Annotated in this window: 51 protein-coding genes and 1 pseudogene (1 of these 52 running past the window's edge); 20 read left to right on the top strand and 32 right to left on the bottom strand. The window is 58.0% G+C overall.

All coding sequences use genetic code 11. From position 1 onward, the window contains the following. Together fghA and AC2FJ6_RS13110 are read right to left on the bottom strand one after the other, a co-directional pair. Positions 1-29, bottom strand: the start of a protein-coding gene (gene fghA / locus AC2FJ6_RS13115; protein ID WP_170773108.1) for an S-formylglutathione hydrolase. Its footprint begins 805 nt before the window's first position; the window shows 29 of its 834 coding nt (coding positions 1-29); the start codon lies at positions 27-29; its stop codon lies beyond the left edge, outside the window. Positions 30-134: 105 nt separating this feature from the next. Next, positions 135-1,064, bottom strand: coding sequence for an AEC family transporter (locus AC2FJ6_RS13110; RefSeq protein WP_496669273.1), 930 nt, complete (start codon positions 1,062-1,064; stop codon positions 135-137). Between the two features lie 192 nt (positions 1,065-1,256). Between AC2FJ6_RS13110 and AC2FJ6_RS13105 the strand changes: the two genes are divergently transcribed. After that, the gene (locus AC2FJ6_RS13105) at positions 1,257-1,877 is read left to right on the top strand and encodes a TetR/AcrR family transcriptional regulator (RefSeq protein ID WP_170773104.1); all 621 of its coding nucleotides are present in this window, start codon (positions 1,257-1,259) and stop codon (positions 1,875-1,877) included. A gap of 131 nt (positions 1,878-2,008) precedes the next feature. Beyond that, complete coding sequence (locus AC2FJ6_RS13100) at positions 2,009-3,745, top strand: sugar phosphorylase (protein ID WP_170773589.1); 1,737 nt, start codon at positions 2,009-2,011, stop codon at positions 3,743-3,745. On the opposite strand, the gene AC2FJ6_RS13095 is transcribed toward AC2FJ6_RS13100, so the two are convergent. The 5 genes from AC2FJ6_RS13095 to AC2FJ6_RS13075 form a co-directional block, all read right to left on the bottom strand. Continuing rightward, on the bottom strand, positions 3,729-4,958 hold the full coding sequence (locus AC2FJ6_RS13095) for a glycosyltransferase family protein (RefSeq protein ID WP_480505888.1): 1,230 nt from the start codon (positions 4,956-4,958) through the stop codon (positions 3,729-3,731). The genes AC2FJ6_RS13100 and AC2FJ6_RS13095 overlap by 17 nt on opposite strands. Positions 4,959-4,976: 18 nt before the next feature. Next, complete coding sequence (locus tag AC2FJ6_RS13090) at positions 4,977-5,738, bottom strand: HAD-IIB family hydrolase (RefSeq protein WP_496669271.1); 762 nt, start codon at positions 5,736-5,738, stop codon at positions 4,977-4,979. Positions 5,739-5,872: 134 nt separating this feature from the next. After that, positions 5,873-7,243, bottom strand: coding sequence for an HlyD family type I secretion periplasmic adaptor subunit (locus tag AC2FJ6_RS13085; protein WP_480859306.1), 1,371 nt, complete (start codon positions 7,241-7,243; stop codon positions 5,873-5,875). Further along, positions 7,240-8,997 (bottom strand): type I secretion system permease/ATPase, encoded by a 1,758-nt coding sequence (locus tag AC2FJ6_RS13080; protein WP_496669269.1) that lies wholly within the window; start codon positions 8,995-8,997, stop codon positions 7,240-7,242. The genes AC2FJ6_RS13085 and AC2FJ6_RS13080 overlap by 4 nt, the downstream gene beginning before the upstream one ends. Positions 8,998-9,058: 61 nt before the next feature. After that, positions 9,059-13,246, bottom strand: coding sequence for a beta strand repeat-containing protein (locus AC2FJ6_RS13075; protein ID WP_496669267.1), 4,188 nt, complete (start codon positions 13,244-13,246; stop codon positions 9,059-9,061). A gap of 341 nt (positions 13,247-13,587) precedes the next feature. On the opposite strand from AC2FJ6_RS13075, the gene AC2FJ6_RS13070 reads away from it, so the two are divergent. From AC2FJ6_RS13070 to AC2FJ6_RS13040, 7 genes are all read left to right on the top strand, one after another. Next, complete coding sequence (locus tag AC2FJ6_RS13070; protein WP_496669265.1) at positions 13,588-14,508, top strand: LysR family transcriptional regulator; 921 nt, start codon at positions 13,588-13,590, stop codon at positions 14,506-14,508. A 263-nt stretch (positions 14,509-14,771) separates the two neighbouring features. Then, complete coding sequence (locus AC2FJ6_RS13065) at positions 14,772-16,355, top strand: ABC transporter substrate-binding protein (RefSeq protein ID WP_170773089.1); 1,584 nt, start codon at positions 14,772-14,774, stop codon at positions 16,353-16,355. A gap of 67 nt (positions 16,356-16,422) precedes the next feature. Beyond that, a complete protein-coding gene (locus tag AC2FJ6_RS13060) occupies positions 16,423-17,517 on the top strand; it encodes a M24 family metallopeptidase (protein WP_170773087.1) in 1,095 nt (364 codons plus the stop codon). Then, positions 17,517-18,524 carry an ABC transporter permease subunit gene (locus AC2FJ6_RS13055; RefSeq protein WP_170356522.1) on the top strand — a complete coding sequence of 336 codons (1,008 nt, stop codon included), beginning with the start codon at positions 17,517-17,519 and terminating at the stop codon, positions 18,522-18,524. Before AC2FJ6_RS13060 ends, AC2FJ6_RS13055 begins: the two co-directional genes overlap by 1 nt. Then, positions 18,524-19,426, top strand: coding sequence for an ABC transporter permease subunit (locus tag AC2FJ6_RS13050; RefSeq protein ID WP_170773085.1), 903 nt, complete (start codon positions 18,524-18,526; stop codon positions 19,424-19,426). The genes AC2FJ6_RS13055 and AC2FJ6_RS13050 overlap by 1 nt, the downstream gene beginning before the upstream one ends. A gap of 4 nt (positions 19,427-19,430) precedes the next feature. Next, complete coding sequence (locus AC2FJ6_RS13045) at positions 19,431-20,408, top strand: ABC transporter ATP-binding protein (protein ID WP_170773083.1); 978 nt, start codon at positions 19,431-19,433, stop codon at positions 20,406-20,408. Further along, on the top strand, positions 20,405-21,361 hold the full coding sequence (locus AC2FJ6_RS13040; RefSeq protein ID WP_170773081.1) for an ABC transporter ATP-binding protein: 957 nt from the start codon (positions 20,405-20,407) through the stop codon (positions 21,359-21,361). Before AC2FJ6_RS13045 ends, AC2FJ6_RS13040 begins: the two co-directional genes overlap by 4 nt. Before the next feature lie 2 nt (positions 21,362-21,363). Here the strand turns inward: AC2FJ6_RS13040 and AC2FJ6_RS13035 are convergent, their stop codons facing one another. The 9 genes from AC2FJ6_RS13035 to AC2FJ6_RS12995 all read right to left on the bottom strand — a co-directional run bounded on the left by AC2FJ6_RS13035 (position 21,364) and on the right by AC2FJ6_RS12995 (position 29,515). Further along, positions 21,364-22,041 carry a GntR family transcriptional regulator gene (locus tag AC2FJ6_RS13035; RefSeq protein ID WP_170773079.1) on the bottom strand — a complete coding sequence of 226 codons (678 nt, stop codon included), beginning with the start codon at positions 22,039-22,041 and terminating at the stop codon, positions 21,364-21,366. A 187-nt stretch (positions 22,042-22,228) separates the two neighbouring features. Next, positions 22,229-23,071 (bottom strand): fumarylacetoacetate hydrolase family protein, encoded by an 843-nt coding sequence (locus AC2FJ6_RS13030; protein WP_496669263.1) that lies wholly within the window; start codon positions 23,069-23,071, stop codon positions 22,229-22,231. Positions 23,072-23,090: 19 nt separating this feature from the next. Continuing rightward, a complete protein-coding gene (locus tag AC2FJ6_RS13025) occupies positions 23,091-23,840 on the bottom strand; it encodes an SDR family oxidoreductase (RefSeq protein ID WP_170775682.1) in 750 nt (249 codons plus the stop codon). Between the two features lie 14 nt (positions 23,841-23,854). After that, positions 23,855-25,357 carry an aldehyde dehydrogenase (NADP(+)) gene (locus AC2FJ6_RS13020; protein ID WP_170775685.1) on the bottom strand — a complete coding sequence of 501 codons (1,503 nt, stop codon included), beginning with the start codon at positions 25,355-25,357 and terminating at the stop codon, positions 23,855-23,857. 12 nt (positions 25,358-25,369) lie between these two features. Further along, a complete protein-coding gene (locus AC2FJ6_RS13015; RefSeq protein WP_170775687.1) occupies positions 25,370-26,482 on the bottom strand; it encodes a fumarylacetoacetate hydrolase family protein in 1,113 nt (370 codons plus the stop codon). 1 nt (position 26,483) lies between these two features. After that, positions 26,484-27,314 (bottom strand): amidohydrolase family protein, encoded by an 831-nt coding sequence (locus AC2FJ6_RS13010; protein ID WP_170775689.1) that lies wholly within the window; start codon positions 27,312-27,314, stop codon positions 26,484-26,486. Continuing rightward, entirely contained in the window at positions 27,311-27,739 is a 429-nt protein-coding gene (locus AC2FJ6_RS13005) for an RbsD/FucU family protein (protein WP_170775691.1), read from the bottom strand. The genes AC2FJ6_RS13010 and AC2FJ6_RS13005 overlap by 4 nt, the downstream gene beginning before the upstream one ends. Next, positions 27,729-28,781, bottom strand: a complete 1,053-nt coding sequence (locus tag AC2FJ6_RS13000; protein ID WP_170775694.1) for an aldo/keto reductase — start codon at positions 28,779-28,781, stop codon at positions 27,729-27,731. The genes AC2FJ6_RS13005 and AC2FJ6_RS13000 overlap by 11 nt, the downstream gene beginning before the upstream one ends. Next, positions 28,778-29,515, bottom strand: a complete 738-nt coding sequence (locus AC2FJ6_RS12995) for a GntR family transcriptional regulator (RefSeq protein WP_170775696.1) — start codon at positions 29,513-29,515, stop codon at positions 28,778-28,780. Before AC2FJ6_RS12995 ends, AC2FJ6_RS13000 begins: the two co-directional genes overlap by 4 nt. An 83-nt stretch (positions 29,516-29,598) precedes the next feature. Here AC2FJ6_RS12995 and AC2FJ6_RS12990 point away from each other — a divergent pair, with 83 nt between their 5' ends. The 6 genes from AC2FJ6_RS12990 to AC2FJ6_RS12965 all read left to right on the top strand — a co-directional run bounded on the left by AC2FJ6_RS12990 (position 29,599) and on the right by AC2FJ6_RS12965 (position 37,418). Further along, positions 29,599-31,152: a UxaA family hydrolase gene (locus tag AC2FJ6_RS12990; protein WP_170775698.1), complete on the top strand. Its 1,554-nt coding sequence runs from the start codon at positions 29,599-29,601 to the stop codon at positions 31,150-31,152. Between the two features lie 39 nt (positions 31,153-31,191). Further along, the gene (locus AC2FJ6_RS12985) at positions 31,192-32,718 is read left to right on the top strand and encodes a sugar ABC transporter ATP-binding protein (protein WP_170775700.1); all 1,527 of its coding nucleotides are present in this window, start codon (positions 31,192-31,194) and stop codon (positions 32,716-32,718) included. Further along, on the top strand, positions 32,715-33,722 hold the full coding sequence (locus AC2FJ6_RS12980) for an ABC transporter permease (protein WP_170355083.1): 1,008 nt from the start codon (positions 32,715-32,717) through the stop codon (positions 33,720-33,722). The genes AC2FJ6_RS12985 and AC2FJ6_RS12980 overlap by 4 nt, the downstream gene beginning before the upstream one ends. Positions 33,723-33,763: 41 nt before the next feature. Further along, on the top strand, positions 33,764-34,708 hold the full coding sequence (locus AC2FJ6_RS12975; protein WP_170775702.1) for an ABC transporter substrate-binding protein: 945 nt from the start codon (positions 33,764-33,766) through the stop codon (positions 34,706-34,708). 204 nt (positions 34,709-34,912) lie between these two features. Beyond that, a complete protein-coding gene (locus tag AC2FJ6_RS12970; RefSeq protein WP_331252154.1) occupies positions 34,913-35,554 on the top strand; it encodes a GNAT family N-acetyltransferase in 642 nt (213 codons plus the stop codon). A gap of 124 nt (positions 35,555-35,678) precedes the next feature. Next, positions 35,679-37,418, top strand: a complete 1,740-nt coding sequence (locus tag AC2FJ6_RS12965; protein WP_170775706.1) for a tetratricopeptide repeat protein — start codon at positions 35,679-35,681, stop codon at positions 37,416-37,418. A 57-nt stretch (positions 37,419-37,475) separates the two neighbouring features. On the opposite strand, the gene AC2FJ6_RS12960 is transcribed toward AC2FJ6_RS12965, so the two are convergent. The 9 genes from AC2FJ6_RS12960 to AC2FJ6_RS12920 all read right to left on the bottom strand — a co-directional run bounded on the left by AC2FJ6_RS12960 (position 37,476) and on the right by AC2FJ6_RS12920 (position 49,179). Beyond that, positions 37,476-38,066, bottom strand: a complete 591-nt coding sequence (locus tag AC2FJ6_RS12960) for a pentapeptide repeat-containing protein (RefSeq protein WP_170775708.1) — start codon at positions 38,064-38,066, stop codon at positions 37,476-37,478. Positions 38,067-38,213: 147 nt separating this feature from the next. Next, a complete protein-coding gene (locus AC2FJ6_RS12955) occupies positions 38,214-39,509 on the bottom strand; it encodes a gluzincin family metallopeptidase (protein ID WP_170775710.1) in 1,296 nt (431 codons plus the stop codon). A 30-nt stretch (positions 39,510-39,539) separates the two neighbouring features. Beyond that, positions 39,540-40,847 (bottom strand): TfuA-like protein, encoded by a 1,308-nt coding sequence (locus tag AC2FJ6_RS12950; protein ID WP_480878449.1) that lies wholly within the window; start codon positions 40,845-40,847, stop codon positions 39,540-39,542. Beyond that, positions 40,844-42,049, bottom strand: a complete 1,206-nt coding sequence (locus tag AC2FJ6_RS12945) for a YcaO-like family protein (protein WP_496669261.1) — start codon at positions 42,047-42,049, stop codon at positions 40,844-40,846. The genes AC2FJ6_RS12950 and AC2FJ6_RS12945 overlap by 4 nt, the downstream gene beginning before the upstream one ends. Before the next feature lie 85 nt (positions 42,050-42,134). Continuing rightward, positions 42,135-43,127 (bottom strand): aldose epimerase family protein, encoded by a 993-nt coding sequence (locus tag AC2FJ6_RS12940; protein ID WP_480878445.1) that lies wholly within the window; start codon positions 43,125-43,127, stop codon positions 42,135-42,137. Positions 43,128-43,157: 30 nt separating this feature from the next. Next, positions 43,158-45,377, bottom strand: a complete 2,220-nt coding sequence (locus AC2FJ6_RS12935) for a hybrid sensor histidine kinase/response regulator (RefSeq protein WP_480878442.1) — start codon at positions 45,375-45,377, stop codon at positions 43,158-43,160. Next, positions 45,370-46,548 carry an FIST N-terminal domain-containing protein gene (locus AC2FJ6_RS12930; RefSeq protein ID WP_170775720.1) on the bottom strand — a complete coding sequence of 393 codons (1,179 nt, stop codon included), beginning with the start codon at positions 46,546-46,548 and terminating at the stop codon, positions 45,370-45,372. Before AC2FJ6_RS12930 ends, AC2FJ6_RS12935 begins: the two co-directional genes overlap by 8 nt. A gap of 44 nt (positions 46,549-46,592) precedes the next feature. Next, on the bottom strand, positions 46,593-47,276 hold the full coding sequence (locus AC2FJ6_RS12925) for a response regulator (protein ID WP_170775722.1): 684 nt from the start codon (positions 47,274-47,276) through the stop codon (positions 46,593-46,595). A gap of 136 nt (positions 47,277-47,412) precedes the next feature. Continuing rightward, positions 47,413-49,179: a PQQ-dependent methanol/ethanol family dehydrogenase gene (locus tag AC2FJ6_RS12920; RefSeq protein ID WP_170775724.1), complete on the bottom strand. Its 1,767-nt coding sequence runs from the start codon at positions 49,177-49,179 to the stop codon at positions 47,413-47,415. A gap of 174 nt (positions 49,180-49,353) precedes the next feature. On the opposite strand from AC2FJ6_RS12920, the gene AC2FJ6_RS12915 reads away from it, so the two are divergent. Next, positions 49,354-49,908: a hypothetical protein gene (locus AC2FJ6_RS12915; RefSeq protein ID WP_170775726.1), complete on the top strand. Its 555-nt coding sequence runs from the start codon at positions 49,354-49,356 to the stop codon at positions 49,906-49,908. Between the two features lie 2 nt (positions 49,909-49,910). Here the strand turns inward: AC2FJ6_RS12915 and AC2FJ6_RS12910 are convergent, their stop codons facing one another. From AC2FJ6_RS12910 to AC2FJ6_RS12880, 7 genes are all read right to left on the bottom strand, one after another. Beyond that, on the bottom strand, positions 49,911-50,306 hold the full coding sequence (locus AC2FJ6_RS12910; RefSeq protein WP_170775728.1) for a c-type cytochrome: 396 nt from the start codon (positions 50,304-50,306) through the stop codon (positions 49,911-49,913). A 123-nt stretch (positions 50,307-50,429) separates the two neighbouring features. Next, positions 50,430-50,969, bottom strand: coding sequence for an SEL1-like repeat protein (locus AC2FJ6_RS12905; RefSeq protein ID WP_174819528.1), 540 nt, complete (start codon positions 50,967-50,969; stop codon positions 50,430-50,432). A 75-nt stretch (positions 50,970-51,044) separates the two neighbouring features. After that, positions 51,045-51,836 carry an ABC transporter permease gene (locus AC2FJ6_RS12900; RefSeq protein ID WP_170775731.1) on the bottom strand — a complete coding sequence of 264 codons (792 nt, stop codon included), beginning with the start codon at positions 51,834-51,836 and terminating at the stop codon, positions 51,045-51,047. Beyond that, positions 51,833-52,552 (bottom strand): ABC transporter ATP-binding protein, encoded by a 720-nt coding sequence (locus AC2FJ6_RS12895; RefSeq protein ID WP_170775733.1) that lies wholly within the window; start codon positions 52,550-52,552, stop codon positions 51,833-51,835. Before AC2FJ6_RS12895 ends, AC2FJ6_RS12900 begins: the two co-directional genes overlap by 4 nt. After that, positions 52,549-52,995, bottom strand: coding sequence for a hypothetical protein (locus AC2FJ6_RS12890; protein ID WP_170775735.1), 447 nt, complete (start codon positions 52,993-52,995; stop codon positions 52,549-52,551). The genes AC2FJ6_RS12895 and AC2FJ6_RS12890 overlap by 4 nt, the downstream gene beginning before the upstream one ends. 24 nt (positions 52,996-53,019) lie before the next feature. Next, on the bottom strand, positions 53,020-53,982 hold the full coding sequence (locus AC2FJ6_RS12885) for a YVTN family beta-propeller repeat protein (RefSeq protein ID WP_496669259.1): 963 nt from the start codon (positions 53,980-53,982) through the stop codon (positions 53,020-53,022). A gap of 5 nt (positions 53,983-53,987) precedes the next feature. Further along, on the bottom strand, positions 53,988-55,154 hold the full coding sequence (locus AC2FJ6_RS12880) for an ABC transporter substrate-binding protein (protein WP_170775739.1): 1,167 nt from the start codon (positions 55,152-55,154) through the stop codon (positions 53,988-53,990). 158 nt (positions 55,155-55,312) lie between these two features. On the opposite strand from AC2FJ6_RS12880, the gene pedF reads away from it, so the two are divergent. From pedF to AC2FJ6_RS12860, 4 genes and pseudogenes are all read left to right on the top strand, one after another. Then, entirely contained in the window at positions 55,313-55,993 is a 681-nt protein-coding gene (gene pedF / locus AC2FJ6_RS12875) for a cytochrome c-550 PedF (RefSeq protein ID WP_496669257.1), read from the top strand. Between the two features lie 18 nt (positions 55,994-56,011). Next, positions 56,012-56,908: a transporter substrate-binding domain-containing protein gene (locus tag AC2FJ6_RS12870; protein ID WP_170775742.1), complete on the top strand. Its 897-nt coding sequence runs from the start codon at positions 56,012-56,014 to the stop codon at positions 56,906-56,908. 71 nt (positions 56,909-56,979) lie between these two features. Beyond that, positions 56,980-57,558 (top strand): SRPBCC family protein, encoded by a 579-nt coding sequence (locus tag AC2FJ6_RS12865; RefSeq protein WP_170775744.1) that lies wholly within the window; start codon positions 56,980-56,982, stop codon positions 57,556-57,558. Positions 57,559-57,582: 24 nt separating this feature from the next. Further along, a pseudogene (locus tag AC2FJ6_RS12860) lies at positions 57,583-57,671 on the top strand ((2Fe-2S)-binding protein); the annotation flags it as partial.

Below are 57,671 nucleotides of genomic sequence, written 5' to 3'. Positions count from 1 at the left end.
AAGCAGGTGTTTTCCGAAACGGTTTCCATCTGGCTTGTGTCCTTACATTGGGGTTGCGCCATGGCTAACCGCCCAAAAGCCGCACGTAAAGTGCGGTGGACACTGGGTGCGCGCATTTTTCGGAAAGGTGATGATCAGGGCGTGCTGACCCACGCGATGACCAGTGGAACGGTCAGGATACTTGCGGCGGTCGACAGAAGGATAGCCGCCGATGCCCGATGAGGGGCGACGTTATAGTGCGCGGCCAGCATATAGACATTTCCGGCGACCGGCAGCGCAGCGGCGGCAATGGCCACCGAGGCCGGAAAGGCGGCAATTGGCATGATCCACAGCAAGGCCACCGCCACACAGGCGGGATGAACCACCAGTTTGCAAAAACTCAACCACCCGGCGACCTGAACCCGTTCGGCGGATTTGGAGGCCAGCGACGCCCCGATGGCGAAAAGCGCGCCGGGTGTGGCTGCACCGCCAAGAATGGTCAGAAAGTCATTCAATGGCGCTGGGACAGGAAACTGCATGGCGGACCACAGCATTCCGGTCGAGATGGACACGATCATCGGGTTTTTTACCAGACCCAGTCCGATTAGTTTGAACGTGGCCGGGGCCAACCGCCCGTCGCGACCTGCATGGATCAGGATCACGATCAGCGACGAGAACACCACCAGATCAACGGTCAGCACCAGCATGACGGGGCCGATCGCGGCCTCGGTGAACAGAAGCGCGAGCATCGGAAGGCCCAGAAACCCCACGTTGCCGATAGCCGCGCACTGTGCCTCGACCGCGGCGGTTGGAATGTCGAGCCCGCGCAGCCAAGCGACGCAAGTGGCCAGTCCGTAGACGGCCACCGTGCCTATAAGATAGCCGATGACAAGGCGCGCGTTGAAAATCTCGGCGAAAGGCAGAGTGGCGGCAAACCGAAACAGCATCGCCGACAGGGCGAAATAGAACACGAATTTTGTCAGATAGGCCGTCGCCTCTTCGGTAAAAAAGCGGGTGCGACCGGCCCAGTATCCCAGGCCGATGATCGCGAAAAAAGGCAGGGTGCGCAAAAAGATATCGACCATGGCCGAAGTGTTAGCACGGTTTGGCAGAACGACAAGGCCGCGTATGTATGGTCATGGGGATCAAAGACCACGTTGGATACGTCTAGACAAAATTACCGGTTTTGTAGGGTTTCGGCGGCATCATTTTGTGCGAATCGTTGTGTCTGAACTAAACGGTTTATAAACTTTAACCTCTTCATCAACGGAGTGAGCATGTCAGAACCAGCCGCCATTTTGCGCACCGGACGCAAGTTCGATCAGGTATTGCGCGGTGCGCGCGAGGTGTTCATGGCGGATGGGTTCGAAGGCGCAAGTGTTGATGACATCGCGCGCGCGGCCGGGGTGTCAAAGGCGACGCTTTACAGCTATTTCCCTGATAAACGTCTGTTATTCATGGAAGTTGCGCAGACAGAATGTACCCTCATGGCCGAACACGTCGTGTCGATGGTGGACGATACGCTGCCGGTGCGCGACGTTCTGTTGATCACGGCCAAACAGTTGACCGCATTTCTTGTATCTGATTTTGCGCAACAGGTTTTCCGTATTTGCGTGGCCGAGCGCGACAGGTTCCCGGAACTGGGCCGCGCGTTTTTTGAGGCCGGGCCGAAACGCGGTACCGGCCACATTGCGGAGTATCTGCAACTGGCAGTCAAAAATGGCGAATTGGCGATTGAGGATGTGCAACTCGCGGCCGAGCAGTTCTCGGAGTTGTGTAAGGTGCGGATCTGGGCGCGGGCCGTTTTTGGAATTCAGAACCAGTTTTCGCAGGACGAAATAGATGCGGTCGCCTTGCAGGCGGTCGACATGTTCATGGCAAATTACGGGGTTCGATAGGTCGGGATTTGGTTAAACTTTAGGCATTGGGACGTGGCTCTGCGCGTCGCCTCAAGGCTGGGTTTGACTGCGCCGGAATAATAGCGAACCATCGGGCGTATGAAACCAAAGGCCCGGAACTTTTGACCAGTGTGAATTCCAGTTTCTCGCGCCGGCTGGCTGAGCTTGTCGCGCAGATCTACCCTGACAAGGACGTGCCGGACATTGCGAAGCGCGTGTCCGAGGCGTTCTGGCCAACTGGCACACATCGTCGCAAACAAGGACGCAAGCCGGGCAATGGTCTTTGGTCCGAGAAAGACAGCGTTCTGATCACTTACGGCAATTCGATTGAAGATCAGGTGCACAAGCCGCTTGATCTGCTGCATGATTTTCTGATCCGTCACCTGAACGGGGTGGTCAATGGCGTTCATATCCTTCCGTTCTTTCCATTCACCTCCGATGATGGGTTCGCGGTATCGGATTATTACAGCGTCAGTACGCAGCTGGGAGGTTGGCCGGACATCACTCGGATTGCCAGTGATTTCCACCTGATGTCCGATCTTGTGCTGAACCATGTTTCAAGTCAGGGTGTGTGGTTCACAAACTATCTGCAGGGTAAACCGCCACACAACCGGTTCTTTTTTGAAGCTTCACCCGAGGATGATCTGTCTGCGGTTGTCCGTCCTCGCACCACGCCGTTGTTGCGGCAAGTCGATACCAGCGAGGGCGAGAAATACGTTTGGTGCACTTTCAGCCACGATCAGGTCGATCTGGATTTCTCGAACCCCGAGGTTCTGATCGAGATGCTGCGGATCATCCGCCTGCACATCGACAAGGGCGTGCGTATTCTGCGACTGGATGCGGTGGCGTTCGTGTGGAAAGTGATCGGAACGAATTGCATCCACCTGCCGCAAACGCACGCCATCGTGCAATTGTTGCGGCTGTTGTGCGACTATGCCACCGAAACGCTGGTTCTGCTTACGGAAACCAACGTGCCGCGGACTGAAAACCTCAGCTATTTTGGCAACCGGAACGAGGCGCACGCGGTTTATAACTTCCCTCTGCCGCCTTTGATCCTGCATGCGATGCAATCAGGTACGGCGCAATATCTGCGTGAATGGCAGGCCGCGATGCCACCCGCGCAGCTAGGCTGCGCCTATCTAAACTTCACCGCCAGCCATGACGGCATAGGCATGCGCCCCGCCGAGGGCGTTTTGCCCCCCGAGGAAAAGGACCGAATGATCGACACGGTGCGCCGGATCGGCGGATTGGTTTCGATGCGCGCGCTGCCCGACGGGCGCGAGGAACCCTATGAGCTTAACTGCGGTTACTTCGACGCTATGTCCGAGACGTTCCACGGGTCCGATCAATATCATCTGGCACGGTTTATCTGTTCGCAGACCATCGTGATGTCTTTGGAAGGGATACCGGCCTTCTACATCCATTCTCTGCTGGCCACGCCCAATGATCACGAGGCGGTCGAACGACGCGGCATGAACCGGGCGATCAACCGGCATCGCTGGCACTATCCCGATTTGTTGGCACGTCTGGCCGATCCGGGGTCAAATCAGGCGCTGGTATTGTCAGAGCTGTCCAAACGTCTGCACCTGCGGTCGCAGCAACCGGCCTTTCACCCCAACGCCACGCAGTTTACCCTGCGGCTGGATGATCGCGTCTTTGGCATCTGGCGGCAGAGTCTGGATCGCAGCCAGTCGATCTTTGCGCTGCACAATGTCTCGGCTGAATTGGTCCATGTCAGCCCCGCCGAGATCAATATGATCGCCGAAGAGGTCTGGACCGACGCATTGACCGGCGAAATCCTAGCCACCAACGGCCCGGATATTGTTCTGGCTCCGTATCAGTGCCGCTGGATCACGAACGCGGGCTGAATTCGTCCAGATCGTCGGATACGGCGGCCTTGAGACGCAGCAGAAACTCGGGGTCGGCCGAATGCACTCGGTTCCATGTAGGGATGAACGGCGTCTCATGCGGGTTGTCCAGAAACACCTGCCCGGCGCGAATGATGTTTTCGGCGAACAGCTCGATGGACTTCTCTTCCTTGTGGCGGTCCAGTTCCAGCCCGTTCATCTTGGCATCGGTATAGTAACCCTCGAGCAGATCCAGCGCCGAGCGATAGTAGGTCGCCTTGAGCGTGCGGAACGTATTGGGCGTAAACACGGTGCCATCGGCGGCCAGTTTGCGGAAGATCGCCTTGCAGATATCGGTGGACATACGCGACAGGCCGCGATTTGCGTCCTCGGGCGAAAGGTCTTGATGTTTGTGGTCGTAATTGTCGGCAATCTCGACCTGACAGACGGATTTCGGGGCCAGATTACGCCACGCTTCAGACAATACGCCGATCTCTAGCCCCCAATCGGATGGAATGCGCAGGTCGGGCAGGGTGGGGGTGCGGATGGCGAACTCGCCCGACAGCGGATAGCGGAAACTGCGCAGGTAATCGAGGTAGTCGCGATCCCCGATCACCTTTTTAAGCGCGATCAGCAGCGGGCTAACCAGCAGGCGCGTGACGCGGCCGTTCAGCTTTCCGTTCCCGATGCGCGGATAAAAGCCCTTGGCCATCTGGAACGGAAAGGTTGGGTTCACCACCGGATAGACCAGACGATCCAGCATTTGCCGGTCATAGGTCACGATATCGCAATCATGGATCGCCATCACCGAACTGTCGGCGCAAGCCAGCAGATACCCTATGCAGGACCAAACATTCTTGCCCTTGCCCGGCTCTTGCGGCGCCAGTCCCAGTTCTTGCAGATGCGCCTGCAACGCAGTCAGGCGGGGGCTGTCATTCCAGATGACGGCATGGTTTTGCGGCAGATCGGCAAAGAACGCCCGCGCGTGGCGATATTGCGTCTCATCCGCTTGATCCAACCCAATAATGACGCGGTGCAGGTAGGGCACTTGCGCCAGTTCGTGCAAAATCCCGGTCAATGCGGGACCTGCCAACTCTGAATAGAGGCAGGGCAGGATCAGAGTGATCTTGCGCGTCTCGGCAAAGACCGAGATTTCATGGGCCAACTGGCCAGCGGGTCGGCTGCGCAGGTTGTGCAGAGTGGTAATGTTTCCGTTCTGGTGAAAATCGGCCATGTCGTGCGCCTCGTTTTGTCAAAGATCCCGGGTCAGCGCCAAAATCGCGTCCGACCACCCTTGTGGACCTGCCTGTTTTGTTCTGAGAATGTGGGCTTCGGTATCGGACGGAAACTGCGATATCCCAGCGCTGTGGGGGTTGTGCACGACCACGCCGTGATCGGCCAGCTCCAGCATCTCACGGTCATTCGGAGCATCCCCCAAAGCGATCGTCAGACGAGGGGTAAAGTGGCTGATAACCTCGCGCATCGCGTCCGCTTTGGTCGAGCCAAACGACAAGGTCAGAAATCGCCCACCCTGACGCGCGTGCAATCCGTGTTCCTGCGCGGCAGCAAGGAATGCTTCAAGGCCTGAAGTGGAGCCAGTCCACAGGCCCGGCTCGCTAAACCGACGCTGTCGGGCAAGCGACGCCTGCTGGGGGTCGAGGCCCGTCAAATTGGCGATCTCGCTATCGGACATATCCCCGAAGCCTTCAAATCCCTTGGGCAGTTCTGCGAGACTTGCGCGCAGCTTGGCATAACAGGTTTCGCCGCTATTGGGCTGGTCCGGCCATAGAACGCCCGAGCCGTTTTCAACGATGGCGGGCATCCCGACAAGCCCGAGTTCCTGTTGCAGAGGCAGAATTTCAGCCGCGGTTTTGCTGCTGGCCAAGACCAGACCGGCCTTCAGATAAGACAGGCGCTGAAGCCCGGGTTTGGCGGCTGCCCAGCTATAGTCGTGATGATCCAGCAGCGTCCCGTCGAGATCGGAAAAAACCAATAAATCAGGCGCGCGTGTCATGGCCGGGGAGGGGTCGTGCAAAGTTTCATATCGTGAAATTAGAAAACCATGCCCCAGCGAAGTAAATGTATAGCGGTGATAAATGCGCCAAAAGAACAACCCGCGCCTAAAAAATAGGCGCGGGGATACCCAGGTCACTCGATAAACGTTTTGGCCAACCGGTCGCTGATAGGTTGCGACAGGTAGGTAAAGACTGCCCGTTCGCCGGTATTCACAAACAGATCGGCGGGCATTCCCGGCACCAGATCCAGTGCCGCGATCGCCTGCGGCTGATCGGCGTCCAATTTGACGCGGGCTTTGTAGTAGGCCTCGCCTGTGCGGTCGTCTTCCAGCGCGTCCGCTGAAATGTCGAAGATCTGACCATTGGCTTCGGGAACATCGGCCTGTGCGAAGGCAGACAGGCGAATGCGCGTGGTTTGCCCGATATGCAGCTTGTCGATGTCGCCGGTCTTGACGCGGGCTTCGACGATCAGGGCCTGATCGGCGGGCACGATGTCCATGATCGGCTCACCGGGTCGGATCACACCACCGGTCGTTGATACCGCCAGGTTCACCACACGGCCGCTGGTCGGGGCCAGAACCTGCGTGCGGTTCAGACGGGCCAGCGTTCCTGCAAATTGCGGACGGACCAGATCAAGCTGGGCTTCGACTACGGCCAGTTCTCCGGCGATGACCTCATCACGCAGTTTCTGCTGGCTGATCAGCGACAATTCCAGTTCCTGCACCTGGTTTTCGGCTTGCGCGATTTGCGTGCGCAGCGAGGCATCGACACCATTAAGACGCTCCAACTCGATCCGGCGCGCGCTGACACGGGTGACAGCAACCAGACCTTTGGCCAACAGGGATTCCAGATTGGTCAGCTCACCTTTGGTGATCTCGATCTGGTTTTGGGTGCTTTGGCGTTGCTCATTCAAGCCCGCGATCTGGGCACGCAGACCCGACACGCGCTGCGCGTTGATTTGGGCTTCGGTGTTGCGGGCGCGGGCCTCGGCATCGAAGAGTTGTTTCTGCGTCAGATAGGGCGAGACCCAATGCAGGCGCTCCATGCCTTCCTGAAAACCCGCAAATGCGGCAGCTTCGTCAAAGTGACCTTGGCCGCTCATCTGTGCCAGCAGACGGGCGCGGCGTACTGAAAGCTCGCCCAACTGGCTGCCCTGCACGCTAAGATCGACGTCGATCTCGGTGCTGTCGAGCCGCACGAGGGGTTGCCCGGCCTGCACAAACTCGCCATCCGTGACGAGGATTGCGTGAATGATGCCGCCATCCAGATGCTCGACCGTTTTGCGGTCGCCTTCGACCACGAACGAGGCAGGGGCAACTACTGCGCCGTCCAGTTTCGAGGCCAGAGCCCAATAGGCGCTGCCGCCGACAAAGGCCATCAGGGTGAAGACGCCGAACAGGATATAGCGTCCGATATTTGATGTGGTGTCGTTGATTTCCTTCAGCTGCGCCTCGTGAAAGGCAACTGCACCGTAGGATTGGGAGTGGGGAACCAAGTTTGTCATTGGGCTGCTCCGCTGATCTGAATTTCATTTGCAGGGCGTGGCGACGGGGTCGCAGCGCCGGGTTGATTGGGGGTATCAAGAACGTTGCGCCGGTTAACCTTCAGCACGTCGTCTTTGTCGCCGAATTGGGTCTGGTTACCGTCGCGCAGCACCATGACCTTGTTGGCCGCTTGCAGGGTGGCCGGACGGTGCGTCATCACGATCGAGATCGCTCGGCGGGCTTGCGCGGCCAGAATAGCGTCACGCAGAGCCTGTTCGCCTTCGGCATCCAAGTCCGAGTTCGGTTCGTCCAGAACCAGAACGAACGGATCACCATAGAGCGCGCGGGCCAGGGCCAGACGCTGGCGTTGACCACCCGACAGGAAAAAGCCCTTGCCGATGCGCGTTTCATAGCCGTCGGGCAGCGAGCTTATCAGCTCGTGCACACCGGCCTCGCGGGCGGCACGCAGAACTTCGGCGTCGTCGATGGCGATCGAGAAGCGGCCGATGTTTTCGCGGATCGTTCCGTCGAACAGCTCGACATCCTGCGGCAGATAGCCGATCTGTTTGCCGAGGTCTTCGTTGTTCCATTTCGATAACGGGCTTCCATCCAGCAGGACCTCGCCGCGCTGCGGGAACCAGATCCCGGCCAGCATCTTGCCCAGCGTGGTCTTCCCTGATCCGCTATGTCCGATCACAGCCAGCACGTCACCCGGTTGCAGGCTGAAATCGATACCGCGGACCGTGGCGTTCATCGCACGCGGCGGACCAGCCTGCGCGATTTTGACGTCCAGAGATTTGAATGCGCGTGGCAGGTTCAGATTGGTCGGCGCTTCCGCATAATCCTCGGTCAGTTTCTTGATCTTGGCATAGGAACCGCGCGCGGCCAGGAAGGTGCGCCACTGGCCGATCAACTGGTCGATAGGCGACAAAGCGCGGGCCAGAACGATGGTTGCAGCGATCATCACACCGGCGGTGGATTCCCCGGTGATGGCCAGTGCGGCACCCAGACCCAGTATGGCTGATTGCAGGCCCATACGGATTGTTTTGGACAGTACCGAGAAGCTGGCCACACGGTCCGAGGCGCGCGTCTTGTACTGGTGCGCATCGGCTTGCAAGGCAGTCCAACGGCGCATCAGGTCTGACTTCATTCCCAGCGCATGCACAAGTTCGGCGTTCTTGTCGCTGGTGTTGAACAGCGCGTCAGAACGTCCACGCGCCTGCGAGGCTTGCTCCATCGGGCCGCGGGCGCGCGAGTTGTTGATCAATGCCATGATGGTCAGGGTCAGCGCGCCGACCAGACCCAGCAGGCCCAGCAGTGGGTGCAGAACATACAGCACCATCAAATAGATCGGGATCCAAGGGGCGTCGAAAAAGGCGATCAGGGTCGTGCCCGAGATGAACTCGCGGAAGCCGTTGACATCCTCGACCAGATGCTCGCCGGCGTCGCTTTCGCCCTGCACCCGGCGGCGCATCGCAGCGCTGAGGACGGGGGCACCCACGGTCAGCTCGAACCGGGCGGCCAGACGGCCCAGGATGCGCATCCGCATCAGGTCAAGGCAGGCGATTACAATGAAAACACCAACCAGAAGAACGGACAGAGCGATCAGTGTGTCAACGTTCTGGCTGGTCAGAACACGGTCATAGACCTGCAACATGTAAAGCGGCCCAGCCAGCATAAGCAGGTTCAGAAACAGGCTGAAGAAGGCGACCGCAACAAAACCCTTACGCAGTGACCCCCAGGCAGTTTTGACGGGATTGGCTTGCTTGAACATTTCTTTGACCCTTTCCGGTTTGAAGAACGGGGCGACCCAAGGCCGCCCCGCTGTTGGTCAGTTACGCGACAAAGTCGTCGTCGTTCAGGTCGGTGCTGTTGACACCGGCGAGGCGGACGGACCCTTCACTGCCGAAGGTGATGACCGCGTCGTCGCCATCTTGTGCAACGCTGACACTGCCGTCGAAGTCGGGTCCGAATTCGCCGAACTGGAGCTGGTCCAGACCGACTTCGAAGTCCTGAATGACGTCGTTGCCGAAGTTGCCTTCGAAGACGAAGGTGTCGTTGCCTGCGCCACCGATCAGGATGTCATCGCCACCCTCACCGTTCAGCACATCGTCACCGGCCTGACCGTTCAGGGTGTTGGACCCCGAGTTGCCCGACAGGATGTCGTCGCCACCATTCGGGCTGCCAGCGTTGTTCGAGCCGTTGATGTTTTCGAACCCAAACACCTGATCCAGGATTGCTCCATCGGGTGCATTGACCTGTGCAACGCCGTTGCCTTCTTCATCCAGATCCAGAACAACGCCCGGCCCTGCAGTGAACAGCGCGGTGTCGATCCCTTCGCCACCGATGATCACGTCGGCACCTCCGAAGGAATGGATCGCGTCATTGCCGGCACCACCGTCGAGGATGTTGAACTCGTTGTTGCCAAGGATCAGGTCATCCCCGTCCGAGCCTACAACGTTTTCGAAGTCATCAACTTCGGCGACGATCTGGCCATTCTGGATGATGGCACCGTCCTGCGGACCTTCATCACCGCTGCCAGCAGGGTTCGGCGAAGGACCGCTGAGGTCCAGATCAACGGTTACACCGTCAAAGCTGGAGACGTCGATCGTGTCGCTGTCATCCGAGCCGACAACCCGCTCGATCGAGCGCAGGATGTCCACTTCGATCTGGTTGTCGATGACGTCCTCGCCGATGACACCTGTGCCACCAGTGGCTTCGGTATCCAGCGTTGCACCAGCATCTACCAGCGTGTCCTGCACGACCGGGCCGTTCTGACCAGCAGGTGCATTGTGCAAGTGCACAGCCGAGACAACACCCGGGATCGGCGTCAACAGATCAGCTTCGTTCAGGCCCGTAACGCTCAACTCGCTGGAATAGGTGACTTCACCGGTTTCCAGGTTTTGAGTGACGACGAGGGTCGCCTGACCGGTCGCTTCGCTGTCGGATGTAGGACCAGGCTCCTGCGAGGCGTCCAGACCACCGCTCAGCGTGACAGTACGGATGCCATTCTCGGTCACGTCGCTGTCAACCAGCAGTTGCCCGCGAATTTCACCAGCCGGGAAGTCCGATGTGTGGATGTTGTAGTACAGGTTGCCCTGGACTGCCTGCTCCACGAACTCGGCGCCGTTGGTGATGGACGATCCGAACTGATCCGGTGCTGCAACAACCGCGTCGGTGACGGTGACGTTAAAGCCTGTGTCACGTGTGGCAGTGCCATTGCCGTTTGCATCCAGGCTGACTTCGACCGCGACATCCAGATCCGAGAAATCGGCTGTGTCGATGCCTTCGCCACCGTCGATGAAGTCATTGCCAAGACCGCCGGTGATGACGTTGTCTGCGTCGCCTGCGATCAGAACGTCATCTCCTGCGCCGCCCGAGATATCACCGTTGGTGGTGCCCAGGTCGACAAAGATGTCGTCGCCGTCGCTCAGCAGAACGTTGCCGTTGATCACGCCTTCGTCGTCGTTGACGATGGTCACGAAGCCTGCATCCGATGCGTCGATCGCATTGACCGTGCCGCGGATTTCGCCTTCGTTCAGGATCGCGCCAACCAGGTTCAGGCCGCCATCAACGCGGATACCTGCTGCGGCGTCCGAGTCCTCGGAACCGGCGATCAGGCCTTCGTTGACCACAACACCCGCGAAAGAGGCGTCGTCCTGGCTGGTGAACAGGCGCAGACCGTCACCGACCTGGTTGCCTTCCAGCGCATCTCCACGACCTTGCAGCGTACCTTCGTTGATGACTGCTGCGGACACGATGTCCCCCGACTCGTCGCCGGTTTGCAGCGAAACGGCGGAACCGTTATTGCCTTCGCCTGCATCGACCAGACCCGAGTTGGTGAAGCTGTAGTTGTCAGCAGTGCCATCGGCATAGACTGTGCCGTTGCGCTGATCGCCAGTGCCCAGGATTTCGCCTTCGTTGACAACATCCAGACCGATCCCGTCGATATTCACCGCACGGCTGTCCGATGTCACGGTACCACGGTTGACGAACGAGCCGCCTGTGTGATCACCAGTGCCAAAGTACACACCGTTCTGGCCGCCTTCGAACAGACCGCCTTCTTCGTTGATCAACTGACCTTGGAAGTTGACGTTGTTCACCGCACGGAACGCACCGACAGTGCCGTTTGCACCTTCGGATGCAACGGTGCCCGAGTTGGTGATGGTGCCCGAGAACGTGCCCGTGTTGCCGACATTGCCAATACGGATGCCGTCTCCGGCGCCGTTGGTGCCTGCCGCCGCGTTGCCGCGACCCTGAATGGTGCCTTCGTTGTTCAGCTCAAAGCTGTTCTCGCCTGCAATCTCAGCGCCAAAGCCCGAACCTTCATTGCCTTCGCCCGCATCGACCACACCGGTCGAGAGGTTGTTGAAGGTAAAGTCCTGCGCGGTGCCATCAGCATAGACTGTGCCGTTGCGCTGATTGTCGGTGCCAAGGATGTCACCGGCGTTGTTCACTTCCAGACCGATGCCATCAATGTTGAACGCGCGGCTGTCGGACGAGATGGTCCCGCCTTCCAGGTTGTTGAACACACCACCGGTGTGATCTGCGCCCTCACCGTTGACCGGGTTGCCGAAATAGACACCGTTCTGCACGCCCGAGATATCGCCCGAGTTGTTGAACTCACCCTGGAACGAAACGCCGTTTACGAAGCGTACACCAGCGACGGTACCGTTTGCGCCTTCCGAGTCGATGGTGCCGGTGTTGTTGATGACCGCATCGGTGGTGCCGATGTTGCCGACATTGCCGATCCGCACGCCGTCACCGGCTGCGTTTGTGCCCGCTGCGGCGTTGCCGCGACCCTGGATCGTACCGGCGTTGTCCAGCGTGAACGAGGTCACGCCGTCTGGTGCGTCACCGATTTCAACCCCAAAGCCCGAGCCTTGGTTGTGCTCGCCCGCGTCGATGGTCCCGGTTACGAGGTTGTTGACCGAGAAATCATCGGCGGTGCCATCGGCATAGACGGTGCCGTTGCGCTGATCGTCGGTGCCCAGAATGTCGCCACCGTTGATCAAGTTAACCCCTGTGCCATCGATGTTTACGGCGCGGCTGTCGGATTGGATGGTGCCAAAGTTCAGAACGTCAAGATCATGTTCACCCTGGCCGATATACAGACCGTTCGCGGCACCTTCGATCACCCCGGTCGAGGTGTTCAGGATTTCGCCTTCGGTGCTGGCGCCGTCGGCGATGCGGATACCACCGGCAGTGCCTTGGGTGCTTTCCGACGTAATCAGGCCGCTGTTGACGATTTCGGTTTCCAGGATGGTGCCCTCGGCGCCGTTGTCGACGCGGATGCCGTCGCCGGCCAGCGATGTGTTCGATGCTGCCTGACCGCGACCCTGAATGGTTGCGCCAAAGCCGTTGAAGATGTCGGTTTCGACACGATCGCCGACCTCGTCACCCACCTGCAGCGACACACCTGCGCCCTGGTTGCCTTCACCTGCGTCAACGGTGCCGCCCGTGAAGTTCGAGATCGAGACGTCCTCGGCGGTCGAGTTGGTGTAGATGGTGCCGTTGCGCTGATCGCCGGTGCCGATGATGTCACCAAAGTTGCGAACGTCGATTCCCTGGCCCTGAATGTCCACAGCCCGGCTGTCCGAGCTGATCACGCCGCCTGCAAAGTTGTCGAGGCTGCCCGAGCTTTCGGCGCCAGCAAATTGCACGCCGTTGAATTCGCCCACGATCTCGCCAAAGTTGCGGATCGAGGCGCTGCCTGTGACCTGAACACCGGTTGCCAGCGCGTCAGGGCCGTTGTTGGCTTCGATACGGCCGGTGGCGAAGTTGAAGATGTCGACGTCCTGGCCTTGGGCTTGAACAGCGGCAACTGCGTTGTTGGTGATGATTTCACCAAAGTTCAGAAGGCGCGAAAAGTCGTTTGCCAGTACAAAAGCCGGGGTGTCATCAACCACGGTGCTTTGCGCGAAGTTATTAATTAGAGTCTGACCATCACGAGAGGTCTCTTGCGCCAGCGTGGACGTCGTCAAGAGACGTGCGCGAAGGCTGTTTAGAAGTTGGGACAGCATTGGATACTCCGTCAAAAATTGTTTCGTTTTGCAGATCGCTCGCTGCGATGGGCGTTCCGCGTATCAAAGGGGTAGCCAGCCGTGCCGGTCAGCTAAAATTCATCCTTCGAATTGGGGGTATAACCAACGCAAATACTCACGTTATTCGTGAAGATTTTGAGCGTCGCTTGTCGTAAAAACAATGATTTAGCCGAAATCAGATCACTTCGGTAAACTATTCGGTTGCGACAGTTGACACTTATGTGACCAGACGTGATCGTGTTTTCATACACGAGGGGTAGCATTGGGGTAAGAATTGGTCGGCCCGCAGGGGTGCGACTCGGTTTTTATAGTTTGCGAATATGAATTTCAGAGATTTGGAATATGTCTTGGCCATCGCCAAACATGGCCAGTTCAGTCAGGCCGCCGCGGCCTGCAATGTCTCGCAACCCGCATTGTCCAATCAGGTCAAGAAACTTGAGCAAGAGTTGGGAGCGGAACTGTTTCTGCGCCTCAATAACGAAGTGCGTCCGACAGCCTGTGGTCTACAAGTTCTGCGCATTGCCGAACGTGTTCTGAACGATGCGCAAAAGATCCGCGATACGGCGACCCAGTTCCGCGACCCCGAGGCGGTTCCCTACACTATCGGGATGACGCCGACGCTGGCCCCTTATCTGACGCAGTATTTCTCGGACCTGTTCAGCGCCCTGTTCCCGAACATGCGTGTGACGATGATCGAGGACCTGCCGCATAACATGTTGCGCATGGTAGAAGATCACACATTGGATCTTGCACTGGTCGCCAAGGTCAACAACACCGAGACGCTGGAGTTCACGTCGATCTGGTCCGAGCCGTTGTTTCTTGCGGTGCGCGAGGGGCATCCGCTTTGCACCCTGCCATCGATTGCGCCTGAGGAAGTGCCGCGTCACGATTTCATCCGCCTGCCGCATAGTTTCGGCTATGAGCTGGAAAACCGTCTTCCCAAGATCGACCCGGCAAACCGCGCCAGCAAGCGGTTTGACCTAAGCGCGCTGCGGTTCGAGACGATCTGTCGGCATATTTGTCATTCCGACGATTGTACAATCGTGTCGGCCCTGGCGGCCGAGCAATTCAAACGCGACCGCTGGCCTTTGTGCTTTATCCCCTTTGACGCGCCGGGCAACCTGCGCGATCTAGGCGCGGCGACCCGTCCGGGCTGTCCAAGACGGCCGCTTTTGGATCGGATCGGGGCGTTCGTTCTGGAACAGCCTCCGGTCGGTGTAGCCCCAACATTCCAGACGTGATCGCGGAAAACCGAAAACTTGCGCTGTATCAAAGTCGGCGCGATTGATTCCCCTCAAAGCTAGGAACAGAACCGGGCCGTTCCACGCCGGATGGCTGTCTTTGCGTATGCACGCGCTCGCGGACTCGTTAACTTTGTTGACAATGGATTTTGTATTTTGGATACATTGGGCAGTGATTTCGCGGCGGCAAGCGTCGCCAAAGAGTGTTCTGACAAAAAAGCACTAAGCGAAAACCAAACGAACGACATTTCTGGGAGAAACTCATGAAACTTAAGTTTTTGGCCGCAACCGCAGCGATTGCGTTGTCCAGCGCTGCGGCACAGGCAAATACGTTGGTCTATTGCTCGGAAGGCTCGCCCGAAGGTTTTGACCCGGCGCTGTTCACCGCTGGCACCACCTTTGATGCGTCCTCGCACCCGATCTACAACCGCTTGCTGGAATTTGAGACCGGCACCACCAATGTGATCCCAGGCTTGGCCGAAAGCGTCGAGGCCAGCGATGACGGTCTGGAATATACGTTCAAGCTGCGTCAGGGCGTCAAATTCCACTCGAATGACGAATTCACCCCAACCCGCGACTTCAACGCCGATGACGTGATCTTCTCGTTCATGCGCCAGAAGGATGAAGGCCACCCATATAATCAGGTGTCTGGCGGTACGTGGGAATATTTCCAGGGCATGGGTATGCCCGATCTGGTCGAGTCCATAGAAAAGATCGACGACTACACGGTGAAATTCACGCTGTCCAAACCCGAGGCGCCTTTTGTCGCAAACATGGCAATGGACTTTGCCTCGATCCTGTCGGCTGAATATGCCGATGCGATGATGGAAGCGGGCACACCTGAAAAGCTGAACACCGCGCCTATCGGCACCGGCCCGTTCTCATTCGTGGCCTATCAGAAAGACGCCGTGATCCGCTATGCGCAGAACGCTGATTACTGGAAAGCGCCGGCGGATGTGAGCAATCTGATCTTTGCGATTACGCCTGATGCGTCGGTCCGTTATCAAAAGCTGAAGGCGGGTGAATGCCACATCATGCCTTATCCGAACCCCGCCGACATTCAGGCGATGCAGGATGACGCGGACATCAACATGATGGAGCAAGAAGGCCTGAACGTGGGTTATCTGGCTTACAACACCACGATGGAGCCGTTCGACAACCCGAAGGTGCGCAAAGCGCTGAACATGGCGATCGACAAGCAGGCGATCATCGATGTGGTGTTCCAGGGCTCGGGGCAAGCGGCCAAGAACCCGATTCCGCCGACCATGTGGGGTTACAACGAGGCCATCACCGACGATGCCTATGATCCCGAAGCGGCCAAGGCGATGCTGGAAGCCGAAGGCGTCAGCGATCTGTCGATGAAAGTCTGGGCGATGCCGGTTCAACGCCCCTATAACCCGAACGCCCGCCGCATGGCCGAGCTGATCCAGGCAGATTTCGCCAAGGTCGGTGTGGATGTCGAGATCGTCTCCTATGAATGGGGCGAGTACCTGTCGCGCTCAAAAGAGCTGAACCGCGACGGAGCTGTGCTGCTGGGTTGGACCGGTGACAACGGCGACCCGGACAACTTCCTGGCCGTGTTGCTGGGCTGTGACGGCCGCGAAGCCTCGAACCGTGCACAATGGTGCCACGAGCCTTTCGAAGATCTGATCCTGAAGGCCAAGCAGACCACCGATCAGGCCGAGCGCACCAAGCTGTATGAAGAGGCGCAAGTCATCTTCAAAGAGCAAGCCCCATGGGCCACCATCGCACACTCGGTCGTTTACATGCCGATGCGCAACGAAGTACAGGGCTACAAGGTCCACCCGCTGGGCGGCCACATCTTCTACGGCGTCAGCGTCGAATAAATTATCACTCACGGATCGGAGCCGCCCGCGTGGCGGCTCCGGTTTTCTTTTTTGGAGGTCGGCCCTCATGCCGGATTTGTCCGAGTACCGTCAACTGGCAAAGGACATGTCAGTCGATGCCGTGGCCCTCGTGCCCGGTCCCAATTTCACCCGCGCTTTGGGGAAACCCTTCATGAGCCACGAGCGACCCTTTGTGGTCGTGATCCCGGCCCAGGGCGCCCCTGCCGCGATTATCCCCAATCTTGAACTTGGCACCTGGGCTTTGGTCGGCTTTGACGGCGCCGTTTTCGATTGGCTGGACCAGACGGGCTATGACAGCGCTTTTGCTGCTTTGGCTGCGCATATGCCGCTGACATCGCTGGCTGTCGAAGGGCAGGTGATGCGGGTCTTTGTGTCGAAGGCTTTCACCAACGCGCTACCTGATCTGCGTATTGTGGATGCCGAACGCGAAATCTCGGGCTTGCGGATCATAAAGACCGATGACGATATCGCGGCACTGCAAGCTGCCATTGATATCTCGGAACGCGCGCTGGAGCGTGTGATAGCCGATGTGCGCGTCGGACAGACGGAAAAACAGATCGAACAGGCGCTGATTCAGGCACTGTTCGCCGAGGGTGCGGCCTCGTTGGCGTTCGCACCAATTGTGGCGGCTGGTGACAATTCGGCCCAACCGCATGGCAAGGCGCGAGCGGATTATCAGATCAAACCCGGCGATGCGTTGTTGTTCGATTTTGGCGCGCGCAAACACGGCTTTGCCGCTGATATCACCCGTACGTTCTTTGTGGCCGAGGTTTCGGACGAGGGCAGGGATGTTTACGACACCGTCCTGCGTGCCAACCTCGAAGGGTTCAACGCCTGTCGCCCAGGCATGACGGCGCATGACATCGACGATGCTGTCACCCGAGTACTTGAGGCATCGCCCTATGCTGACCGTATCCGCACCAAGACCGGGCACGGGCTGGGCCGCGACGTACATGAAGCGCCCTATATCATGCGTGGAAACCATCAGGCCATCCTGCCGGGCATGGTCTGGACCAATGAGCCGGGGCTTTATGACCTTGGAAATTTTGGTGTTCGGATCGAAGATGATGTTCTGGTGACGCAGGATGGCTGCCGGTCACTGACCCGCTTTCCCAAAGATCTCACAATCATAGGTCGCTGATGTTTGGCTACTTCCTTTCGCGCCTTGGAATGTTCGTTCCGACATTTCTGGGCGTGACGCTGATTTCCTTCATGTTCATCCGGGTGCTGCCCGGCGATCCCATCATCGTCATGGCCGGAGAACGCGGTATGACTGAAGAACGCTATCAAGAGATGGTGGTCAAGCTGGGCTTTGACAAACCGGTGCTGCAGCAATACTGGGACTATCTGGTCGGCGTTATGCATGGCGACTTGGGCGAAAGCTTTGTCACTAAGAAACCGGTCTGGGATGAGTTCTTTGCCCTGTTCCCCGCCACGCTGGAACTGTCGATCTGCGCAATGATCTTTGCGGTGGCTCTGGGCTTACCTGCGGGTGTGATTGCTGCCGTGAACAGAGGCAAGTTCTTTGATCGCGCGCTGATGTCCTCGGCTTTGGTTGGCTATTCGATGCCGATCTTCTGGTGGGCCCTGCTGCTGATCATCGTATTCTCGGGCAATCTGGGTTGGACGCCTGTGTCGGGGCGGATCGACCTGTTGTACTACTTCCCCAGCGTGACCGGGTTCATGCTGATCGACAGCTTGCTTTCGGGGCAGGAGGGGGCGTTTACCTCAGCCGTACGCCACCTGATTCTGCCGACCATCGTGCTGGGCACCATCCCACTGGCGGTGATCGCGCGCCAGACTCGCTCAGCCATGTTAGAAGTTTTGGGCGAGGATTACATTCGCACCGCCCGCGCCAAGGGTCTTGCGCCCACGCGGATCAACGGGCTGCATGCGCTGCGCAACGCTCTGATCCCGGTGATAACAGTGATCGGTCTGTCGGTCGGCACGCTGCTGGCCGGCGCGATCCTGACCGAGACAATCTTTAGCTGGCCGGGAATCGGCAAGTGGATGGTCGACAGTATTTTCCGCCGCGACTATCCGGTGGTGCAGGGCGGGCTGCTGATGATCGCTGTGATCGTGATGCTGGTGAACCTGCTGGTCGATGTCCTTTACGGCATCATCAACCCCAAAATTCGGAGACGGTGATGGCCGAGCTTTCCGCAACTACGCCCAAGACCGAGGACCGCCCAAGCGCCCTGCGCGAATTCTGGTTCTATTTCAGCGAAAACCGCGGCGCGGTAATCGGATTGTATGTGTTCATGGCCTTCGTAATCTGCGCGACCTTTGCGCCTTTGCTGGCACCCTATGACCCGACCGAGCAGTTCCGCGACAACATTCTGCAACCCCCCGCGTGGCAAGAGGGCGGCAGTTGGGCCTTCCCGCTGGGCACCGACCCATTGGGCCGGGACATGCTGTCGCGGCTGATCATGGGATCACGCTATTCTTTCTTTGTGGGCATCGTTGTGGTCTGTGTGGCAGTGACGGGCGGCGTGATCATCGGGCTTTTGTCCGGCTTTGCGCCGAAATGGGTCGATACGCTGATCATGCGGGTGATGGATATCATCCTGTCCTTCCCCTCGCTGCTGTTGGCGCTGGTGCTGGTGGCTATTCTTGGGCCGTCGCTGACCAATGCGATGATCGCCATCGCCATCGTTTTTCAGCCGCATTACGTGCGCCTGACCCGAGCCTCGGTTCTGTCTGAGCGACAGAAAGACTATGTGACCTCGGCCCGTGTGGCGGGTGCGGGCAAGGCGCGGCTGATGTTCAAGACTGTGCTGCCCAACTGTCTGGCCCCGATCATTGTGCAGGCGGCATTGTCTTTCTCGACCGCCATTCTGGACGCCGCTGCGCTTGGATTTCTGGGGATGGGCGCGCAGCCTCCCACGCCGGAATGGGGCACCATGCTGGCCGAGGCGCGTGAGTTCATTCTGCGCGCTTGGTGGGTCGTCACCTTCCCCGGCCTTGCCATTCTGGTCACGGTGCTGGCGATAAACCTGATGGGCGACGGCCTGCGCGACGCACTGGACCCGAAACTGAAGCGGAGCTGACGATATGAGCTTGCTGGATATCCGAAACCTCACCGTCGAATTCGCCACTGCCTCGGGCCAGTTCCGCGCCGTGGACGGCGTGGACCTAACCGTTGACAAGGGCGAGCTGATGGCCATCGTCGGTGAAAGCGGCTCGGGCAAATCCGTGTCGATGCTAGCGCTGATGGGCCTGTTGCCTTGGACCGCCACGATCACCGCCGACCAGTTGAGTTTCGAAGGCATCGACCTGACCAAAATCTCGGCCCGCGACCGGCGCAAGATCATCGGCAAGGACATCGCCATGATCTTTCAGGAGCCGATGTCGTCGCTGAACCCCTGTTTCACCGTGGGCTTCCAGATCAAAGAAGCGCTGCGCATCCATCTGGGCCTGAACCGCAAAGACCGCCACCAACGTGCGATCGAGTTGTTTGATCAGGTCGGCATTCCCGCGCCGGAAAGCCGGTTGAACACTTTTCCGCACCAGATGTCAGGGGGGATGAACCAGCGGGTCATGATCGCCATGGCGATTGCCTGCAACCCCAAGCTGCTGATCGCTGATGAGCCGACAACAGCGCTGGACGTCACCATTCAGGCGCAAATTCTCGATCTGCTGGTGCGGCTGCGCGATGAACAGGGGATGGGTCTGGTTTTGATCACCCACGATATGGGCGTTGTGGCCGAAACCGCCGAGCGGGTACAGGTACAATATGCCGGTCAGAAGGTCGAGGAACAACCGGTCAAAGACCTGTTCCGCACCCCGCGCCACCCCTATACCTCGGCGCTGCTCAGCGCGCTGCCGGAACGGGCGACCTCTAAAATGTTGCCGACGATTCCGGGTGTGGTGCCGGGGCAGTTCGACCGCCCCAAAGGCTGTCTGTTCAGCCCACGCTGTCAGTTCGCCGATGGCACCTGTCAGGCCATCCCGCCCACACCGCATAGCGATTTGTTCGGCAAGGCGCGGTGTCACCATGTCGAAAGAATTGCAGCCGGAGAAATGGCATGACAGCTCCTATCGTTCAGGCAAACGCGCTGGCGCGACACTATGAGGTCAAGGGCGGGTTGTTGTCGAAATCGGCTACGGTCAAAGCCCTGTCCGGCGTCGACTTCGCGCTGCAACCGGGCAAGACACTGGCGATCGTCGGCGAGTCGGGCTGTGGCAAGTCCACTCTGGCGCGCGTCGTTACGATGATCGAAGAGCCGACCTCGGGCACGTTGTCCATTGACGGGGTTGATATCACGCCGTCGAAATGGGCGCAGATGCGCGATACGGTGCAGATCGTGTTTCAGGACCCCTATGGCTCATTGAACCCACGCCAGCGGATTGGGCAAATTCTGCAGGAGCCGCTGATCATCAACCGCCCTGACATGTCTGCCGCCGACCGCGAAGCACGGGCGCGCGAGATGATTGATCTGGTCGGGCTGCGGTCGGAACACTATGACCGCTATCCGCACATGTTCTCGGGCGGTCAACGTCAGCGGATCGCAATTGCACGCGCGCTGATGCTGAACCCCAAAGTGCTGGTGCTGGACGAGCCGGTCTCGGCCTTGGACGTGTCGATCCAGTCGCAAATCCTGAACCTTCTGGTCGAATTGCAAGAGCGCCTGAACCTTGCCTATCTGTTCATCTCGCATGACCTGTCGGTAGTTAAACACTTCGCCGATGATGTGATCGTTATGTATCTGGGCCGCGCGGTCGAGCACGCCACGAAAGACCAACTGTTCGCCGCCCCCCGTCATCCCTATTCCAAGGCGCTGTTATCGACCACGCCGCGCGCGGACCCTGAGGCGCGCAAGGAACGGATCAAGCTGGAGGGCGAGTTGCCCTCACCCATGAACATCCCCAAAGGCTGCGCTTTTGCGCAAAGATGTTGGCTCGCAACAGATGAATGCCGCGCAGCCCCGCCAGAGCTGTCAGGCGAAGCCCATCGCGTGGCCTGTCTGCATCCGCTGGACTGACCCTAGTCTTCGGGGTTTCGCGTTGCCGTGACCATGGCCAGCAACTGGTCTTTGGTGCGTTGGATGTGCCGGGTTAGCAGATCGCACCCGGCTTCGACATCGCGCGCGCGGGCAAGGGCCAGCAACTCGCCATGATCACGCTTGGCGGGTTCGCGCTGTTCCATGACGCTTAGATGCATACGGACATAGCGATCCGATTGCACATTGACCCGTTGCAGAATGTCATTGGTAAGCCCGCGCCCTGCCGCTGCATAAAGCGCCTTATGATATTCATAGTTCAGACCGCCCCAGCGCCCGACATCGTAGGCTTCGTAGGATTTCTCCATCTCATCCAGCAACCTTTCGCATATGGCGAAATCGGCTTCGGTCATAAGTGGGATCGCGCGGCGGAACAGGTCAACTTCGAGCAACACGCGTAGGTCGAATATCTCGGCGATTTCGTCCAGCGAGTGCGTGGTCACGGCAGCGCCGCGATTGTTGGTCAATTGTACCAGCCCTTCGGCATCCAACCGCTTGAGCGCCTCGCGGATCGGCATGCGCGAGACATCATAGTCCTCGGCCAGCGCTTCTTGGCGGATGGTCTCACCCTCGGCCATCTCGCCGCTGAGGATTCGCTCGCGCAAGTCATTGGTAATGACATCTGGCAGGCTTTGCCGTGGGATCGCGCGGGTGCTTGGCATTGTGTTCATCTCGGGCAGTGCATTTTGTATCCAAAGTACAAACTGGAGGCGAGATTTCCAAGGCCTTAGCGAATGGGTATTTTGCGCACCCAAGCTGACCTGACATTCGGTTGATGCAGCCATTAAAATAAAACCCCAGACTGCTGATGCGATCTGGGGTCCATTGGTAAGTGATTTGGTGCCAGGGTTAGCCCTGAACAACATCCTGCCGTTGCACGCCCAGTCCTTCGATCCCCAACTCCATCCTGTCGCCGGGCTTCAGATAGGTTTGCGGGTTCTGTCCCATCCCAACACCCGGAGGCGTCCCGGTCGAGATCACATCTCCCGGCTGCAGCGACATGAATTGCGACAGGTGCGAGATCACCGTGGCGACGCCAAAATGCATCGTCTTGGTCGAGCCGTCCTGATAGCGATGCCCGTTGACCTCAAGATACATCGGCAGGTTTTGTGGATCCGGCACCTCATCGCGCGTAACCAGCCAGGGGCCAATGGGGCCAAACGTGTCGGCAGACTTGCCCTTGACCCACTGGCCCGAGCGGTGCAGCTGAAAGTCTCGCTCGGACAGATCATTGACTACGCAATAGCCCGCGACATGATCCAGCGCGTCCTCTTCCGAGACGTATTTCACCTCTTTCCCGATCACCACGCCCAGCTCGACCTCCCAGTCGCTTTTGACCGAGTTGCGGGGGATTTCGACAGTGTCATTGGGACCGATGATGGCGGATGTGGCTTTGAAGAAGATGACTGGTTCGGCGGGCAGCTCCATGCCGCTTTCGGCGGCGTGGTCGGCATAGTTCAGGCCGATGCAGATGAACTTGCCCACCTGGCCCACACAGGCCCCGATGCGGGTATTGGCATCGACGGCGGGCAGGCTGGCAAGATCCAGCGCGTTTAGGCGCGCCAGGCTTTCATCGTCAAGCGTTGCGCCTGCGATATCATCAACCACCCCAGATAGGTCGCGGATCGTACCGTCCTGATCCAGAATACCGGGCTTTTCCTGTCCGGCAGGGCCGTGGCGTAGCAACTTCATCGTAAAATCCTCACTATCTTCAGATCGTCCAGCCGCCATCGATGGCGAATGGCTGGCCGGTGGTGTATTTGCTGGCGTCGCTTGCGAGATAAAGCGCGAGCTCTGCGATTTCGTCCGCCGAGCCGATGCGCCCCATCGGTTGGCGGGCTATAAAGCCGGACATTGCCGTTTCATAGTCACCGGTCGCCCGCAAACGGTCGTGCAGGCTGGGGCTGTCCACGGTACCGGGGCAGATTGCGTTGCACCGGATGCCTTGCTGGACAAAATCCGCGGCAACGGCCTTAGTCAATCCGATCACCGCAGCCTTCGAGGCGCAATATGCAAATCGGTTTGGCACGCCTTTTATTGACGATGCAACCGAAGACATGTTGATGATCGATCCGCCGTCCTTGCCTAGCATTCCGGGCAAGGTCACACGAATAAGTCGATACATGGCTTTGACATTCAGATCGAAACTGAAGTCCCAGTTACTCTCATTGCAATCAAGGATGGTTCCGCCGGCAACATATCCGGCACAGTTGAACAACACATCCAATGCAGGCAGGTCTGCTACAGCCGCCTTGACCGCAGCGGCATCCGTGACATCCAGCTTCAGGGTCGTGATCCCTGCAACTTCGGCCAGTTCAGCCAGCGACACATCATTGATGTCGCTGGCAATGACTTGCGCGCCCTCTGCCGCGAACAGCTCGGCCGTAGCGCGGCCGATGCCCTGACCCGCCGCTGTGATCAGGGTCGTTTTACCTGCCAATCGGTCCGAGGGGTTATGCATCCCAGTCTTTACTCTCACACGTCTTCGGGCAAAAGGCCGGTTGGGATGTCCTGGTAACAGACCGGGCGCAGAAAGCGACGGATCGACAGGGTGCCAACCGACGTGGCACCGAAATTGGTCGAGGCGGGGTAGGGGCCGCCATGGACCATGCTGTCGCAGACCTCAACCCCGGTGGGGAAGCTGTTGGCCAGCAATCGGCCCGCTTTGCGTTCGAGCAGCGGCAGCAGGGCCTTTGCGTCAGCAGTGTCGCTGTCGTCAAGATGCAAGGTACAGGTCAACTGACCCTCTATTGCGCGGGCGACCTGCAGCATCTGAGCGGTGTCGCGAACGCGAACCACTATACCGAGCGGGCCAAACACCTCTTCTTGCAGTTTGTGATCAGATAGCCAGTCGTCGCCTGACACAGCGAACAGATATGGGGCCGCGTCGCGGGCGGCGCAGCTTGTGCCCATGACCTGCGTCACACCGGTGCCAGCGGCCACCCGTGCCACGCCATCGCGATACGCGTCGGCGATGCCATCGGTCAGCATGGTCTGGTTGGCGGTTGCGTTCAGCCCTGCCTCGGCAGCGGCTTGGAAGGCGTCGGCCTCGGGCCCGTCGACTACAACGGCGATGCCGGGATTGGTGCAGAACTGCCCCGCGCCCATGGTCAGCGATCCGGCCCAGCCGGTCCCGATCCCAGCCCCGCGTGCGGCAGCGGCCTGAGGCAGGATGAACATCGGATTGACCGAGCCCAGCTCTCCAAAGAACGGGATGGGTTCATCGCGTTGAGCGCATAGATCGAACAGGGCGCGACCGCCACCCAGACTGCCGGTAAAGCCCACGGCCCGGATCAGCGGATGCTGCACCAGACGAGTGCCCACGTCACGCTTGCCCCCCTGCACCAGCGAAAATACACCGGGGTGCACCCCAGTAGCCTTGATCGCGGCGTCGATGGCCTGAGCCACAATCTCACCAGTGCCGGGATGGGCCGAGTGGCCTTTAACCACAACCGGGCACCCTGCGGCCAAGGCCGCGGCTGTATCGCCGCCCGCGACCGAGAAAGCCAGTGGGAAGTTTGACGCGCCGAACACGGCCACGGGGCCAAGCGGGCGTTGGATCATCCGCAGGTCGGGGCGGGGCAGGGGCGCGCGGTCCGGCATGGCCTGGTCGTGGCGCATGTCCAGATAGTCACCCTTTTCGATATGATCAGCGAACAGGCGCAGCTGTCCCACGGTGCGGCCGCGCTCGCCCTGCAGACGGGCTTCGGGCAGGCCGGTTTCCTGTGTGCCGATTTCGGTGATGGCGTCGCCGCGCGCGTCGATCTCATCGGCAATTTTGCGCAGCAGGGCGGCACGTTCGGCGCGGGTGGACCAGCCGAAACTGGCGAAGGCCTCCTCCGCGGCTTCAACCGCAGCGTCTACCAGAGCGGGCGTTCCAACCGGGAAATCATGGCTTGGGCCGTGAGCAGGCTCCGAGCTAAAGGTGGCGTCTGATCCAAGCCATTCGCCGGCAATCAGGTGTTTTCCGATCAACATGTTTCTAAATTCCTACAACAGGCCGCGTTCGGCCAGGTTTCGCATCAGATGAGACGCCCCGAACCGCCATTCGGGACATTCGGTCGACAGGCGCACCGTATTGGTTAATGCGCCGAGTTGGTCATTGGCAATTGTGACGACATCACCCAGCTTGTGGGTGAAACCACCGCCGGGTGTGTCCCGGTCCTGTGTGGGTGCAAAGAGCGTTCCCAGAAACAGCATAAACCCGTCGGGATACTGGTGGTGCCGCCCGATAGTCTGTTTCACCAGATCCGCCGGGTCGCGGCTGATCTGAGACATCGAAGACGCGCCGTTCAGGACAAACCCATCCGGCCCGTTTACGGTCAGGGTCAGTTCGGCCTGCCGGACATCGTCCAGTGTATAGCTGTCATCAAACAGGCGGATCATTGGTCCGATCGAACAGGATGCGTTGTTGTCCTTGGCCTTGCTGAGCAGCAGGGCCGAGCGGCCTTCGACATCGCGCAAGTTGACGTCATTGCCCAGTGTCGCGCCCTTGATCTCACCTTGCGAATTCACCGCCAGGACCACCTCGGGTTCAGGGTTGTTCCAGGTTGAGATCGGGTGCAGGCCTATCTCGGCACCGAAGCCCACGGATGACAACACCTGCGCTTTCGAGAACACCTCAGCATCCGGTCCAATACCGACCTCAAGATACGGGCTCCAGAGGCCTTCGTCGATTAGCGCCTGCTTGACTTGTGCGGCTTCGTCGGAGCCGGGGGTGATGTTGGAAAGGCTGTCGCCGATACGCGCGCCGATGCGGGCGCGGATGGCTTCGGCCTTGGCCGGATCGCCAGCGGCCTGTTCTTCGATCACGCGTTCGACCATGGAACCGGCAAAGGTGACACCGCAGGCCTTGACCGATTGCAGATCGCAGGGGGCCAGCCATTCATGCTCGCTTTCGACCGGGCCGATCGCCTCGCCGGGGGCCGATCGTACGTAATCCGCGGCGTCGTCGCGTTCCAGAATGTCGCGAACGGTAGGAGCCTTCTTGGCGGTGATATCCACCACCTGACCCTCGCGCAATGTTACCACGCACGGGCCGATACCCGGCCGTTCCACACGGCCAAGCCAAAGCCCGGTAGAATCCAGATTGAGTGTTGTCATGTCAGGTCCTGAGATTGTAAGCGCGCGCGGCGTTCCCACCGAGGATCGCATCGCGTTCGGATTGAGTCAGCGCGCTGAGAAGCGCGTCGGTGGTTTCCAGCCAGCGTTCATAAGAGCTGGCCAACGTGCAGACTGGCCAGTCGCTTCCCCAAATCAGGCGCGATGGGCCAAACGTATCCAGAAGGTGCTGAACATAAGGGCGCAAATCGTCGATCTGCCAATCTGGTGCTGCTTCGGTCACCAGTCCGGATAGCTTGCAGAACGCATCGGTGTCGCGGGACAGAGCTGCCATATCCTCGGCCCAACCCTCGATCACACCGTCGCGGATTAAGGGTTTGGAGCCGTGGTCGATCACAACACGCATGTTCTTATGCCGAGCCAGCAACTGCCGCAAAGGTCCAAGATGCTGTGGCAAGGTCAGCGCATCGAATGTCAGATCATGGGATTGCAGTGCTGCGAAGGCAGGTGTCAGTGCGTCGCCCAGCATCCAGTCGGGATCTTCAATGTCTTGGATCATCGGGCGCAAACCGACCAAAGCGGGGTGTTGTGCCAGAGCAGCGATCTGTGCTGGTGAAGCCGACGCTTCGAAGTCAACCCAACCTACGACGCCCTTGATAAAGGCAGCCTGATCAGCCAGCGACAACATATATTCTGTCTCAGCTACAGTCGGAGCTGCTTGTACCAGCACCGTGCCACCGATGCCTGCCTGCTCCAACATGGGGGACAGATCATGCGGCAGAAAATCCCTATAGATCGCTGCCAATTCGGGGGTAAGCCAGCCATAGTCGTCACGCGCGACTGACCAGAAATGCTGATGCGCGTCGATTTTCAACCGATCACCCCTTTTTTCAGGATGATATTGCCATAGAGCCTGCGCTCACCCGTCTGTACGACGGCATAGGCCGTCGCTGCGCGGTCATAGAATGCAAATCGCTCTAGCCCCTGTACGTCAGCCGGGTTGTCAGCGGTTTCGTTGATGATGCGCTGAAAATCCGCCACGGCATCAGGCACCGCATCCGGATCGCCAACTACCTGCATGGTCAAAGCGGGGTCGGAGACGAAATTGTCCAGCGGCATAACCGACAGGATAGCGCACAGGACGTCGCTGGCGGATGACCCATCGGCGCGGATACAGTCTGGTCCGGTACTTGTGCCTGGAAAATTTGCGTCGGCGATAACGATCTCGTCGCCATGGCCCATGGCCCGCAAAGTGTGCAGCAAGTCCGGAGACAGGATTGGGTCAATATTACGTAGCATCGGCAAGCTCCGCTGGCAGGGGTGCATCGGGCCGGATCAAGCCTTCACCGCGCAGATCCGACCAGAGACCGGCTGGAATTTCGCGATCCAACAACGCAACATTTGCCTGAACTTCCTTGGCACTGACCGCGCCGGGGACGACAGTCTTGACGCTGGGATGTCCCAGAACGAATTGAAGTGCTGCGGCGATCAGCGGTGTGTTATGCGCGGCGCAGACTGCCTCGATCTTGCGCACGCGGTCCAAAATGTCTTCGGACGCGTCGGCGTAGTTGTATTTAGCACCCGGAACCGCGCCCGTGGCCAGAATGCCCGAATTGTAGGGGCCGCCCAGAATGATCCCTACATCGCGTTTTTCGCAAAGCGGCAGGAAACTGTCCAAAGCCTCTTGCTCCAGCAAAGTGTAGCGACCGGCCAGCAGGAACCCGTCGAAATCGCCAAGTCCTAACAGTTTTTCACAAACCTGCCATTCGTTCACGCCTGCGCCGATTGCCGCGATTTCACCCGCTTCACGCAATTCAACCAGCGCCTTGTACCCGCCACCGTCAAACAGCTCGCGCACTTTGGCGTCGGACATCTCTTGGCTGCCCTGACTGAAAACGCAGACGTCATGGACCAGAAGGATATCGGCATTTGCCACACCAATCCGTTCACGGCTGGCCTCGTATGACCGCATAACACCGTCATAGGTGTAGTCGAACACGATCCGTTTCTGTGGGACGTCGACAAAGGCTTCGGGTGTCACTTCGTGGGGTTCGCAATCCAGCAGAAGCCGCCCGATCTTGGTCGACAGCTGGATGTTCTCGCGCCCAAATCGGGCGATTGCTTCGCCAAAACGTTGCTCGGATCGACCAAGGCCATATTGCGGTGCGGTATCAAAAAAGCGGATGCCTGAATCATAAGCCGCCTGCAGAGCCGCTTGCGCGTCAGCATCCGAAACCTTGCGGTATAGATTCCCCAGCGGCGCACCGCCAAAGCCCATGCGGGTTAAAGGGACAGGGCGTGCTGTGCGGTTGTTCAGTAGTTCTGTCTGGGAAACGGTCATTCGGTCTCGCAATTCGACTTTTGTGTGAGGTTGAACAAATGGGGCTTTTGCCGTTCGAGTTCTTCTAGGCGTGGCATCAACTGCCCCAAATGGATATGCATCGCGTCTTGTGCGGCGCGTTCGTCCCGATTGGCGATTGCATCGAAGATGGCCCGGTGTTCGGCCAAAGTTTCGACCACCCGGCCAGGTGTCGGCAACAGAAGCATACGGGCTCGGCTGACCTGAAGCGACACCGTCTGCGCCACATCCGCAAGGCGATGAAACCCGGTGAAATCCATCAGCATGCTGTGGAACTCTTCATCTGCCTGATAGAATCCGGGGATGTCCTCGTCCTCGATCAAAAGCTCTTGCAAGCGCATGTTGCGGCTCAGCCGTTTACGCTGATCTTCGGTCAGATCCCGCGCGACCTTGGCGACAGTGGCCAGCTCCAGCGCTTCGCGCAGAAAAACACCTTCGCGGATTTCGTCCATCGAGAAATAGGACACACGGGTGCCCGATTGCGGGACCACATCCACCAGTCCCTCGGACGCTAGCCGCGCGATTGCGTCAGCGACGGGTGCGCGTGACACACCCAGACGCTCGCACACCGGAGCTTTTCGCAGGTTTGCGCCGGGTGGAAAATCCAGCGCCAGAATCGCTTGCTTCAAAGATTGATGAACCCGTTGGGTCAGCGACCCTTCCGTTGACGAGATCACGGGCAGCAAAGCGGCGTCAATGTCCTGAGGTTTGTTCATGGTTTGTGATTTAGCATTCTAACATGTTAGTTGACAAGTACAGATTTTCCACTTAGCAACATGACCAAGCAAGCGGGGAAGTGATGCAAGCAAACGGCGGCATAGATGTTCTGGAGAAGGCGGCGCGAGACGTCGTGAAGTTGAACCCGGATGACAATATTGTGATCGCTCTGCGCGATTTGCAGGCGGGGGAGCAGTTGGCGGATGTTTCGGCTCCGCTGACGTCACAGATTGCGCGGGGCCACAAAATCGCAGTGGAACCGATTCGGGCTGGTGAAAATGTCATCCGCTACGGTCAGATCATCGGGCAGGCAAAATCCGACATCGCGCCAGGTGAGCATATTCATGTACACAATCTGGGCATGGGGGCGCATCAGCAGGACTATGCATATGCGTCGGCCAATGACCCGTTGCCGAAGATCGCAGAAGAACGAACTTTTCAGGGCTATCACCGTGCAGACGGCAAGGTGGGGACGCGGAACTATATCGGCATTCTGACCACAGTGAACTGTTCGGGTTCAGTCGCGCGATTCATTGCGGAAGCAGCCGAGAAATCAGGGCTGTTGGAAGCTTATCCGAACGTGGACGGCGTGGTGCCGATTGTGCATGGCACCGGCTGCGGCATGTCCGGCAAGGATGAGGGCTATGCCACTTTGTTCCGCACCCTTGCGGGCTATGCGCAGCATCCCAATTTTGCCGGTATTCTGTTGATCGGACTGGGTTGTGAGGTGATGCAGGTAGCCGACCTGGTGGGGGGTCGTCCGATCCGCCCCGATGGTGCGCTGCGCTACATGACCATTCAGAACGAGGGCGGCACGCGGCGTACGATTGAACGAGGTTTGGCCGAGATCAAGGGAATCGCCGAACTTGCCAACCAAGTGACGCGCGAACCCGCGCCGATCAGCGAGATTACGGTTGGAATGCAATGCGGCGGCTCGGACGGGTATTCGGGCATCACTGCAAACCCTGCACTGGGATATGCATCCGACCTTCTGGTGCGCCACGGTGGTACGACAATCCTGTCGGAAACCTCGGAAGTATATGGGGCCGAGCACCTACTGACCCGCCGCGCTGAAACGCCTGAAGTGGGCGCCAAGTTGATTGAGCGCATTCATTGGTGGGAGGACTATACCGAACGCAATGGCGGCGAGATGGACAACAACCCAAGCCCGGGTAACAAGCGTGGCGGGTTGACGACCATTCTGGAAAAATCGCTTGGCGCTGTTGCCAAGGGCGGCACAGCGCCGATGCGGGATGTCTACAAGTTCGGCGAGATTGTCGACAAAAAGGGCTTTGTTTTCATGGACAGCCCCGGTTTCGATCCATGCTCGGTCACGGGGCAGGTAGCCTCAGGGGCGAACCTGATCGTTTTCACTACCGGGCGGGGCTCGGTCTCGGGCTATCAGCCGACCCCTTGCGTCAAGCTGGCAACGAACTCTGAAATGTACGCACGGATGGCCGACGATATGGACCTGAATTGCGGTGACATCGTCACCGATGGGGTCAGCATCGAAGCGAAAGGAGAGGAATTGTTCGAAATTCTAATCCGCGTTGCCTCGGGCGAGAAAACCAAAAGCGAAGAGCTGGGATTTGGGGGGGTCGAATTCGTCCCCTGGCAGATCGGCGCCGTAATGTAATCACACACCCTAGGGGATGAGGGTACAATGGGAGGGAACATGACAAAACTGGTCGACATGACGGGGATCGAAAAGTATTTCCCCGGCGTGCACGCGCTGAAAACAGTGCAGTTCGATCTGTTTTCGGGCGAGGTTCACGCACTTATGGGCGAGAACGGCGCCGGGAAAAGCACGCTGATGAAGATCCTGTCGGGGATTTATCAGCGCGACGGTGGTGATCTGGTGATCGAAGGAAAGTCGGTCAGCCCGACCACGCCCGGCGAGGCGCAGGATCTGGGCATTGGCATCATCCATCAGGAGCTGAGCCTGATGAACGACCTGACCGTTGCGCAGAACATCTTTATCGGTCGCGAACCGCGCAAAAGCTTCGGTCGTCTGGATGAGGCCGCGCTAAACGCACAAACGGCCGAGATTTTCGCCTCGATGAACCTGTCGCTGGACCCCAAGACATTGGTGGGCAGCCTGACCATCGCGAAACAGCAGATGGTCGAGATTGCCAAAGCACTGTCGTACCGGTCTAAGGTTCTGATCATGGATGAACCCACAGCGGCTCTGAACGATGCCGAGATCGCCGAACTGTTCGTGATCATACGCCGTCTCAAGGCCGAGGGCGTGGGCATCGTCTATATCAGCCACAAAATGGACGAGCTGAAGCAAATCGCCGACCGCGTCACCGTGATGCGCGATGGCGAATATGTGGGCACCGTGGGCGCTGCCGAGACACCAATCAGCCAAATCATCGCCATGATGGTTGGGCGTGAGGTGAACGAGAAACCTCTGGACGTGCCGGATCTTGGCGATGCCGAAGTTTCGCTTGAGGTTTCTGGTCTGAATCGCGGCAAAGAGATTAAGGATGTCAGCTTCGCGGTCCAGAAGGGCGAGATTCTGGGGTTCGCGGGCCTGATGGGAGCCGGAAGAACCGAGGTTGCGCGCGCGATTTTCGGCGCCGATGTGAAGGACAGCGGAACGATCCGCGTGCACGGGCACGAGGTCTCGATCAAGTCGCCCAAGGATGCGGTGCGGGCGGGCATCGGTTATTTGTCCGAAGACCGCAAGCATTTCGGATTGGCCACCGGCATGAACGTGCGCGACAACATTGCGCTGGCTTCGATGGATCTGTTCACCGGCACCGGAGGGGTGTTGAATGACGGTGAAATCAGCACCACGGCCAAGGGATATATCGCGCAGTTGGGCATTCGCACGCCCTCGGACGTGCAAGAGGTCCGACTGCTGTCAGGGGGCAATCAGCAAAAGGTCGTCATTGCAAAATGGCTGCTGCGTGATTGCGATATCCTGATCTTTGACGAACCCACGCGTGGCATCGACGTTGGCGCGAAGTCCGAGATTTACAAATTGCTCGAAGAACTCGCCGAGCAGGGCAAGACTATCATCGTGATCTCGTCGGAACTACCCGAGATCATGCGCCTGAGCCATCGCATCGCTGTGATGTGCGAAGGCCGACTGACCGGCATTCTGCCCGGCGGAAAAGACACCACTCAGGAAGACATCATGCATCTGGCCACCCAACGTGCGGCGGCGATGCAGGTAACGGGGGCACCACAATGACCACGGCAACAGACGTTGAAAAGAAGAAACCACTCGCGGGACTGTCCGACAGCGGCGCGTATCAAAAACTGCTGGCATTCGCCAGTTTGATCGCGCTGCTGATCGGCTTCTCAATCGCGTCGCCAAACTTTATGCAAACCTCGAACATGATCGCCATTTTGCAGGCGACCTCGGTCAACGGGGTGCTGGCAGTGGCGGCAACGCTGGTGATCATCACCGGGGGGATCGACCTGTCGGTGGGCACGCTGATGACTTTCTGCGCCGTGATCGCAGGCGTGGTGCTGACCTATCTGGGGATGCCCCTGCTGCTGGGCGTGGCGGCAGCCATCGCGGCGGGCGCGTTCTGTGGGCTTTGCTCGGGCACTTTCGTTGCCAAAATGAAGATCCCGCCTTTCATCGCCACGCTTGGCATGATGCTGATCCTGAAAGGCCTGTCGCTGGTCATCTCGGGTACGCGGCCGATCTATTTCAACGACACGCCGGGCTTTGACCAGATCTCACGCGGGTCGCTGATCGGAGAGATCTTCCCGGCTCTGCCCATCCCGAACGGCGTGCTGATCCTGTTCCTGGTGGCGATTGCAGCGTCGTACATCCTGAGCCGCACGGTTCTTGGCCGCTACACCTTTGCCTTGGGCTCGAACGAAGAAGCAGTTCGCTTGTCCGGTGTGAACACCGACGCTTGGAAGATGCGCATTTACGCTCTGGCGGGCGCAATCTGCGGCATCGGCGGCATCTTGATTGCCTCGCGCCTGAACTCGGCGCAGCCTGCGCTGGGTCTGGGATACGAGCTTGAGGCCATCGCGGCCGTGGTGATCGGCGGCACGTCGCTGTCGGGTGGACGCGGTACCATTCTAGGCACGCTGATCGGCGCACTGATCATGGCGGTCCTGACAAACGGCCTGCGCGTGCTGTCCGTGGCGCAGGAATGGCAAACCGTTGTTACCGGCGCAATCATCATTCTGGCGGTCTATGCCGACATGGCGCGGCGCAAAAAGTCCGGCTGAAGAAACCAAATAACAAACGACCAACTGTGGAGGAGAAAAACATGTTTTCACGTCGTTTCATTCTGGGGGCGCTGAGCGCTGCCACCCTTGCAGCCCCGGCCTCGATGGCCACTGCAGAGGAAATCTATATCCCGCTGGTATCCAAAGGTTTCCAGCACCAGTTCTGGCAGGCCGTGAAATCCGGGGCCGAGCAGGCGGCAGACGAATACAACGTCACAATTACTTTTGAAGGCCCCGATAACGAAACCATGGTGGACCGTCAGATCGACATGCTGGCCGCTGCACTGGCCAACAACCCCAAAGCCATCGGCTTTGCTGCGCTGGACAGCCAGGCGGCTATCCCACTGCTGCGTCAGGCGAATGACAAGGGTATCCCGATCATCGCGTTCGACAGTGGTGTCGACAGCGACATCCCTGTTTCGACCGCAACCACCGACAACCTGGCCGCTGCGGGTCTGGCTGCCGACAAGATGGCCGAGAAGCTGGGAGGTAAAGGTAAGGTTGCTGTTGTGGCCCACGACCAGACCAGCCGCACCGGTATCGACCGCCGCGATGGCTTTGTGAACCGTATCGAAGAAAAATATCCTGACATCGAAGTTGTCACAGTTCAGTACGGCCAGGGCGACCACTTGAAATCGACCGAAGTTACCAAGGCGATCCTGACGGCTAACCCTGATCTGGACGGCATCTTCGGCACCAACGAAGGCTCGGCCATCGGTGTTGTGAACGGTGTTCAGGAACTGGGCACCGAAGGTCTGGTGATCATCGGCTATGACAGCGGCAAAGCGCAGAAGGACGCAATCAAAAGCGGACTGATGGCTGGTGCGATCACTCAGAACCCAGTTGGGATCGGTTACGAGACCGTCAAGGCCGCTGTTTCCGCACTGAAAGGTGAAGAGGTTCCGGCACTGATCGACACCGGTTTCTACTACTATGACGCCTCGAACATGGACGATCCAAAAATCGCGGCGGTTCTGTACGACTAAGATCAAGCCCACTAACGGTTTACCGGCCCGTCGTTCTGCGGCGGGCCGGTTTTGTTTGCGCTACTCGATCAGGAAGTATTAAGATGAAACTTTAAGGCGAGGGCAACTATGCGCCGAATTGAGGTTTCTGAATTCGTATTTCCACATCTAGTGTGCTAGTGTCTTTCGGTGGATCGTTAAGATTTTGTTTAAAGGTTGATTTAAGTGTCAGACAACTTGAGTAATAAGTTTAGATTGCGCCCGATGGAGAAAGCGGATCTTGAGGTCATCTCCCATTGGTTCCAAGACCCTGAAGACGTTGCGCTTTTTGATCGGACATCGCGGGTTCCGTTGAACCAGTTTCAGACAGAAGAAAGTTGGAAGGCCGTGTTCACCGCCGAAGGAGCGGGTTGCAAATGTTGGTTCGTGGTGGAAAACAGCTCTGGTGAAGCGGTTGGCCTGGCCGGGATCGAAAGCGTGTCGCTGGTAAACCGGGATGCAGTGGTTGCAATGTTTGTCGACAAATCCGCGCGACGCACCGGCGTTGGTATCCGAGCGACGGCTTTGGTGGTAGATTTTGCCTTTCGGCAACTGGGGTTGAACCGTTTGACCTCTTATTATCGGGCGGACAACACCAGCAGCCGCGATCTGGTCGCAAGGATAGGATGTCAGGTCGAAGGCACCATGCGTGAGGCCTGGTTTGCAGACGGGCAGTTTCATGACATGGTTGTTGTGGGTGTTCTCAAAGGCGATTGGGCGAAACGGCGCGACGCTTTGGCGGCGGAACTGTCTGACGATACACAGGTCTCGTTGGGACCGAATGCGTCTGCGGCCTGGACATGGCCGCCTAAGTGCAAGAGTGGTTGAGTGAAAGTCGTTAATACCGCAAGTAGTCGTTAAATTTCAAAATTTGCTTTATGCTGATCCACGGACCTGTTCGGTGCCAAATAAACGAGAATAAACAGTGAATACGACCAATCCGAATTTTACGATGACTCAAAAGCTTGGCGCAGTTCTGTTCGCCGATGTCGTCGGGTATTCGCGATTGATGAGTCAAAATGAGTTAGATACTTATAACGCGCTGAAATCATTGATTTCTGATCTCGAATCTTCCTGTGCAAAACATCAGGGCAGGGTGGTCGAGGTGCGCGGCGACGGCATCTTGGCATTGTTTGAAACAGCAACAAGCGCGGTCGAGTTTGGTGTCGAATTGCATCGTATCGCCAGCGCGCATAACAGTGCCGGTCCCGAAGACCAGCGAATCAAATTCCGTGCGGGCGTTCATCTTGGGGAAATCCTGATCGACGATCGCGGCATTCATGGCGATAACGTCAACATCGCCGCACGGCTGCAAGAGATCGCCGAGCCCGAGCGTGTCTATGTTAGTTCGGCTGTCTATGATCAGGTCTGCAACCGCCTGCGCTATGGCTATGAGTTTTTGGGGCCCAAGCAGCTCAAGAATATCATGAACCCGGTGTCGACCTATTGCGTCCGCAGCGAGGTTGCAGGCGCAACCATGGCGGGAACGATGCGACCCGAAGTGTTGGGGGATATTCTCGAACGTCCTGATACACCATCGGTTGCCGTGCTGCCTTTTGCCAGCCACGGGGACGAGTCCGATAATTGGGTGGCCGAAGGTCTGACAGACGACATCATCATGAACCTGTCCAAGTTTAGGAACCTGTTCATCATCGCGCGCAACTCGTCCTTTTTCTTCAAAGCGCAATCCATGCCGCCGAAAGACGCCGCACAGCGGTTAAACGTGCGCTATATCGCGCGGGGCAGCGTACGCCGATCAGCTAGTCGGATCCGGATCTCGGCCGAGTTGGTGGATGCCAGTAGTGAACGCACGATCTGGGCGGAACGGTTCGACCGCAATATCGACGATATTTTCGACATTCTGGACGAAGTCACCGAATGTATCGTCGCTGCGACTGCCGTCATGATCGAGTCACATGAAAAGCAGCGGATGATCCAGGCGATCCCCTCTGATCTTGAGGCTTATGGGTCGGTTCTTCAGGGCCAACACCATATCTTCAAATACACGCGCAACGACAATCGTAAAGCGCAGAACTTTTACCAATCCGCGCTGGAACGCGACGGCGGCTATGCACGCGCAGCGGCGGCGTTGTCACGGACGCTGAACATCGACTGGCGCTATTCCTGGAGTGATGACCCGTCCAAGGCGTTTGAACAGGCGCTGACCTTTGCCCAACAGGCGATTGAACTGGACCCGACGGATGCGCGCGGCTTTGGTGAATTGGGGTATGTGCATCTGTATCGCAAGGAACATGACGCCGCTATTCAGTCCTATCAACGTGCATTGGCCCTGAACCCCAATGACGCCGATATGCATTCGGATTACGCGGACGCTCTGGCCCATTCGGGTGATAACGAAACGGCGATCACGCATCTGCAACAGGCCATGCGGCTGAACCCTTATTTCCCCGATCAGTACCTGTGGCATCTGGGCGGCGCCTATTACAATCTCAGACGCTATGAGGACGTGATAGAGACGGTCAACAAGATGAACAACCCAACCGAGGGGCAACGGATGCTGGCCGCGAGCCATGCGCAATTGGGGAACACGGATATGGCGCGTCTGATCGCGGACAAGCACCGCGAAGCGCATCCCAACTTCTCTCTGTCACGGTGGGCCAAGGTTCTGCCCGACCGGCTGGAGGATGACACCCAACACTTTGTAGAAGGTCTGAAAAAGGCCGGGTTCTGAGCATAAAAAAGGGCGCGACCCTGCGCGCCCTGTTTGAACCGGGAAAGGGAAGGGGGCTTAGTCGCCGCCCCGCACTTTCGCACCGCTGACTTTCGCGCCACTGACTTTGGCACCGGAAACCTTGGCGCCCGAGACTTTCGCACCGCTAACCTTGGCACCCGACACCTTTGCCCCACTGATCGCCGGGCTGTCGAAGCCGAAATAAATGTCCAGTAGAACCTGTTCGAACTGACCGGTTGTGACATCCATACGCATGGTCTGATCGGCCTTTTCGTAGCGCCAAACCATGATGTCGTTTGCTACTTGGTAATCAGCCGCCGCGACGCCGCCGATCGAAGGATCCCTTGGAGCGCGTGATGCATTGTTTGGAGGTTCATTCGGGTTACCATTCACGGGGTCTCCGTCGCCATGAACCAGAAAAATTGCCGGTTCTGGCAGGTCGTAATAAGTGCCTTCATAGGCAAAACCATAAATCTTGGCGAACTGCGCTTTTAAGTCGTTTCCGCCCTGAACTTTCTCATCTTCAAGCTGGTCGGAAAGATGCTTGTTGTTGCCTTTGCCGCCCTTTTTCTTGTTTTCCAGCTTAATGTCAGTCAGGACTCTTCCGTAAATTAGCACTTCCGAAAAACTGAGCAATGTTTCACCCATAAACTCATCTCCCAATTGTGGGGTCGCGGGTTTGACCGTTCACCCTTTTCACCACGGCCCGAGATGCCCCGTGCCAGAAAATCCAAAAAAATCACCCCTCTATTCCATGCCATAAATCGGCTTCAAAAAAAAGAATTTTGCGATTGGTCAATCCGGGACCATCGTACGGACTGAATTTGAATGGCTGTCTTCTTCCGGGTCAGGCAGGCGGGGACCGGCCGTTGTCAGCCCGATATCGCGCATTCTGAAGTTGCCCTCGATGATCTGGTGGAACGCGCCGCCGGTGATCTCCTGATCCACGGCAAGCAGTGCTTTTTCCACGCCGAAATAGCTGAGCATGTCCGCATCCAGGCGCGACCAGGTATCGGCCAGATAGGTACCCAGATAGTCTCGCGCTTCAAGCAAGGCGATACGGAACCCATCGGGATTTTCGGCGTAGCGTTTGTCGAAAATCTCCTGCATGACAGTGCTGTAGTCTGGAGAGCCTTCCAGTTGGTCCGACAGGTCTTCTTCCTCGGGCGAGATCAGCCCGTGCAGCAGCAGCCGTTCGTGATAGATATCGACAAAGATATCGAACATCGCGCCGGTCAGCGGTTCAGACAGTGCATGTTCACTGGACCAACCATGGGAAAACTCGGACAGCGTTTTGTTGTTGGCGGCAATTCGGATCTGAGCGTTCTCGGACAGTTCGGCAAACCGGTTCAGGCGGTTGTAGGTATAAAGATTTCCACGCGTGTTTTGCAGCAGGCTCTCGACCACTGATCCGAAATGGAGCGAGGCCAATAGCGCCACCATATCCGCGGCAGACTCGTGAAAGCCGTAGTATTCGCCGGAGGCGTCCCCGTTCGAGGGCATCCCGATCACGCTGTAAATGATTGCGTGGCCGATCTCATGGGCGACGACATCAAAGTTCAGACTGTAGGGGCGGTATTCGTCGCCATGGTCATGGGTGCCGCCGGTTTCCAGAAACCCCCACCCGATGTGCGCATTGTCTAGGCTAGGCAGCAGCGACAGTTCCAGCCGGTCGAAATCACGGGCAAAGTGCCAAGGGATTGGGTGATCAAAATAGCCTTGCCACACATCCATGGTGAAATGTGCAGACCCAAACAGATGTGCGGCTTCAAAAGAAGGGTCTGTGGGGTCGATATGAATGAAATTGCCGAACTCGTCCGGCATGGCCGGAGGCTGGATATAGCCGTTCCAAGGTGGCAGATACATGCCCGGACCGTCGGGGCCGGGAACTATCGCCCCATAGGGCGTGGTTTTGCCAACCGGGTTGACAGTATACATGCGCGGCCCCGAGGGGCCCGGCCCAATGCTGCCCTGCGGGGCCGAGATTTCGACCAGCTCCAGTTCCGCGTCAGGTTCCAGGAAAGGCGATTGCGGGAACAACAGGAACCGGGTTCCGGGTTCCTCATCAGGTGTCTGTTCGGGTAAAGTCATCCGGTGCCCTCCCGTGCCCGTCCGGTGCCCCTATTCGTGATTGGAGTCGTCCGTTGTGACGGCTTTTTGGCAATACAAATACTCTGTTTCTATAAGCTCATAAAACGCATCCCGCCCGGACAAACCAAGCGACCTTGCATAGGATTCAAGATCATCGGGCACCTCTTGGTCAAGATGTGTTTCAAAATACCACAGCACCATGCGCAAACGGTCCGATCCAGTCGTGAGGGGCGCGGTCGCTTGCAACTCTGCTTTCGCAGTAGCTCGGTCCCGAAGTTGGGAATAGATCCCCGCACGGCGCAACTCGTTCAAGAGCGGGGCTTCAATATCCGCGCCTCGGTCTTGCGATACGGCTGACAGACGGGCCGCGTCGGCCAGCATGTCTTCATAGGTGTTTGGGCTCAGGTCGTTCGCGTCCAGCCAGCGCATCAGGTCTGCGTGGCGGGTTAGGTTGGCACGATCCCGGTGCGCTGTCATTTGTTGAACCAGCGCGTCGCGGTCTGGCGTTTGGCCGCGTCTGTGCGCCTCATCCCGTGCCAACACATGCAGCAGGGCGCGATCTCTCACTTCGGCAAAAAGCGCGGGTTGCAGACGCAATTCGTTTATTACGGCGGGGTCGGAGGGTGTTTCGGCCTCAACGCGGCGGCGCAGAGAATTCCACATCAAGGTCCGTTCTGTTCTGTGTGAATGACTTGTGTCATCCCCAATACCTTGGGCCATTTGGACGAGCATGGCGAGGGCATCCTCTGCTTTGGCATCTACATAACCGTTGGGCAACCAAGCCATGAAGCTGGTGATCTCAGAGCCGCCCGTTAACGCCTTTACGATACCCTCCCACTGGCGTTTCTTGTACTGGGTCTCCTTGGACACGCGCAAAAGAGTTTGGGCACCTTCGTCTGACAAAACACCCTCAGCCCGCGCGCGTTCCACAGTGGTCCGGATCGAAACCATTGGCACGCTGAGAGACGGATAGCCCAGTTCGGCAGGTCCATGCAGAACCGCCACTTCATCATCATCCTGCAATACGCCTGAATGGTAGTCGTCAAAGATGCGCCCGACGCCAATCATTCCGAAATCGGCCAGTTCGGCGGCGCGTAGCGCGCCCATGCTGGCGCTGCCATAGACGGGAATACCCTGTTCCATCGCCCACAGGATTTCTTTGTGCCAAACCGAGGGCACCCCTTCGAAATACCCGTCAATTATCCCGATCGCACTGGGTTTATCGCGGGTGACACGATAGACGTCACCCTGCCGGACGGGCGGCAGAACCGTGGCGTCCAAATGCGCTGCGACGGCCTTGGCCGACAGGGTCGGACCTGCAAAGACCACGGCAGTCATGTGTGCTGCTCCTGCACTCGGGCGACCCGTACGCCTGGGATGAAATCCGGGTCGTCATGCGGTGCCTCCAAACCGGGTATGACCGCGCGCACCACGCCGATGTCTATGTGCGGTTGTGACAGGTCAACGATTACCACTTGTGACATGCCTTGCCGGTTCAAACGCTCCAAAAGCAGATCGCGGTCCTGTTCGAAAGATGCGCTGGCGTGGGTGGGGCAATCGGTGAAACTCTGGATCGGTTGGGCCGCGTCAATCAGGTCGCGGACGTACTGGCATCGTTCGGATTGCGCTTGATCGGTGAATTCGGCAGGATCAAGATCGTCACGCGCGCCCGAGATATAGGTCAGACGGGTCTGAGCGGCCTCGGTCAAAGCGCGCAACAAGGCGATGGAGCGGTCCACATGGCAGCCATCCCCGATCCCGATATGGCCGGGCTGACCCCCGGCCTCGGCAATCACGCAACGAAAACAGGCGATGCCGATATCCGAGGTGGTCTGCCATATCCCGCAATCCAGACCGGCGGCGTCAATCATGGCCATCGCGCTGCGGCATCTGGGATCATCGACCGTGTCCGGATCAACCCGAACCTGCGGTGTTTGATGATGCCACAGGGTTGTGGCATCCCGCTCGATCAACTCACAAATCGCGTGGCAACTGGCCTCGGTGACATTGTTGCCGGAGGCCAGCCCGTTGGTTGTTCGGGGGAAGGCCCCCTGGCTGGCGCTTGGGGCGGCGGTGTAGTCTGTGTCCACCATCTCAAGCGGGACCCAGCAGGCTTGGTTGGCATTCAGATCACATCCCTGAACCCACAGCATCGCCGCATGAGGATCAAATTGCCCGCCGGTCACACGGGGCAGGCGGGTCACATCGATAACTGCGTCATCGGCCACAAGATCGGAATACCGCGCCAGCCGCTGGGGCAGGTGGACACGTTCGGCGTGCCAGGACTCGATCGCCTCCATCACGCCCGAGGCTTGTGCCGCGCTCAGCGACAGCCCCTTGCCCAAAGACACCGCCACCGAACGAGAGTTCGGGCGCGCCACCATCACGGTTGGCAATCCGATCCGGTCCAGCCCGGTCAGGTTTGCAACGCGCGTGATGCCCATGTCCTTGAGATGGGGTTTGACGATCTCCAGCGTTTGTTCGGGGTCTCGCAACCGGTGCGTATCAAGAACGTATTGTTTTTGTGAAACACCGGGCATCAGGGGACCTTAACCAATTCAATTCGAAACAGACAACGAAGCGGAAACCAATTTCGGATCAGGATGATAGAGGATCGTCGTTGGGTCAACTGTGACGGTCGGACAGGCGGCTAAACATATACTGAGATTGGTGGTGATATTCTTGCCCGTCCATGAAGACGACGCTGGGGAAGGAAGGGTTGTTGATCGCGTCCGGCCAGCCTTGCGGCTCTAGTGCTAGGCCGCTGCGTGTAGAATAGGGCGCGCCGAAAACGGTTGGCAGATCCGCGCTGTCTAGAAAGTCACCGGAATAGATCTGAAGCCCCGGTTCGGTTGAATGCAGGTCCAAAGCGACACCAGACCGAAGCCCGTGCAGTTGGGCGATATGTTTTAGTCTAATACGTTCGCGCGCTATGCAAAAATTATGGTCTAAGGGAGCGTCTCCGACGGGCCGGAGTGTTTGAAAGTCGTAAGGCGTGTTGCGGACAGGTTCGACCGAACCCAAGGGGATCAGTTCGTCATCGACCGGCAAATAGTCTTGTGCCCGGACACGCAACAGATGGTCCCCGATATCCCCGTCGCCATTCAGGTTGAAATACCAATGCGGCGTGAAATTGCAGATCGTGTCGCCCGTTGCTATGGCCCGGATGTCCAAGTTCAACGTCGCGGGTGACGTAATGGAATAGTGAGCTTTGACGGACAAAGCGCCCCCAAAACCCATGTCTCCCTCAGGTATTTCCAGTTCGAAAGACACCGCATTCTCTGTCTGGTTGTTCCGCCGCCAGTTCTGTCGGGCAGCGCCTTTACTTCCGCCATGAAGGCAATGTTTGCCCAGGAAATTGCGTTCCACTGAATAGGTTTTTCCATTCAGAGCGTATTGCCCGTTGGATATCCGGTTTGCGCAGCGCCCAACAATGCAACCAAGATATGGGTCATTACGCAGATATTCGCTCGGCGCTTTCCAACCTAAAACCAAGGGGTGGTCGACGCCGTCCAGACGTAAATCAATCAGCGAGGCACCAATCGAACCGAGGGTCGCTGTAAGTGTCCCGTTGGAGATTTGAACAACGGCTTGCTTGTTGCCTTTATGGGGGATCATAAATTTAACATAAGATGTCTTACAGGTAGTCTATTCTGGTTCTATTTTCTTCAACAAGGTCTCTAATACAGATTTCAACCGTTGGACGTCGATCGGTTTATGCAACAAGGGGACGCCTGCGCGTTTGCAATATCCGGTCAGTTCAGAAGATCTGTTGGCCGAAATGATACAGGCTGGCAGGTTACCGAATTCGTGCCGTAAAGCCACGACCGCATCCGTTCCCTTTTTACCGTGGTCCAGTTGATAGTCGGCAATGACGATGTCGGGCACAATTTCAATCTCGCGCAGCAGGCCAACTGCTTGTTCCTCGCTGCTGCACTCCAGAACTTGGATGCCCCAGGTTTCCATCGTCATGGTCAGTGCAGAGCGCAGGTTCTCGTCGTTTTCGATCAACAAAGCCACAGTGCTGGTTAGTGTCACCGAGTCATCGACCTGTTGCAGTACATGGCCATGCGGTTTTAGAGGTGCGGTATCCGCCAAAGGAACCTCAACCGAGAACATCGTTCCCAGCCCCAGCTCGGATCGTAACTGAATGGGGTGATTCAACAGTCCGCAGGCGCGCTCGACTATGGCGAGCCCCAGGCCCATCCCCTCGGCTGCGCTGGCATCGGAATGGAGCCGTTGGAACTCCTGAAAGACGATCTCTTGCTGGTCGGATGCGATTCCGACGCCTGTGTCCCAGACCTCGATCCGAACCGAGCCCTGCTGTTTACGCAATCCAACTAGAACCTTGCCTGCATCTGTGTAGCGGATCGCGTTGGACAGCAGGTTTTGCAGGATGCGCCGCAGGTAGCTTGCGTCACTGCGTATCAAAGCGTTGCTATGTACGAACCGCAATTCAAGCCCTTTGGCTTGGGCGACAGGACGAAACGAGTCTTCGAGCTGAGACAGCAGATTGCTAATTGAGAAGGTGGTCTGGTGCACCGTGGCACGACCGGAATCCAGTTTCGAGATATCCAGAAGCGCCTCGAGGATATGCTCGACACTGTTGAGCGCGCTTTCGGCTTTTCCGGCCACGTTACGTGCGTCGTTTTCGTTTAACCCGCTGCCCAATGTGGCGACATAGAGTTTGGCAGCTGAAAGCGGTTGCAGCAGATCGTGGCTCGCTGCAGCAACGAAACGTGATTTCGAAGAATTGGCGCGTTCAGCCGCTTTTAAGGCGTGAGCCAATTCCTCGGTTCGCGCGGCGACGCGGTGCTCTAGCAGGGTCTTGGCTTCGTGCAGGGCTTGCGCCGACTGGTGCTCGGCCGTGACATCGGTAAAGGAAATCACGAACCCCCGGTCCGGCATCTCTTGCGCGAACACCGAAAGGATCTTGAATCGCCCACTGCGCATCTGAAATTTCAGCGGTGCCCGTTCCGCAGTTCGATTGACCCAATCCAGCAGATCGGCATCGCTGACGCCGCCTTCAAACCGGATGGTCGCGCTAAGGCGGTCGAATACGGTTTTGAACTGGACGCCCATCTGAAACTGCGCATTTGGGATGGCCAGCAGTTCACTGGCGCGATTGTTCCATCCGATCAGGCGCAATTTGCTGTCGAAGATGCAGACGCCTTGGTCGATATGCTCCAGCGTGGCGCGGATCAGGCGGGCCTTGTCGTCAAGGATACGGTCCCTCTCTTGCCGTTCGATGCGCATGATATCGGTGACGTCAGTTTGCAGGATGACCGTGCCGCCATCGGGTGTCCGGTGTTCCGAAACCTGAGTCCACCGATTGCCGTTAAGCCGGACGTTAAACACCACATGATCGTCCGTATGACGGGACATACGCCGTTTGGCCCAATCTTGTGGCGTAAGCGTTTCGGGCAGGGACAGGAACCTGGATTGACTGACAAGCTCGACATATTCGGTAAAGCTGAGACCCGGCACCAATTGCGCCTGAATATCGGGCATGTGCATCCCGAAGCGGCTGTTGCATAGCACTAGCTCTTCTTCGAGGTTGAACAGTGCAAACCCTTCTTGAACCGTCTCGATTGCGTTGGCGAGGTCGGCGCGCGCGGCCTCGGTTTCCTGATTGGCCTGTGCAAGCTGCGCGTTCGACTCGTTGAGCAATTGCAGCGCGCGTTCCAGATCCAGCGTGCGGGCGCGAACTTCTTGTTCCAGCACGGCGGCGCGCTGGAATTGCGCATAGGCCGCCCCGCTGGCATCGGTCGATTCCTCGACCCGGCGCATCAGGGCTTCGGCAATCTTCAGCAGTTTCTGGTTTTGGCGTTCCAGAGGGTCAAGCGGGTCGATCAGCGATTCAATCATGGCCGTCATCCTCGGGCGGATAGATCGCGACCCCAGTCAGGGTCTGGTTGACATGGATCGAGTTAAATTGTTCGCCATAGGTTGAAAAGCCGACCACGTTGTTGTCTGACAGGATTTCCGACAACGCGCCGGTCATCTGTTTCTGCTGTGCTTCCAGCCTGCGCAAGATGCAGTCGCAGCCCAAAATCGCATCGGGCTGGGCGGATTGGGTCAGGGCGCCAATTTCCTGTCCAAGATGGCTGATCATGTCCATCGGTTCTGCAAGGGTCAGAACCAGTCCTTCGTCGATGGCCGAGAAAAAGACAAGATCGCCATTTTCGTCCAAACGTTGGATGGCGCGCACGTGATGTTGGCCGCCGATTTGAACAACGACCGGATGGGCTGCAAAGGTAAAGGTATCAAGCTGTTCAGGGTCCTTCCCCAGCACTCTGGCATACTCGCGAGCGGCAGGTTCGGCGTTGATTTCTCGTACAATCCTCTTGGAAGGGTCGGCATCAGTCACAACCATGCGTTGGGATGTGGGTACAAGATGGTCGGTCTTGAACACTTTGATCGGACAGCGCGTGCGTACCTGGGTCAGAATCGCGGCATTTTCATGCGCCCTGCCCTGATGCAGAACGTACGTATGACCGAACCGAGTTCCATCCCCTGCGGATCCGCCAAACAGGGGGACAGGCCCCAAACCAAGGGCCAGTTCCGAGGTCAGCGCGTCCTCTTTGGTTGATAACCCGTCGATCAGAAGGAAAGTGAACTCGTGCGGCCACTCTGGCCGGGCCTCACCCATTTCCGTGCGGTTTCGGATCATCTCGTGAATGATATCGGGGGCCGAAAAATCATTCAGATCGGGCACTAGAATAGTGCGCGTCTCGAAATGCGTTGCGGGCAGGCCGATGGCAACGATCTGATCTTCGGTATAGCCGTCCCCTGCCAATTCGCCCGCGGTTGTGCAGCCTACGACCGGTGTCGGTGCAAATCTGTCCGCTGCCCGCGCAATGATCTGCGTCGCATTCGCGTTGCCGCTGACAAACAGGACAACAAGCGACAGGGTGTCCGGTCCTAACGCAGCCGCAAGCTGCGCAACAGCGTCTTGCGTGTCACGGTGTACAAATGCGGTTTTGACGATGCCTGGCGCACGGGTTCGGGCCGGTGCCCACCCGACTGCTTGGTCCATCGGGCCTCCTCCCTAAAGCGCGACGAGAGTCGAACGTAATACGGTTAGCCTTGTTCTTGCAAGACGCTGGCGAACGAGGCTTTATTGGCGATCAGAACGGCCTGTGTCCGGCTTTGAACCCCCAGTTTCCGCATGATTGCAGTCACATGGGCTTTTACGGTCGTCTCTGCGATGGACAGGTCATACGCAATCTGCTTGTTCAGTTTGCCCTCGCAGATCAATTGCAGGATACGGGATTGCTGATTGGTCAAGGTGGCCAGCCGCCCAACTGCATCGCTTTGTTCGTCATCTTGTTCTTCGTCGATCAGCACGCATCCTTCGGGCAGGAATACACCACCGGAATGGACCGTTTCAAAGGCCGTACGGAACACATCGCGCTGGCTGTGCTTTGGGACGTAGCCTGAGGCTCCCCCGTGGATGACTTGGCTGATGACCCGATTGTCCGTCATAGAGGACACAACGATCACAGGTGCTTTGGCCGCCGCTTTCAAGCGCACCAGACCGTCCAACCCATCCACGTCGGGCAGGTTCAGGTCCAGCATGACCGCGTCCGGTTTCAGGCCTTCGGCAATCATGGTCAGAGCGTCTTCCAGCCGGTCGGCGGTGTGGATCTCGCCAATATGCGCAACGCTTTGCAGCGTCATCGAAAGCGCATCGCAAAACAACGGGTGATCATCGACGATCAGGACGTTTTCGAAATCATTTTGCCCTTGAGGGTTTGCAAGCATGGGTCTTGGCCTTTGCAATGGGTTGCCCAATTTAACCAAGCGTAGCAAGGGAATGGAATGCCGCAAACTGGCGAAAAGTCGTATAAGAAAACGCGCGCCCGTTTGGGGCGCGCGCTTGGATCGAAAGACCCTTGTATCAGTTTGCCGAGGCCAGCTCCTTCGGCAGGCGGAAGGTCCACAATGTGCCGCCCTGGTTCAGGTAGTTGACCTTTTTGGCCACTTCACCACCCCAAAGCGGAACCGCGCCGCCCCAGCCCGAGATGACCGAGACATATTGCTCGCCATCCTGTTCCCAGGTTACAGGCTGACCGACGATGCCCGAACCGGTCTGGAACGACCATAGCTTTTCGCCGGTTTCATCATCCAAAGCAATGAACTCGCCCTCGGGTGTGCCGAAGAACACCAGACCACCAGCAGTGGTCATCACGCCCGACCAAAGCGGCGCGTCGTTCTTGTATTCCCACTTCCATTCGCCGGTATCCGGGTCAATGGCCTTGAGCGAGCCGATATGGTCTTCGTAGTTCGGCTTGATGGTAAAGCCCGCGCCCAGATAGGCGGCACCTTTCTTGTAGGTGATCGGCTCGTTCCAGATATCCATGCCCCATTCGTTGGAAGGCACATAGAAATTGCCGGTTTTCTGCGAAAACGCCATCGGCATCCAGTTCTTGCCACCCAGGAACGAGGGCGAAGCAAAGATCACTTCACCTTTCTTACCATCGGCTGCCGCTGCAGGATCACCGGGGCGGTTATCTTCGACAAAGATCGGACGACCGGTTTCATCCACCCCGGAGGACCATGTGATATCCTTGACGAAGGGCGTGGCAGATACGAACCCGCCGTCTTCACGGTTCAGTACGTAGAAATACCCGTTGCGGTCGGCAGTTGCATAGCGCTGATTGCCCTCGCGGTCGGTATAGGCGACGACTTCGTTTACGCCGTCATAATCCCAGCCTTCGCGCGGCGTGGTCTGGAAGTGCCACTTGATGTCGCCAGTTTTGGGGTCGATCCCGATGCGGCTGGCGGCATAGAGGTTGTCACCCTTGTTGCCTTCGGTTGGGGTCCCTGCATTGCGCAGCCAGCTGTTCCAGGGGGCCGGGTTGCCCGCGCCGAAGACCAACGTGTCGGTGTCGGCATCGTACGAGCCGCCTAGCCACGTCGCGCCGCCGCCGGTTTTCCACATGTCGCCAGGCCAGGTTGCGTTCAGCTCACCCGTCATGGTGCTTTCTTCGCCGTTCAGCGTGCCCATGTGACCTTCGATCACCGGCCGTTCCCAGACCAGGTCGCCGGTATTGACGTCCCGCGCCTGAACCGCGCCAACGATGCCGAACTCACCACCCGAATTGCCGGTGATGACCAGCCCGTCGACGATCAGTGGAGCCGCTGTATAGGAATAGCCCGCTTTGTAGTCGGCGATCTTGTCGCGCCAGACAACATCGCCCGTGTCCTTGTTCAGCGCCACGATCCGAGCGTCCAGCGTACCAAAGATGACCATGTCGCCATAGATGGCCGCACCACGGTTGACCACGTCACAGCAGGGCAGAATGCCTTCGGGCAGACGCGCGTCGTATTGCCAGACTTCTTTACCGGTCTTCAGATCAATCGCATAGAGGCGCGAGTAGGATCCGGTGATATACATCATACCGTCATAGATCAGCGGCTGGGTTTCCTGACCGCGCTGCTTTTCGCCGCCAAGGCTGAAAGCCCAGGCTGGCAGCAGGTTATCGACGTTGTCCTTGTTCAGCATGTCCAGCGGGCTGTAGCGCTGCAAGTGCCGCCCCATGCCATTGGTCACGATCTGCGTGGTGATCGTTTGGTCGTTCGCCAGATCGTCTTCGGTAACTTCTGCATAGGCCGCGCCCGTTGCAATCACACTTGCAACTGCCGCCATGATAAACCGGCTCATCGGTGTCCTCCCTAGACTTATGTCTTTCCTCCGTGCCGAATCTCCGACACGTCGGGATTGTTGGCGAGAGTATTATTCGCGGGAGAGTCCTTCGGTGAAATTGCACAATGGTCGTAGGGCTTGAGCGGACGATTTCAACTAGTGTGACCCAACTTTTTCTGAAGGGAGGATACAATGCGACGGCTTTTTTCAAGCATTTTGCTGCTTGGCCTTGCTTCGGCCCTACCTTCGGTGGCCAAACCGTTAACCGGGCAGAAAGAGATTTTTCTCGTTGATGATGCTGGGCATAGAATACTAATAGGGTACGTAAAATTCTCGCAAAATGGCGAGACAACGATCTACGATCTCGAATTCAATGACGAGGTGTTTTCCGAACATTTCTTGTCAATGCGCCCGTTTAAGTGCTTGGAAGGTCCGGACAAACACTGGTGCCATGTCCCCTACCCCTACGAGTTGCAGCGGTATGTTTCCGCAGAGGATCTGACTGATCTGGAATATGATCTTTTGTTCATCCATAAGGGCGCGACCGAATACGGTATCAACATGTGGAACGGCATTTACTACCGCTTGAACGCGGACGGCGACCATCTTGTTGGGCAATTGCACGAAATGGACATGGACGTGTTGTCGGCACCGCCCGAGGCCGGGAACCTCAGGCCGATAAAGCATGATGACATCCACGAACCCGACCCTGACAGCCACTGGTTGCCAGGTATCGTGATTGAATAGGGTTATTGAGCGGAAAGACTGCTCAGGTAAGCAAGAATAAAATCCTGAATCGTTCGGTCTTCGATACCCACATGGCGCATCTTGGTGCCGGGCATGAAACCGTCATTGTCCTCCATCCATGCGCGCAGTGCTGCGGGCGTCCAGACGATACCGGAACCTGCAAGCACGTCTGAATAGTCATAGCCGTCAACGGTTCCTGCCTTGCGCCCTACGATCCCGTCCAACTGAGGCCCATAGCTTGGATCCGTGGCATCCGGCGCGTGACAACGTCGACATTCCGAGAAAAACAGATCTTCACCGGCGTCAACCTTGATGCGGTCGAAGGTGGATTGAGCCAGCGTGGGCGGGGCCGAGATGGCGTAAGCGACAAGGCCAAGTGACAAGGCGAGGTGTTTCATAGGGTCCTCCAAACGTTTTTCGAATGATACGAATTCCGCTGGGGGCAAGGGCTTGACGTACATCAAGAAACTGAAGGCGCACCCTCATCCTTTGGTCGTAGAAATGTGGGGATATTGCGCTTTTCAGAACAGGGGCGCGTATTTCCATTCATCCGCGTCGGGTGTGACCTCGTTCGGATCATAGCCTGATTCTTGCAGCCGTTTGGCGATTTTCAGCCCTTCCCGCGCGGCTTCATCGACATAGGCGCGTCCCAGTTCCTGATTCTGCGCCACACCGTGCCCGCGCAGCAGGTTGAGGCCATAGTTGAACTTTCCAACCGGATCGCCCAGATCGGCGGCGCGTTTGTCCCATGCGGCGGCTGCGTCCGGGTCATAGGGACCCGCTAGACCATTATTGTCCAACTGACCCATCCATGTCATGGCTCCGGTATAGCCCGCCTCGGCGCAGGTTCTGAACAAAGTACGCGCCAGATCATGCCGCCCTGACTTGGTCATGTAGTAGCCCGACGCGCAGGTGGTCATGTCGGTGATACCGTTGTCGATATTGCTCATGACCTTGCCCCATCCTGTGTCCTGCGGGTTGAGCGTGCCGAACTCATCCTCGACCGTTTGGGCCGAGGCGGCGGACGCTATGAACAGGGACAGTGCAGCGATACGGATCATGGTCGAACCCTCTGGTTTGGGGGTAGTCTATCTCAACACTCGCGCGATTTCACGTCTGCCATGGTCGTAGAGGCTCTACCCGCGGGGTTTCTTCACTCCCCGCGCCGGATCATATCCCCAAAGCGCAAGTCCCAGGAAAATAAACCCGGCCAGAATCGTCCATCCGAGGGCTGCCGCGTTGAATTGCCCGTAGAGCGCAAAACGGATCAACTCGACCGCGTGGGTGAAAGGGTTGAACGCGCAGATATCGCGCAACAGGGCCGAGCTTTCGGCCATCTTCCACAGCGGGTAAAGCGCCGAGGACAGGAAGAACATCGGGAAGATGACAAAGTTCATAACCCCCGCGAAATTTTCAAGCTGCTTGATGGCCGAGGACAGCGCCAACCCCAACGCCCCGAGCATCAGCCCCGCCACGATCAGTGCCGGGAACACCAGCAGATAACCAATGATTGGCATATCGATGCCGTAAACCGCGGCGACCGCAAGAAAGGTATAGACCTGCAGGATCGAGATCGTCGTGCTGGCCAGCAAGCGGCAAAACAAAAGCCACCAGCGGGGCAAAGGGCTGGTCAGCAGCAAGCGCATGGAGCCCATCTCGCGGTCATAGACAAGACTGAGAGAGCTTTGCATCCCGTTGAACAGCATAATCATACCGCACAGGCCGGGAACGATGTAAATCTCATATGTGATATAGGTCTGATAGGGTGGCGTGATAGACAGGCCCAATGCCGCGCGAAATCCGGCGGCAAAGACAATCAGCCAGACCAGAGGACGCACCAGCGCGGCGACAAATCGGCTGCGCTGACGAACAAAACGTAGTGCCTCGCGTATCAGAATGGCGCGCAGGGCAATCAGCGCGCCGGTCATGCCGTGGCCCCTGTCATGGACAGAAAGACGTGTTGCAAAGGTTGTCCGCTGGTCAGGTCGCTGCACAGTTCCTGTTTCAGCAGCTTGCCACGGTGAAGGATGGCGACGTGGTCATCCGGCTCGATCTCGTCGGTCAAATGCGTCGCCCAGAGCACGGTCAGCCCGTCCTGCTGCGACAGCGCATGGACATGCTGCGTGATGGCTTTTCGGGCGGCCGCATCCAGTCCAACCGTTGGCTCGTCCAGCAGAAGAACCGAGGGGGAATGGATTAGGCTGCGTGCGATCTCCAGCCTTCGACGGTGCCCGCCATTCAGGTCGCGGGTGCGTTCGGCCGCGCGTTCGGCCATGTCCAGCCGGTCAAGCGCGGCTGAGATCCGCATTTCGGCATCGCGCCCCGCCAACCCGTGCAAAGCGGCGAAATAACTGAGGTTGCGGTGCACCGTCAGATCCAGGTCCAACGTAGGTTGTTGAAACACCACGCCAATCTGAGCCAGCGCCTGACGGGGCTGTTTTGAGATGTCGAACCCTGCAACCTCGATCACGCCCTGCGCCGTGGTAAACAACCGTGTCAGAAGAGAAAACAGGGTCGACTTCCCTGCTCCGTTCGGTCCCAGCAACGCACAAAACGCGCCCTGGGGGACATGAAAGCTCACATCATCAAGCGCGCGTTTCTCGCCATAGGCGTAGCTGACATTTCGGACTGAAAGCCCTGTCACTGAATGGTAATCTCCAGCCGCTGTGTTTCGCCGGTGCTGCCCGGCACTTTCAGATAGTAGCTGCCCGGCTTGATCGCGACAAAGCCTATTTCCATCTCACCAGCTTCATCGAATTCGACCGAGTCCAGCCCCAGAGGGCGGATTTCCAGTCCTTCGACGACGATTTCATCAACCCAGATCGCGCGGAAGAATTCAGGACCCACCAAAGCCAGTTCCTGACTGCCATCGCCCTGAATCTCGAACTCGTAATACATGCCGGATTTCAGCACCCACGGGGCCTCGGCCAGAGGCACACCGGCGGACAGAGTGATCGGCGGCAGGTCTTCTTTGTTCTTCGCCGACAAAATTCCGGCCAGACCAAATCCGTCATCGTCATCATCGGCCAAAGCCGCAGCTGGCAAAGCCATAGCCATCATCGCGGCCACGCATATCAATTGCTTCATCTCTTAAGTCTCCTCGAAATTCTTTCAGTTGGTCGGACGGAAGGCCGCGCCCCAGGGGAAGCGTCCGACCTTGATTGTCTTGATGGGTTCACGTTTCGCCACGTCGATCACGGTCACATCGCCGGATACGCCGTTTGTGGTGAACAGCAGCGATTTGTCGGCGTTGAAATCCATGTGCCAGACGCGACGCCCCACAAGGATGTAGTCTTCAACCTCATAGGTTTCGGCATTCACGGCCGCCACATGGTTCGACGGTCCCAGCGCGACAAAGGCGGTTTCATCCCCCTTGGACAGTTCAAACCCCACGGGTTGCACCCGGTCGGGGTGGACACCTTCGACCTCGAACTCGATCTTGGCCTTTTCGGTCTGTGTTTCCACGTCGAACACCGTGATGGTACCGCCGATTTCCGAGCTGACCCACAGCTCGGTCCCATCCTTCAGGAATTCCGCGTGGCGCGGGCGGGAATCGACCAGAGTGTTGGCGAACAGCTCTTGCGTTTCGGTGTCGATCCAATGGGCCATGTTGGTGGTCTCGGACGTGGTGATGGCGATCTTGCCATCGGGGGACACAGCCATCCCTTCGGGCTCAATCCCAACGTCGATCTGAGCAATTACGGTGCGCGATTCCGTATCGACTACGGTGGTGATCGCGTCGTCTTCGTTAGCGATGTAAAGATGGCGATCATTGGGATGCAGCACAAATTGCTCGGGGTCCTCGCCCGAGGGCAGATCGTGTAGGATCTCGCCCGTTTCCGGGTCCATCACCTGCACCGCGTCGCTGTCCGAGGCGCAGATATACAGCACCGAGAAATCCTTGGAAAAGGTGATCCCGCGTGGGCGTTCGCCGGTTTCTATCGTACGGATCACCTCGAGCGTCTCGATGTCGATCACGCTCAGCGTGTCGTCCTTTTCATTGCTGATCCACATTTCGTCCGCGGCCGCCGGTGCGCAGAGGGCGGTCGCCGCCAGAAGTGCTGTCAATCTCATCCCAGTTACTCCCTGAATGCCTGACACTGGCTTTCGCCCTCGTCTAATCCCAGCGTGTCGAGTTCCGTGCGTTGGTGCAAGAACCCCTCCAGCGGTGCCATCGCGACGACGGCGCGGTCGGTGACCAATGGGATCGGTTGCCGCAACTGGCCGTTCCACGACCGGAAATTCATCGCCCTGCCCTTGAACCCGGCCAGTTCGAAATCGTCCGACAGGATATAGTCGCGCAAAACGGTCGGGTCACTGGATTGCGTGCGCGTCACTGCCTCTCCCAAAGTCCGGTAGGCAGCCCATGCGGCATAATCTTTTGGCATCATGCTGCGGCTGGTTTGTTCGGCGAACCGGTTTTGCATCTGGACCGCGCCCCATTGTTCGACCACACGCGACCACGTGACAGGTTGCAGCCCGTCGGACCCTGCCACGGGGCGGGCCTGCCATGTGTTGAATTCGATATACCGGCTGAAGTCGTCCAATTCATCTGCGATCAGCAGGACGTCATAGTCACCGAATTCCTGTGTAAACAGCGGCACCTCTTGAGCGGCATTGCGGCGTAAGTCGGCGTCGAATTCCCATGTCTTTTCGGCGCTTAGCTCCAGACGGAATTTTTCCAGCGATCGTTTGAGCGACTGTGCAAAGGCCTGATCACCGGGATGGACGCCGGTGATCATCACCAACTCGTCCCAGCGGCGTTTTACCAGAAATTGAACCAGCGCATCGGTGCGCATCATGTTCGACGGCAAAGTATGCAGCAGATTGGCGCGGCAATTTTGGTCTCGCACATCCAGATCAGACGCGGATGCGTTGAACAGAATAGCGTTCGCCGCCTCAGGCAGGTCAGCAACGTCCAGTTGCGCTTGTGCAGGCGCATCGAGGATTAGAAAAGGGCTATCCGCCAAAGCCTGACGGGCAGCGGTCAGCCAATCGCCACCCTCGGGAACGGACGTGACGGACAAGTTGTATTTATGCCCAAGGAATTTTGCGGTTGTCAGGTTGTCGGCCAAGGCCAGCTCGACCCCTGCCACACCCAAATCGTCCGGTATCGGATCAAGGTTGGATAAAACCGGAGGCCGCGGTACCTGCATCTGCAAATATGTGACCGCAATCTCAACCTCGGCCCATGCTGCGGCCGGCAGCAGAACCGAAGCGATCAAGGCGCGCAAATAGGTTTTCATGTCGACGCCTCCTCCCTGACAATTTGATAAAATCTGCTCATCCCTTTCGGGACCATTAGACCTTAGTCGCAGCTACCCCCCAATCTGCAACCAAGGTCTAATTCCATGCTGAATTCTGCTAAGCTATGACCGGGGAAAGCGTCGTAGAGGAGGATAAGATGCGTCCAGGTTTTTATAGCGTAATGCTAAGCGCCGTCATGGCTGGCGGCATGGCGCTGGCCCATGGCGATGTCGCCCCGCAGCCCGTGAATACTGACGCTCTGCCCGATGTGGGCGATGAGTGGCTGATCGAGAACCCTTACCGCGACAAGGGAGAAGAGGTCTGGCAGGCGGCGATTGAAATCGGTGATTCCGGCTATAACCAGAACTGCGCACGGTGCCATGGTCTAGGTGTTGTCTCGGGCGGGTTGGCCCCTGATCTGAGGTATCTTGAAGCCGAAGAATATGGCGATGAATGGTATGCCGAGCGGTTCCGCGAAGGTTACACTCAGAACGGGATCACCAAGATGCCCGCCTTTGGCGAGCTTTTGGGCCAGAAGGCCGCGTGGGCCATTCGCACATATATAGAAACCCGTCCCGATGACGGGGCTTTGGACGATCATTCCGACCGGCTGAAGGAGATCCGTGATCTGCTGGCCGCGATGGCCAACGGCGGCGACGGAGACGCAGCCGCGCTACAATCTGAACTCAGCGAGATTGCGGGAACTATTGAGACCGGCTCGGGCGCGCCCGTGGCCGATAGCGTCGCCCTACGCGCCGCTGTTTTGATTTCGGGGGACAGCCCGAACTTTGCCGAGGCAGCGGAACAGCTGACCATCGGCTTGTCTGCCGCGCAATAGATCGGCAGAGTGGGGCACATGATCGGACGCTTTTTCGTTTTCTCCCTGTTGGCTGCGGCCCTGACCACTGGGCAAGCAATGGCCAGGTGTGAAGATCATGTGCCCCAACCCAAACCGCAAAACGCCAGCCGTGACATCGTGGGAGCCGACCTCGATACCATTATCGAGCGCGGTTATATTGAGTTCGCAGCCTATGAGGATTTCGCTCCGTGGTCGTTCGAGGAAGACGGCAGAATTCAGGGCGTCGATATAGAAATCGGCAAGTTGATTGCCGAAGATCTGGGTGTCGAAGCTCGGTTCAATCTGGTCGCCGCAGGAGAAAATCTTGAAGCCGACCTGCGCAACTGGGTCTGGAAAGGCCCTTTGATCAACGGACGTGTCGCCAATGTGATGCTACACGTCCCCTATGACAGTGAATTCGCCTGTCGGGTAGAACAAGTGGTTTTCACCGGTCAGTATCACGATGAAGAAATCGCGATTGCCTATCGCAAGGATGAATACCCCGAAGACCCGCCCGTTCCGGCCTATTTCCGCTTTGATACGGTCGCGGTGGAAAATGACTCGATTGCTGATTTCTACCTGTCGGCCTTTCCGGGCGGCCAGCTTGCGCAGAATGTGCACCGCTTTCCCACAGCGGGTCTTGCGATGGAGGCCTTGGTGGCAGGTGACACCATGGCGGCCATGGGCCCACGCGCTCAGCTCGAAGCCGGTTTGACGCCCGAATTGGATCTGCACACGCCGCCCTTGCCCGGTTTTGCCGTCAGCAGCTGGACCAGTGGCGTTGCGGTTCATTTCGCCTATCGCGGCCTCAGCTATGCGGTGGACGATGCGATTTATGCAGCGCTTCAGGATGGCCGGATCGAACAGATATTCGCCGCGCACGGCCTGACGCATGCACCGCCGAAACTGCGGTGACTACACCCAAGGTCTTATAGGCACCGGGTAGATCACCGCGTAGCTTAACCGAAAATACTGGAGGGAGTGACATGGAACTACATGACAGCCGCGTCATTGCGGCCCCACGTTCCAAAGTCTGGGAGGCACTGCTATCGGCCGACATTCTGAAAGAATGTGTCCCCGGCTGCAAAGAAATGTCGGGAACAGCAGAAAATGGGTTTGCCGCGACAGTGGTGCAGAAGGTCGGACCCGTAAAGGCCACGTTCAAAGGTGAAGTGACCCTGTCGGACATGGTGGATCAGGAAAGCGTCAAGCTATCTGGGGAAGGCAAAGGCGGGGCCGCCGGATTTGCCAAGGGTGCAGCAGATGTCACCTTGTCGGATGCGCCCGAGGGGACGTTGCTGGCCTACAATGTTGATGCGCGTGTGGGTGGCAAGCTGGCTCAGCTAGGGGGTCGGGTCATTGATGGCGTGGCCAAGAAAATGGCTGACCAGTTCTTTGAGAATTTCCAGAATGCGGTCGAGGAAGAACCTCAGCCCGCGCCTGCCGAGGCTGCGCCCGAACCGGCCGCGGCCCCTGCTGTGTCCGAAGTGTCGGTCGAGCCAGCTCAGGCAGCGCCGCCGCCGGAAGAGAAAAAAGGATGGTTCAAGCGCCTGTTCGGCGGTTGATCCGAAAATTTAAGGGAGGAAAATCTGATGAAGATTTCGATGACTGTGAACGGCGTAGCTGTGAGCGGTGAAGTTGAGGGTCGGACGTTATTGTCTGGATTTTTGCGTGATCA

This window comes from Ruegeria sp. CDSA089, assembly GCF_059612205.1.
This window is presented reverse-complemented; position numbering and strand designations above follow the sequence as displayed.

Coding starts and splice junctions, on each gene's coding strand:
- AC2FJ6_RS13110 (WP_496669273.1), bottom strand. CDS start 1,064: ATGGTCGATATCTTTTTGCGCACCCTGCCTTTTTTCGCGATCATCGGC.
- AC2FJ6_RS13105 (WP_170773104.1), top strand. CDS start 1,257: ATGTCAGAACCAGCCGCCATTTTGCGCACCGGACGCAAGTTCGATCAG.
- AC2FJ6_RS13095 (WP_480505888.1), bottom strand. CDS start 4,958: ATGGCCGATTTTCACCAGAACGGAAACATTACCACTCTGCACAACCTG.
- AC2FJ6_RS13090 (WP_496669271.1), bottom strand. CDS start 5,738: ATGACACGCGCGCCTGATTTATTGGTTTTTTCCGATCTCGACGGGACG.
- AC2FJ6_RS13085 (WP_480859306.1), bottom strand. CDS start 7,243: ATGACAAACTTGGTTCCCCACTCCCAATCCTACGGTGCAGTTGCCTTT.
- AC2FJ6_RS13080 (WP_496669269.1), bottom strand. CDS start 8,997: ATGTTCAAGCAAGCCAATCCCGTCAAAACTGCCTGGGGGTCACTGCGT.
- AC2FJ6_RS13075 (WP_496669267.1), bottom strand. CDS start 13,246: ATGCTGTCCCAACTTCTAAACAGCCTTCGCGCACGTCTCTTGACGACG.
- AC2FJ6_RS13070 (WP_496669265.1), top strand. CDS start 13,588: ATGAATTTCAGAGATTTGGAATATGTCTTGGCCATCGCCAAACATGGC.
- AC2FJ6_RS13065 (WP_170773089.1), top strand. CDS start 14,772: ATGAAACTTAAGTTTTTGGCCGCAACCGCAGCGATTGCGTTGTCCAGC.
- AC2FJ6_RS13060 (WP_170773087.1), top strand. CDS start 16,423: ATGCCGGATTTGTCCGAGTACCGTCAACTGGCAAAGGACATGTCAGTC.
- AC2FJ6_RS13055 (WP_170356522.1), top strand. CDS start 17,517: ATGTTTGGCTACTTCCTTTCGCGCCTTGGAATGTTCGTTCCGACATTT.
- AC2FJ6_RS13050 (WP_170773085.1), top strand. CDS start 18,524: ATGGCCGAGCTTTCCGCAACTACGCCCAAGACCGAGGACCGCCCAAGC.
- AC2FJ6_RS13045 (WP_170773083.1), top strand. CDS start 19,431: ATGAGCTTGCTGGATATCCGAAACCTCACCGTCGAATTCGCCACTGCC.
- AC2FJ6_RS13040 (WP_170773081.1), top strand. CDS start 20,405: ATGACAGCTCCTATCGTTCAGGCAAACGCGCTGGCGCGACACTATGAG.
- AC2FJ6_RS13035 (WP_170773079.1), bottom strand. CDS start 22,041: ATGCCAAGCACCCGCGCGATCCCACGGCAAAGCCTGCCAGATGTCATT.
- AC2FJ6_RS13030 (WP_496669263.1), bottom strand. CDS start 23,071: ATGAAGTTGCTACGCCACGGCCCTGCCGGACAGGAAAAGCCCGGTATT.
- AC2FJ6_RS13025 (WP_170775682.1), bottom strand. CDS start 23,840: ATGCATAACCCCTCGGACCGATTGGCAGGTAAAACGACCCTGATCACA.
- AC2FJ6_RS13020 (WP_170775685.1), bottom strand. CDS start 25,357: ATGTTGATCGGAAAACACCTGATTGCCGGCGAATGGCTTGGATCAGAC.
- AC2FJ6_RS13015 (WP_170775687.1), bottom strand. CDS start 26,482: ATGACAACACTCAATCTGGATTCTACCGGGCTTTGGCTTGGCCGTGTG.
- AC2FJ6_RS13005 (WP_170775691.1), bottom strand. CDS start 27,739: ATGCTACGTAATATTGACCCAATCCTGTCTCCGGACTTGCTGCACACT.
- AC2FJ6_RS13000 (WP_170775694.1), bottom strand. CDS start 28,781: ATGACCGTTTCCCAGACAGAACTACTGAACAACCGCACAGCACGCCCT.
- AC2FJ6_RS12995 (WP_170775696.1), bottom strand. CDS start 29,515: ATGAACAAACCTCAGGACATTGACGCCGCTTTGCTGCCCGTGATCTCG.
- AC2FJ6_RS12990 (WP_170775698.1), top strand. CDS start 29,599: ATGCAAGCAAACGGCGGCATAGATGTTCTGGAGAAGGCGGCGCGAGAC.
- AC2FJ6_RS12985 (WP_170775700.1), top strand. CDS start 31,192: ATGACAAAACTGGTCGACATGACGGGGATCGAAAAGTATTTCCCCGGC.
- AC2FJ6_RS12980 (WP_170355083.1), top strand. CDS start 32,715: ATGACCACGGCAACAGACGTTGAAAAGAAGAAACCACTCGCGGGACTG.
- AC2FJ6_RS12975 (WP_170775702.1), top strand. CDS start 33,764: ATGTTTTCACGTCGTTTCATTCTGGGGGCGCTGAGCGCTGCCACCCTT.
- AC2FJ6_RS12965 (WP_170775706.1), top strand. CDS start 35,679: ATGACTCAAAAGCTTGGCGCAGTTCTGTTCGCCGATGTCGTCGGGTAT.
- AC2FJ6_RS12960 (WP_170775708.1), bottom strand. CDS start 38,066: ATGGGTGAAACATTGCTCAGTTTTTCGGAAGTGCTAATTTACGGAAGA.
- AC2FJ6_RS12955 (WP_170775710.1), bottom strand. CDS start 39,509: ATGACTTTACCCGAACAGACACCTGATGAGGAACCCGGAACCCGGTTC.
- AC2FJ6_RS12950 (WP_480878449.1), bottom strand. CDS start 40,847: ATGACTGCCGTGGTCTTTGCAGGTCCGACCCTGTCGGCCAAGGCCGTC.
- AC2FJ6_RS12945 (WP_496669261.1), bottom strand. CDS start 42,049: ATGCCCGGTGTTTCACAAAAACAATACGTTCTTGATACGCACCGGTTG.
- AC2FJ6_RS12940 (WP_480878445.1), bottom strand. CDS start 43,127: ATGATCCCCCATAAAGGCAACAAGCAAGCCGTTGTTCAAATCTCCAAC.
- AC2FJ6_RS12935 (WP_480878442.1), bottom strand. CDS start 45,377: ATGATTGAATCGCTGATCGACCCGCTTGACCCTCTGGAACGCCAAAAC.
- AC2FJ6_RS12930 (WP_170775720.1), bottom strand. CDS start 46,548: ATGGACCAAGCAGTCGGGTGGGCACCGGCCCGAACCCGTGCGCCAGGC.
- AC2FJ6_RS12925 (WP_170775722.1), bottom strand. CDS start 47,276: ATGCTTGCAAACCCTCAAGGGCAAAATGATTTCGAAAACGTCCTGATC.
- AC2FJ6_RS12920 (WP_170775724.1), bottom strand. CDS start 49,179: ATGAGCCGGTTTATCATGGCGGCAGTTGCAAGTGTGATTGCAACGGGC.
- AC2FJ6_RS12915 (WP_170775726.1), top strand. CDS start 49,354: ATGCGACGGCTTTTTTCAAGCATTTTGCTGCTTGGCCTTGCTTCGGCC.
- AC2FJ6_RS12910 (WP_170775728.1), bottom strand. CDS start 50,306: ATGAAACACCTCGCCTTGTCACTTGGCCTTGTCGCTTACGCCATCTCG.
- AC2FJ6_RS12905 (WP_174819528.1), bottom strand. CDS start 50,969: ATGATCCGTATCGCTGCACTGTCCCTGTTCATAGCGTCCGCCGCCTCG.
- AC2FJ6_RS12900 (WP_170775731.1), bottom strand. CDS start 51,836: ATGACCGGCGCGCTGATTGCCCTGCGCGCCATTCTGATACGCGAGGCA.
- AC2FJ6_RS12890 (WP_170775735.1), bottom strand. CDS start 52,995: ATGAAGCAATTGATATGCGTGGCCGCGATGATGGCTATGGCTTTGCCA.
- AC2FJ6_RS12885 (WP_496669259.1), bottom strand. CDS start 53,982: ATGAGATTGACAGCACTTCTGGCGGCGACCGCCCTCTGCGCACCGGCG.
- AC2FJ6_RS12880 (WP_170775739.1), bottom strand. CDS start 55,154: ATGAAAACCTATTTGCGCGCCTTGATCGCTTCGGTTCTGCTGCCGGCC.
- pedF (WP_496669257.1), top strand. CDS start 55,313: ATGCGTCCAGGTTTTTATAGCGTAATGCTAAGCGCCGTCATGGCTGGC.
- AC2FJ6_RS12870 (WP_170775742.1), top strand. CDS start 56,012: ATGATCGGACGCTTTTTCGTTTTCTCCCTGTTGGCTGCGGCCCTGACC.
- AC2FJ6_RS12865 (WP_170775744.1), top strand. CDS start 56,980: ATGGAACTACATGACAGCCGCGTCATTGCGGCCCCACGTTCCAAAGTC.